This is a genomic window from Gluconobacter cerinus (genome assembly GCF_002723935.1).
GTDB lineage: Bacteria > Pseudomonadota > Alphaproteobacteria > Acetobacterales > Acetobacteraceae > Gluconobacter > Gluconobacter cerinus.
The window spans coordinates 286,468-340,607 of the sequence record NZ_BEWM01000005.1 but is presented as its reverse complement, the minus strand read 5'-3'; the positions used below and the strand labels follow the sequence as shown (position 1 = coordinate 340,607).

Here is a 54,140-nt window from a genome sequence, read left to right as displayed (position 1 = left end):
CACTTATCCACAAGAAAAATGACTGTAAATTGGGGGAAATGCGAGAAATCCACACTTTTCACCCTTTTAGCCCTCAGAAAAAACTTTCATTTTCTCCATTTTTCTTCTGAAATCTTTGTCCCGCGTCAGAAATCCGGCCAGTTCGGCGCCAGATGCCCTCCCATCCTTAAAGGAGCGACGCGGACCGCCAGACCTGTGGCGTCGTTTGTCTCGACCATCAGACCGCAAACTGTCGCCTCGCCTTCTGCTGGCTGAGGGCGCTCCCCTGGAATTTTACGGATCAGCCGATGAAGGGACGCCTCCTTCCCCATGCCAATGACACTGTCATAGTCACCACACATGCCGGCATCCGTCTGATAGGCCGTGCCTTTGGGAAGAATACGATGGTCCGCCGTCGGCACATGCGTATGTGTTCCAACAACCAGCGACACCCGCCCGTCGAAGAACTGACCAAAGCCCGTCTTCTCACTGGTCGCTTCCGCGTGAATGTCTACGACAATTGCATTCACGGTCACGCCAAGCCGATGACGGGACAGCAATTCACCAACGACCCGAAAGGGATCATCCAGCGGGTCCATGAAAATTCGACCCATGACATTAACCACCAGAGCGCGGCGACCACGCTCCAGATCTATAATGTAGCTCCCCTGCCCCGGCGTCCCTGCGGGATAGTTAATGGGTCGCACGATATTAGGCATCTGACTGATGTGGCTCACCATATCGCGCCTGTCCCAGGCGTGGTTGCCCAATGTGATGACATCTACACCGGCAGAGAACAGGCTTCTCGCGATATCAGGGGAAAGGCCATAACCATGTGAAGCGTTCTCCGCATTCACGACAACCAGATCCAAAGAGAGCTTTTTACGCCACTCCGGCAAGTTGTCGGTTATTGCTTCACGTCCACTCCGACCTACAACGTCGCCCAGAAACAGCAGTCTCAACAGTCAGCCTTCCAAATTATAAGGCCCCGTCTGAATCGTCTCTTTTTCAGTGACGACAACAGAGAGGGGAATATCGTACGGCCCAATGGGAATGCTTTTCATTTCCTGAAAGGCAAAACCGAAGCCAATTGCGGGCACATTCAGCTGCGCCAGAGTGCGGTCATAATAACCGCCCCCGTAGCCCAAGCGAAAACCTTTCCGGTCAAACGCCAGGAAAGGAACAAGAACAAGATCAGGAACAAGGATGGGGCCATCAGGATGAGATGTCCCAAAGCGACCTGCCAACATGGAGCTATCTTTGCTCCACTCCCGAAAAACGAGAGGCGTTCCCTTGGATGTCGTCTCGGGCAGCGCAACGCGTCGCCCATCACGAGCCAGCCGGGAACACAAAGGTCGAAGATCGATTTCTCCCGGCAGGGGCCAAACCGCCGCTACGCTCGGAGCATCATAAGTCTGAACGGTTTTAAAAAGCCGTTCCAGAAGGTCCGCTTCTGCATGCGCTGGCGCATTTCTGCGCTTCTCAGCCATGAGGTCGCGGAGTTCTTTTTTTTGCTGATCGATGGAAGAAATCTGTGGAGCCGCCAAAGCCGTTGGTCTTTTCAGCCCTCCTAGACCTGCAAGTGCAGGTGGGCACCGGTTAACGTGACCAGGGCCACGACAGAGCCAGTTCCCGTAGGAATGCTTATCGGCCCGGGGGTTGATTTGCCTGACGCACCAGGCAGCTCCGAACTACATATTAGACACTGCGGAGAGATATTCAACGGGAACCCGTCGATTACCCTTCCTTTTCGAGCGTCTCAGCCAAACCCTCAACCTGCTGCGTCAAATGTGCGAGCCTTGCCTGGCGGGATTCCGCGATACGCAAGGCCGCTTTGGCCTCTTCAACAGTCGCCAGCATATCATCCGGAATCGGCCGACGCTTCAGCTCGAAAATTTCGTCCGCCATCAAGAGCGCAGCCATCATAAGTGTCTTGGACTCGCTAGCGGCACCACCAAGTGTCCTCGCCCGCTGAAGCCAGCTCTCAACCTGCCGCGCCATGGAATAAAGATGGTGTTCTTCTCCATCCTGGCAGCCAACACTGTAAACATACCCGTTCAGACGAATGGAAACCTGCCCCATGGCTCATTCTCCCTTTCGTTCAAGAATTCCGCGGATACGCACACATAAAGCGTCGATGTTTGCGGCAATCTCTGGCAGGTCGGGAGCTGAACGCGCCTCGCGCTCACGCTCTTCCCGCATTCGGGCCTGCTGCTCCATCGCAGTGGCAATTCGCCCCACCGCTTCCTCAAGACGATCAATAGTCCTATCGTCCTGCAGAGATCCTGTCTGCTCGCTCAAAACGCGCTCTTTCCGTTCATGCCATCACTATGCCGAATACTATGACCGACACATCTCATCCTAGACTACCTGCTCAGGAAAGACCCGAACCCTTCATCAGGTCAAGCGCTGCACCTTCTCTGGTGCTGCCAGTTTTCAGTATTTCTTCTTACCCTGAAATGACCAGACTTAGAGCACAGCACCCTCAGCCCTTTCTGGCACTCTCCCCTGACGGCGCAGGAAACAGCTTCGGAATTCCCTGGTGGCTGGATGTGGTGCAGGAACAAAAAGCTTTTTCCATTCTGGATTGTGGCGCCTCCGCAGCTTTGGCGCGCATGGCACTCCTGGCCGGGATTGGATGGGTTGTTTGCCAAGCGTCTCCGCAGCAAATGAGAGCCTTGAAGTCAGACAAACTCCATGAAACGAGGGTCCTTGCGGCCCGCCCTTCCCCTACCTCATGGCGACGCTAGCCCGCCGCGCGTGAATCTGCGAAACTCTGCTCATGATACCTTGCGATCTTTATCCCGTTCTGCCCTCCACATTCGAAACAGCCGCAATGCTTGATGCATTGCCGGGGCTACTCGCACGCCCCGAGGTTACTGCGCTGCGTTTTCCAGCAGCCCACAACCTCGACAAAAAGCAGCTTTCCAAATTCGTGAGTCTGCTTCACGAGAATGACGTCGCTCTGATGCTGGATGTGGCGGATGTAACGGTTTCTATCTCGCCAGATCTTTTAAAGGTGGCTGATGGTATCCACGCGCCGTCACCAGACAGCCTGCCTGTCCTGCGCAAAATAGCAGGAGAAAATATTCAGATTGGATGCTTCTGCCAAAGCCGGGACGAAGCGATGCAGGCCGGAGAAAGCGGCGCGGACTACATCGCCTTCCCTTCAGAACATACAGACATGATTAAGTGGTGGACGTCCGTAATGGAACTTCCTGCCGTGGCCGAAAACATTGTATCGGCCGAAGCTGCACGGACCGCCAAAGACTCTGCTGCTGACTTCCTTGCCATCCCTCTGAAGCTGGATGACAGTGATCAGGACATTGTCATCCAGCTGATAAGCGCACTCAGCACCTAAACTAAAGTGGCGCGCTTTTCTTTGATTCAGTGAGAAACAGGAAGCAGCGCGTCCCGCATGAAATACAGAACACCATTGGACTGCGGCAGCGAATGGCTCCACAGATGAGCCACCTGCCCGGCGGGATTACTCAGGAAAATTTCGCCAGTCCGCGCATCGATATGGACGCTGATGATATCTCCATACAGCGTCTTAAGACCGATCCCCCGACCATGGTTTCTTGCGATGGCCTTGCGAATGGCTTTTTCGTCCCATTTTCCTGATGCGATCGTATAGCCCAGAATATGGGTCAACTGACCCTTCATCGCAGGGGCCATCAGCCCGCCAAGCCAGCGGGCCGAAAGCTTTTCCATCGCCTCATTTGGAATGGCGAAAACAGTATAAGGGCCCGGTCCCGTGATCCAGGGCACCAGACCAACATGCCGGATCGCAGCCGTATAGTCGGCCAGTTCCACGGACGCAGCGATATTTTCGTCCAGTGGACGATCATCATACGACGGGGATGCAGGCCGGTGATAAGCGACCGGCGTGCTCGGCTCATTATTCTTGGGCTTTTCGAACGCATCGGCGACCGTGTCAGGCATGTAAGACATGGACGTCTTTGCCTTTGTCTCGAAACTGTCCTGATAATTATGCGACCAGTCCGTCCCATGACATCCTGCCAGAGCTAACCCCAGCAGGGCCACTGCGCCCGAACGAAGACCCGAGAACCGGGTCAAAGCGCCGGGGGCAGAGGAAAAACCGAATCGCACATGCATGTCTGGTCACACCGTCTTAATAAAGAGGACGCAGAACCATAGACGAGGAAACCGGGTTCAGCACCCGTCCCCGCGCATGGTCCATCCCACGACGTGACCGCTTACCAGTTCAAACGTCGTCTGACAGCTTGTGTTGTAATAGGTCGCGGGGAAACCGCCACCCCAGCCGCCGCCGTAGCCACCATAGCCGGGTCCACCCCAGCCACCGCCCCAACCGCCGCCCCAGCCACCATAGCCGCCGCCCCAGCCGCCCCAACCCCAGCCGCCGCCACCGGAATACTGGGTCTGGTTATCGATATAGGCGAGGAACGAGTGACCTTCTGCCTGGTAATCCTTGGTCGGCACGCCAAACTGGCGAATGACGTCCACTTCAGACTTCCCGACCATCGAATCGAGGACCTTACGCTGCTGCAGGGTAGGAACCTCACAGGCGGAAAGAGCCAGAAGAGCGACGACGGAAAGCAGCTTTGCCTTTTTCATTTTCTTTGTCCCCGGCTGTGTGACCAGCACAGATATGTTTCTTCGTGAGACGTTCTAGCCCGTTTGGAGATAGAAACGGATTAAAAGTCCTGCAAGTTTCAAAACGGCTATGCCAACCACAAAATGTCACGGATTGCAGGCGCCCCCGTCGCAAGCATGACGAGGCGGTCAAACCCCAGCGCAATACCAGAACATGATGGCATATCTGGCAATGCCGTCAAAAAAGCTTCATCAAGCGGCCAGTCCTGATCGGGCGAAATGTCGAGTCTTCGTTGCCGATCTGTAGCGAAACGTTCGCGCTGCTCCACAGGATCCGTCAATTCTTCGAACGCGTTCGCCAGCTCGATCCCACCAATATACAGTTCAAACCGCAAGGCTGCCCTCGCGTCCGACGGATCCTTGCGGGCAAGAGCCGCCTGCTCTGCAGGCCAGTGAGTCAGGAAAGTAGGCCTTTCACGACCGATGACAGGCTCGACACGCTCCAGAAGCAGGCGAAAAAAGAGATCTTCCCAGGTCTCACCGTTTCTGAGCACCGCGCCCGCCTGTGTCGCCAGAGCTTCTGCATTTCCGGCTGTCGCCAGAAGATCTGCACCTACATATCGTGCAAAAGCATCCTGCATTGTCAGACGTTCAAACGGCGCAGACAAGGGAATTAGTCTTCCATCCCTATACACCTGCTCCGGCAGAAGAGCCCTCACATAAGACTCCGTCTCATCCATCAGGCCGGCAAGATCAGCTTCAGGCGCATACCATTCCAGCATCGTGAATTCCGGAACATGCGTGGAACTGCTTTCTCCATTGCGCCAGACCCGGGCAAGCTGGAAGATCGGTAGCCCCGTGGCCGCTACAATTCGTTTCATCGCAAATTCGGGACTGGTATGCAGGAACCGTGCTTCACGGCCTCCATCAGGCTGCTCCAGTTCTGTTCGGAAGCAGCGAAGATGCACTTCTTCCCCCGGAACCGGAACCGCGTAAGGCGTTTCCACATCCAGATAACCACGATCATCGAAAAATTTTCGCGTAGCCTGCACCATGGTAGCCCGGCGCCTGAGCAACGGCAGGCGTTCAGCAATCCGGTCATGATCGGATGAGGAATGGGTCATAAGGGAAGAGTTCCTGTTGCAACACACAGCCAGCCAGCGTTAGAGCCACCACATGCACGATATGGTCAAGACCACGAACAAGCGGCATGTGCTGCGCACACCATCTGATCTCATTCAGGCAGGTCTAGCTCCGGAAGCCGACAGAGCGACCCTTGATGCTGTCAGCAGCCACTTTGCGACAGCCATCCCATCTGCATTCCAAGCGCTGATTGAAACCTCAGACGACCCTATCGGAAAGCAGGTCATCCCTGACATCCGGGAACTGACCACGCAGCCCTATGAAACCGTTGATCCGATTGGGGATGATGCGCTGTCCCCCGTCAAAGGGATCGTACATCGTTACGAAGACCGCGCGCTTCTGAAGCCCCTGTTGATCTGCCCACTTTACTGCCGTTTCTGTTTCCGACGTGAACATGTTGGCCCCGATGGTGGCCTTCTGACAGATAAAGAGCTTGAAACTGCGCTTGACTGGGTTCGGATGCATCCCGCCATCCGCGAAATCATCCTGACGGGTGGTGATCCTCTGATGCTCGCGCCACGCCGACTGAAACATATCGTTCAGTCCCTCTCGGCGATTCCACATATTGAGACCATCCGTATTCATTCCCGTGTTCCCGTAGCAGACCCAGCCCGCATTACACCGGACCTGCTGGACGCCATGGAAACAGATCGCGCCATGTGGGTCGTTGCGCACATCAATCACGCACGGGAAATGACAGACGGGGCCCGCAAGGCAGTTCGCGCCATTCTTTCGCGCGCCATTCCGGTTCTGTCCCAATCTGTTCTTTTAAGGGGGGTGAACGATACGGAAGCCTCTCTGGAGGCGCTTTTGCGCGCGCTCGTAACGGCACGTATCAAGCCGTATTACCTGCATCACCTCGACGCCGCACCGGGAACCAGTCACTTTCAGGTTCCCGTTGAAGAAGGGCGTGCTTTGCTGGGCCGCCTTCGTGGACGCGTCACGGGCTTGGCATGGCCGACATATGTTCTCGATATTCCCTATGGCAAAGGGAAAGTCCCACTGGGGCCGGATTACCTGTTGCCTGGAGAGAAGGGCAAAGTCCGTACACCTCAAGGAGAAATTGCGGATTTTGAAGGTTAGGGCCTATCGCTCAGGTCATCGAAATCCTGGCCTGCTTCAGCCTCGGACGTTAACTGTCTAAATCACAGACAGGCTCGCTCAATACGATAGAGCATTGCCCAACGGCGAATTTTGGAGCTGCTTACCCAACGAACTGGGACGCAGCCCCGAGCACCAGCTTTACCCTTCCGTCTTCGGAAACAGATGCGTCGCATGCGTGACGGCGCCACCCGCACGGATAGCCGCTGCCACCAGAGCAATCTCTGAAAGCTGAGCGTCTGTTGCCCCTGCCTCACGCGCAGCCTTGGCATGAAGTTCGATGCAATACGGGCACTGCGTGGTCAGCGCGACAGCAACCGCAGCGAGCTGCTTGGTCAGGGCGCTGACAGTTCCGTCTTCAAATGCAGCGCGATCAAACTGCCAGAAAGCGTCCATCCCCTTGCTGGCGTTCGCTTCGAGATGGGAAATACGGGAAAGATTTTTCATGTCGTACATGAGAGCAAGCCCCTGAGTTATCCGTCCCCGCCTGCACGACAGGGCCATTGCGAGCATGAACCCCTCTCACTTTTCCTCCAAGAGCGACATCCTTCACACTTTCCTGAGTTATTCGGCCCACTCAGGCCGCCTTGCGCCTTGCCGAAATCCCCTTCACGGCGCTAGAAGCCCACAAGACGTGATAAGAAACCCACTATTGCAGGGTCAGGACAACACATGAAGCAACAAGCCAACCTTATCCGCGCCGGTCAGGTCATCGAGCACGATGGCCGTCGCTGGACGGTTCTCAAGCAGCAGATCATCACCCCGGGTAAGGGTGGCGCGTTTATTCAGGTTGAAATGCGTGACCTGAAGACGGGCAACAAGACGAATGAGCGCTGGCGCACCGCAGACACCGTTGAGCGCCTGATCACGGAAGACAAGGACTTCACCTATTCCTACATGGACGGTGAAAACATCGTTCTGATGGACCCGGAAACGTTCGAGCAGGTCATCCTGCCAACCGATATCCTGGGTGACCAGCTTCCGTTCCTGCAGGACAACATGGAACTGAGCGTTAAGCTTGTGGAAGGCGACGCCGTTGGCGTGACCCTGCCGCCGCATGTCACGCTCGAAATCACCGAAGCGGACCCGGTCGTGAAAGGCCAGACAGCCTCATCGTCCTACAAGCCAGCCATGCTCGCCAATGGCGTGAAGACCATGGTTCCTCCTTTCATTGAAGCTGGCGAGCGCATCGTTGTCCGTACGGATGATGCGTCCTACGTCGAGCGCGCCAAGGACTGATCATGCGTCTTTCCCCGCACATGGCCGTCATGCAGAACGCAGCGCAGAAGGCCGCACGCCGCCTGCTCCGCGATTTTGCAGAGGTCGAGCAGCTTCAGGTCAGCATCAAGGGTCCGGGAGACTTCGTGTCCCAGGCCGACCTGCGTGCAGAAACCATCATCCGCGAAGAACTCGCCCGCGCACGTCCAGGCTATGCCTTCCTCATGGAAGAATCAGGCCCCTCGGGCGGGGATAACTGGACGTGGCGCTGGATTGTCGATCCGCTGGACGGCACGACGAACTTCCTGCACGGCATTCCGCACTGGGCCATTTCCATTGGCCTTCAGCGTCGCCTGCCAGATGGTACGGTCGAACTGGTCTCCGGGCTGGTTTACAATCCTGCTGCCAACGAAATGTTCTGGGCTGAAAAAGGCATCGGCGCATTCCTGAACGAGCGCCGCCTGCGCGTTTCCGCACGACGGAACATGCAGGAAGCCGTGTTCGCCACAGGTATTCCGTTCGCAAAGGTCCCCAGCAGCAAGCGTCTGCCCTTCGCGCGCGTTCTGGGTGCTCTCATGCCGCAGGTTGCAGGCATCCGCCGCTTCGGCGCCGCTGCCCTTGATCTCGCATGGGTCGCAGCTGGCCGTTACGAAGGTTACTGGGAATTCGGCATCAAGCCATGGGACTGCGCAGCAGGCCTGCTGATCGTTCGGGAAGCTGGTGGCCACGCCACTGATCCGGACGGACAGGAGCTTCATGACCTCGACGACGACGTCAATGTTGTTGCCGGAAATGCCCAGCTTCATGGCACTCTGCGCGGTATCGTGCATGAGGCTTTGAACCGGGAGTAAGCAGAAGTCTCTCCTGCCCCATTGCGGGAGGATAGAACGCTCGGTTAGGATCGGTCCCCTATGTACAGGCCGATCCTAACCTCCCTATCAGTGGCGGCCGTTCTGGCCTGCCTTCAGCCTTCTGGGGCGCATGCCCAGGTCACCAGCAATCTGGATGATCTTCCCAGTGGCAAACCGACTGCCGTTGCAAAACCTGCAGTCCCTTCCCAGACTACGCATCGTGCCGCGGCGACGCCTTCTCCGTCGCGGAGCACGGCTACGCACAGCGCCTCTGCACCTATAGGTACAGGCAAAACGACGGTTCCTGCCGTTCCCACCGCACCGCCGCCACCTGTTGTGCTGCCGCCGCCTTTCGTCCCCATTCAGACGCATGCGCCCGCTCCACCGGTTGATATCAAGGCCGTTGCTGATGCGAAGAGCAGCACGACAGCTCTGCCAGAAGGCGGACTGCGCGTGATTTTTGCACCATCGAGTTCAGATCTCACCGATGAGAGCCTCAAGGCCCTTACGGCCTATGGCGCCTCACTCAAGGATCAGCCTGAAAAACGTATCATCCTGACAGCCTATGCCACGGTGCCAGGTGATGACATTTCAATGCCAAGGCGCATTTCCCTTGCACGAGCACTGGCTGTACGCTCCATTTTCATCAATGCTGGCGTTGCAACCACGCGCCTGTATCCCCGCGCCATGGGACGTCCGGACAAGAGCGATGCCAATCCGGCTGACCGTCTCGATATCGTCACTGAGCAAAATCCGCCGCCCTCCGATTCCGCAACCCCGGCAAACGGCACGCCATAAGCCAGGAAAGACCCGCCGTGACCCGTCCCACCACCTTCCTTCTGCGTATGGGCGTCTTTCTCGCCGCCGTTGCGCTTCTCGCAGCGTCTATGGCCAAGACGCTCCTGAACGCCTTCAATGCCAACCCGAAGCTGGATGCCGTCATTCTGGGCGTTCTGATTTTGGGAATTATCTGGAACCTGCGCGTCGTCCAGCGGCTCATGCCGGAAGTTCGCTGGGTGGAAATGCTCCGTCAGCCCCGCGCTGGGCTTGCAGCTCCAAATCCGCCCAAACTGCTCGCCCCAATGGCGAGCATGCTGGCCGCACGCAGTCGCACGGACCGTCTGACCCTCTCGACCCAGACAACCCAGGCCATGCTGGACAGTCTCTCGTCCCGATTGGATGAGAGCCGCGAAATTTCGCGTTATATGACGCAGTTGCTGATTTTCCTGGGGCTTCTCGGCACCTTCTACGGTCTGCTTCTGACGGTGAGCTCCATCGCCTCCGTGATCGGTGGAATGTCAGCGGGTAACGGCGATCTGGACGCCATGTTCAACCAGCTCAAGACAGGCCTTGCCGGTCCGTTGGCTGGCATGTCGACCGCATTCTCGGGTTCCATGTTCGGCCTGGCAGGAGCGCTGGTTCTTGGCTTCCTGGATCTGACAGCCGGTCAGGCACAAAGCCGCTTCTTCAATGAGCTGGAAGAATGGCTTGCGGGCGTTACACGCGTCAGCGGCGGCACAAGCATTGAGAGCGACGGGGCTCCGATCCCAGCCTATGTGCAGGCCCTTCTCGAGCAGACAGCGGAAAATCTTGAAACGCTTCAGAATGCCGTTTCCCGCAGTGAAGAAGCCCGCGTGCGGGAGGTTCAGTTGCTGGATAGCCTGCAGGAGCGTCTGCGCGGCATGACTGAACTCCTGAAAGCCAATCAGCAGATCATGACCCGCACGGCCGAGACGAATGCAGCCCTCGTTCCACTCCTTCGCCAGATGGGTGAAGAGGGTCAACCGGGCTCGCAAGGCACGCCGCTTCTTCGGATTGAGAGCCATCTTTCCCGTCTCGTTGAAGAACTGCATCAGGGTCGCGCCCAAACCGTGGGTGAAATTCGCAATGACCTGCGGGTTCTCGCGCGGACCATCGCTGCGGCCTCCGGCACCACAAACGGCACTTCCAGCAGGCAGGACTGACCATGGCCCGGCGCAGACGCGGACCCAACAACGCCCTGGATGCCTGGCCCGGCTATGTGGACGCTCTGTCCACACTGCTGATGGTCGTCACGTTCGTTCTTCTGGTCTTTGTGGTGGGACAACAGTTTTTGTCTGTCGCCCTGATGCGACGCGAGCACACACTCGACGCTTTGCAGAAGCAGTTGGCTGAGCTGTCACACATGCTCTCCATGACGGAAGACAAGAACCAATCCCTGAATGCGACGGTCGCCAGCCTGGCCAATGACAAGCAGAAGAACGAAGACCAGCTCAAGGCTTTGGCCGGACAGATGGCTCTTCTGAATGGCCAGCTTCAGTCCAAAGATCAGGCCCTTGCCTCTGCTGACAGCACAAGCCAGCAGCAGAACAGCAAAATCTCGGACCTACAGGCTCAGATCGAAGAACTGACACGCCAGCTTCAGGCCATCAGTAATGCTCTCGATATCGAGAAAAAGAACGAGCAGGCCAAGGACACGCAGATTCAGGATCTTGGAAACAAGCTGAACGTCGCCTTGGCCGACAAAGTGAACCAGCTCAAACGGTATCGTTCGGAATTTTTTGGCCGCCTGCGTGATATCCTGAAGAACCAGAAGGGCGTGAACGTCGTAGGAGATCGGTTTGTCTTTCAGTCAGAAATTCTTTTCCCTCAAGGCAGCGCTGATCTGACCACTGAAGGCAAAAAAGAAATCACCACTCTGGCAAAGACGTTCAAACAGGTGTCTTCAACCATTCCCGCAGATATCCCATGGATTCTGCGCATTGACGGTCATGCAGACAAACAGCCCATTCACAGCGCTTTTCCGAGCAACTGGGAGCTGTCCTCTGAACGAGCCATCACTGTTGTGAAACTTCTGATTGCCGAGGGTGTGGACCCGCATCATCTGGCAGCAACAGGGTTTGCAGACTTCCAGCCGCTTGACGCGGCCAGTACCCCAGCGGCATACGCCCGCAACCGCAGGATCGAGTTCCGTCTGACGGATCGCTGATTCCCCTTGCCTGCCTTTTCACGAAGGCAGGCTTTTCCGCAGGTCTGCTGACATTCCTGCGATAATCCCGTATGTAACCTGCCATGACCGAAACCCCGCTCTCCCTCATTCGCAATTTCTCGATCATTGCGCATATCGACCACGGTAAATCGACGCTTGCAGACCGCCTGATTCAGGCCTGTGGCGCTCTCACGGCCCGTGAGATGAAAGCTCAGGTCCTCGATTCGATGGAGCTGGAGCAGGAGCGCGGCATTACCATCAAGGCACAGACGGTTCGCCTGACGTACCCGGCCAAAGATGGAAACATCTACACGCTGAACCTTATGGACACGCCGGGCCACGTCGACTTTGCATATGAAGTCAGTCGCTCGCTTGCCGCCTGTGAGGGGTCATTGCTGGTTGTGGATGCGTCCCAGGGGGTGGAAGCCCAGACACTGGCAAACGTCTATCAGGCGATCGACGCGAACCACGAAATCGTGCCGGTTCTGAACAAGATCGACCTTCCGGCAGCAGAGCCGGAGCGTGTTCGCACGCAGATCGAAGAAGTCATTGGCATCCCGGCAGACGATGCTGTGGAAATCAGCGCCAAAACCGGCATCAACATCGAAGGCGTCCTTGAAGCACTTGTAACGCGTCTGCCAGCGCCGAAGGGTGACCGTTCAGCACCGCTTCAGGCTCTTCTGGTGGATAGCTGGTACGATGCCTACCTGGGCGTGATCATTCTGATTCGCGTCATGAATGGCACCGTCAAGCGCGGTGACCGCATTCGTATGATGCAGGCCGGCTCGACATATCACGTTGATCAGGTCGGCGTGTTCCTTCCCAAGATGACCAACGTTGATGAGCTTGGCCCAGGTGAGATGGGCTTCATTAACGCAGCCATCAAAACCGTTGCGGACGTCGCGGTCGGTGACACAATTACCTTAGATCGCAAGCCGGCCGAAAAGGCGCTTGCAGGCTTCAAGCCTTCCATCCCTGTTGTGTGGTGCGGCCTCTTCCCAATCGATGCTGACGATTTCGAGAAGCTGCGTGACAGCCTTGGCAAGCTGCGCCTAAACGACGCATCTTTCCACTTCGAAGCGGAAAGCTCTGCCGCTCTCGGCTTCGGCTTCCGCTGCGGATTCCTCGGACTGCTTCATCTGGAGATCATCCAGGAACGCCTCTCCCGCGAGTTCAATCTGGATCTGATCGCCACCGCGCCGTCTGTCGTCTATCGCATGACACTGACGAACGGCACGAAGGAAGAACTGCATAACCCTGCAGACATGCCGGATCCTGCCCAAATCGAAACCATTGAAGAGCCCTGGATCAAGGCTACGATCATGGTTCAGGATGAATATCTGGGTTCCGTGCTGACACTCTGCTCAGAACGTCGCGGTATTCAGGTCGATCTCACGTATGTCGGCAACCGTGCGATGGCCGTCTATCGTCTGCCGCTCAATGAAGTTGTGTTTGACTTCTATGATCGTCTGAAATCCCTGACCCGCGGATATGCGTCCTTCGACTATCAGGTTGATGGATACGAAGAGAGCGACCTGGTCCGTATTTCCATTCTGGTCAATCATGAGCCAGTGGATGCGCTGTCCTTTGTTGCCCACCGCACCGTAGCTGAGACACGCGGTCGTGCGATTTGCGGCAAGCTCAAGGATCTGATCCCCAAGCAGCTCTTCAAGATCGCCATTCAGGCCGCTATCGGCTCCAAGGTCATCGCCCGTGAAACCATTGGCGCGCTCTCCAAGGACGTGACGGCGAAATGCTATGGTGGTGACATCTCCCGTAAGCGCAAACTTCTGGACAAGCAGAAAGAAGGCAAGAAACGGATGAGACAGTTTGGTAAGGTCGAAATTCCGCAGAGTGCCTTCCTTGCAGCCCTCAAAATGGATTAACCCAGCCTTATGCCCAAAACAGCCGCTGTCCTGTTCGTCCATAACGAGACCGACAACATCGGCTGGTGGCTCAGTCACCACGCCACGATTGGGTTCTCAACACTGATCGTCTGCGACGATCATTCAACTGACGGCACCTGGACTCTTCTTTCCAATGCCGCTTCATTTTACGACATTCGTCTTCAACGATCGGACAAGACCATCCCCGATCGTCTGGAGCGCCAGACAGCCTTTCAAAAGGCTGTTTTTGAACAAGGGCGCACCGAATTCGATTGGATGATGATTCTAGCCGCAGACGAATATCTGCATCTTGAACTGGCCTCGTCTCTTGAAGAGTTTCTGGGTTCAGCAAATGGGCAGCCCATTCCAGTAAACTGGTGTCTGTTTGGTTCCAATGGCCATGAAACACCGTCGCCTTTTGCACCAAGCCAAGCCTTCACGCATCACGCACTTCTTGAGACTGCTGACCATAGGGTCACGCGAACCCTTTTACCGGCTGAACGGTTCGAAAGCGCTTTGCCTGATCCTTTCGGGCGTATCAGTTCTCATCCTGACTGGTCTCAGGCACGCGTTCTTCATTACGCAGCAGGCGATCGCCAGAGCTTTTTCCAACGCGGTTCAAGTGAAACGCCAGAAGAGGCCTGGAAACATTTTGATCGCAATGATGCATTAGAAACAGGACCGCAGCGTTGGTTACCGGAAACGCGCCGAATTGCAGCCGCGCTTGTTCAGTCAGGTTTGACCGATCTTTACTGGCGCCTTCGCCAGACCGTAGTCCACCATGACGAAAATACATTGGAAAAGCTTGGTCTCAGTGCCTCCGCGCTTTCTGCGGAAGATGACAGCACGTTTCCTGATTTTCAATTTTACGCGTTCAGTGAGACACAGCCGTTCGTGCTGGACCTTCACACAGAGCAACTCATTGCCCTTCCAGCGAGTGATCTAGACCCTACCCGGCATGTCCGGATGATCCTTGCTGTCGAGGCCAGTTCAGTCTCGCCATATCCTGCATTTCTTTTTCCTGAACGCCCCTGCCAGGCGCCGTGCCTGACCATCACAGGCTCTCCATCACTTCTCGCAGCCGTTCCCTTACGTTTCCGCCCAGAAGACCAGAGTATGGCTTCTGCAATCACGGGGCAGAGTGTCGATTTTGAAATCCCTGATCCCACGCTGTTCCCTCAGGAAGCCACGTCCGAGCTCTACGCACGCCTCACGGCGTTGATGGTGCTGAGTCAGGGCGGACACACACTAGAAGCGCTGCTTCGGGGCATTGAAAGACTTCCTGCCCCTGATGCAACTGCACTGGGGTGTGCAATTGCCATGCTCTCTCCCACAGAGGCAGAACAGTTGGCCGTCACATTCCCAGGGCTCGTTCCGTTGAGCGTCCGGCACGTCAGTCCGTAACAGCTGCCTTCCGAAACAAATCAAACGTTGCCGTCACACCATCCATGACCGCAGCCCGATAAGTCGCATCCCCGGTGGAAAGTCGCTCTCGCAGCATCTGAAGGAACGCGGGCCAGCCACCCTTTTCATGCGCTGCCGACAAATATTCCCGGGGTAGCCCTTCCCCCACCTGCGCTGACAGCATCTTGCCACCAAGGCGAGATCCTTCCAGCACATAGAGAGCACCCAGAGCACCTCCCGCTCCCGTTGGGGGATGCCAATCCAGCGCTGGGGGCAGCGAGTGGCCAAGAGTCTGTAGGTCACGTTGCAAAAGATCAGTGCGACCGCTCCATGCTGGTAAATCATGCTGCGTGGCGAGCCACTGCTCCACAATAGGTAACACCTTCGCATGGGCCTGCAGAAAGGCACCATAAGACGTTGGATCTGACAGATTGAAACGTGAATACGCCTGATCGACCCGTTCATGCACAGTGCGACTGACCTGACGCAAGGCTGTCAGGGGATCATGCTCGGCTCTGATATCGTTCACGGTCTCACTCATTTTCCACGCTCTTAATGTCTTCAGGCGCAACTGGGTCGGCTGCAAATCGTATTCATACCAATGCAGTCATATTTCTTCTTCGGCCAGATTTTTCGTGATGTGGAGTTTCAATGATGAGTGATGCCTCGTCCCAAAAGGTTCGTCGCAAGCATCCTGTTCTAAAAGTAGCAGGTAGCTTTTTGGTCGCTCTCGCCATTGCCATCATCGTCTTGGTGTTTGTCTGGCAGTGGGACTGGTTCGTTCCCCTCATCAATCGCAAAGCCTCTGCGGCACTGCATCGCCCGGTCAGCATTGCTCATCTTCACGTTTCACCGGGCCTGCGCACCAGCGTCACGGTCGATGATCTGAAAATTTCCCAACCCGAAGGCTTTGAAAAAGAAAAGGCCGACTTTGCGTCTGCCAAATCCCTGACAGTGAAAGTAGATGTCTGGCGCTACCTGACCGGACGTGGCCTTTTTATCCCGGTAATCCGCATGGATACCCCGAGAGGGGAAATTATTTCCCTGATGAACGGCCGTAATAATTATACGTTCGGCGACACATCCAAAGATAACCAATCGGCCTCATCCTCAAGCACAACAACCCTACCGGATCTCGGTGAAATCGACATCCAGAATGCGGACATTCATCTGGTACTAGCTCAGTTGAAAACAGATATGCACGTGCTTGTTCACACGACGCCGGCTCAGGCCAACCAAAAAGGAAACGTCGTCGTGGATCTCAAGGGACGCTACGCTCAGGCACCAATCAACGGCCACATTGTTGGTGGGGCTCTTCTCTCGCTCACCAAGCCTGCTGAACCGTATCCCATTGATGGGCGCATTGCTAACGGCCCAACCTATGTAACCCTCAAGGGAACGGTCGACGACCCGCTTCACTTCAAGGGAACAAAGCTCGCCCTTCACTTCGCGGGCCCAGACATGTCTTTGCTTTATGGACTGACGGGTGTTCCTGTGCCGCACACTCCGGCCTACAGCATCACGGGTAACCTCGGATATTCCGAAAATGCCATTCGTTTCCAGAAATTCGAAGGGAGGATGGGATCGTCTGACATTGGTGGAGACATCAACGTCAACCCCCACCTGAAACCACCATTCGTAGAGGCTGCCTTACACTCGCGCTCAGTCGACCTGGCGGATCTCGGAGGATTCATCGGAGCAAAAACAGGCGAGGCAAAGAAAACCGCTCCTCCAAGCAAAAGCGTGCTGCCCGATCAGAAAATCAATGTTCCCAAGCTGAATGCCGTGAATGCACACGTGACCTATCACGGTGATCATATCCGCAACAAAGACCTGCCGCTTGACAACATTGATACGGAGTTCGACGTCAAAGACGGCGCTATTGATCTGAAACATCTGACTTTTGCGACGGGCTCTGGGAAAATCAGCGCCGCTGCAACCTTGGAACCAACGAAGAATGAGCAGTTCCGGACCAAGTTTCGTCTTGATATTTCTCGCCTCCCCCTCTCTCAGATCATGAAAGCAACAGACACCTTCAAAGGTGAAGGAACGATCGGTGGCCATGTCACGCTGACATCAACAGGAAATTCTGTCGCATCGCTGGTCGCGAACGGAGATGGCGGAACCACACTTGTGCTGGATCGGGGCGGAGATGTTACGGCTCTTCTCCCAGATCTGCTGGGGCTAAAGCTGGGATCAGCAGTTTTGTCCGCTCTTGGAATTCCAAACCGATCGAGACTTGAATGTCTTGTCGCTGATATGCCCCTGGATAGCGGCATTCTGAAAACCAAGTCTCTACTGCTCCAGACAGAAACCACCCGCACGACCGGAACGGGAACAGTCAATTTCCACAACGATACTCTCGACTATGCTGTCACTACCCGCTCAATTCACCCTCAGATCCTCTCTCTTCCAGGCGCAGTGCATATTTTTGGCCCCCTCAGCGGCCCCAATATTCTGCCCGGAGCAGAACTGGTAGGGCGTGTTGCAGCGTCCGTAGGCCTTGGTTTTCTCTTCCCGCCTGCTGCGCTCATCCCAACTATTCAGTTGGGTGTTGGGGAAGGCTCAGCCTGTGAACGTGCGGTACGAGAAGCCAACACAAACCCGGCTGCAGGAATTGCGCCAGGCGGTACGACAGGAGGTGGAGCGAGCAGTGTGCCACATCCGTCAAAGGCGGCATCTTCTGGCAAGCCTGCGAAGCGCCTGACACCTGCTCAGGTTAAAAAAGCGTGGGCTCAAAAAACGAACCCGAAATGAAAAATCACCAAGGCCCCATGGCGGAATGAACTTTTTTCACTATAGCTGAGCAAAATTTTCATTCCCGCCGGAGTGCCTGATCGTTGCTGTCCACACTCGACCGCTGGTTTCATATTTCCGCCCGCGGCTCCACCGTTCCGCGTGAGATCATCGCTGGCCTGACGGTTTTCGGGGCCATGGCCTATATCGTCGCTGTCAATCCAGCCATTCTGTCGGCGGCGGGACTGGATCGCCATGACATGGTCATGACCACGATTGCAGGAGCAGTCGCTGGTACACTGCTCATGGCTTTGTGGGCGAGACTGCCAATCGCTCTAGCTCCGGCCATGAGTAGCAACGTTCTGTTCGCGCAGGTTGTCGTTCAGCAAGCCCATGTGAGCCCACGAACCGCCTTTACAGTCGTCCTTTTCAGCGGCCTGTGCTTCACAGCACTTTCTCTCAGTCAGATACGCCAGCGCATTATCCGCGGGTTTCCGCCCTCAATTGTCTTGGGCATTCAAGTCGCGCTGGGTGCTTTCATCGCACGCATCGGCCTCACCACCAGTGGCATTGCTGTCCCGACGACTCAGGGACTGACGTTCGGTTCTCTGAGTGATCCGTCCGTTATTCTCAGCCTAGCTGGCGTGCTTCTCTGTGCCGTTCTCGTGGTTCTGAGAGTACCCGCCGGGCTTCTTCTGGCGATTCTGACACTGACCGTGGCAGGCCTGTTCATTCATACCGATAAGGGCGCAATCACGAGCCTGCCCACGCATATGGTGGACTGGCCACATTATCCCACCAATCTGTTTCTTCCTTTTGATTTTGCAGGTTTTTTCTCCCACCTCGGCCTTCTGGTTCCCATCACGCTCTACTTCCTCATCAGTGACTTTTTTGATGCGACTGCAACGATGATGAGTGTTGCCCATCGTGCAGGTCTGGACGGAACGCCCGAGAAACCGGCGCTGGATCATCGTGCTTTTGCATCTGACGGCGCAGCCAGCATCATTGGGGCCAGCCTCGGGACGTGTACGGTTTCAGCCTATGTCGAAAGCCTCGCAGGTGTCGAAGCTGGAGGCCGAACTGGCCTGAGCGCCCTGATCGTCGCCCTGCTATTTGCAGCTTCCTCCATTTTCTGGCCCCTGATTACAGCTATCCCGGCCATCGCGACGGCGCCCGTTCTGGTTCTGGTCGGCCTCAATATGCTTGGCAGCCTCCACCGCGTGGCCTCCAACCCGTCCGATGCTATTCCGCCCCTCACGATGCTGCTCATCGCCGGGATCACCGGAAACTTCATGCTTAGCCTGTCCTGCGGCTTGCTGCTTTATACGGGATTGGCCCTCGCATTGCGGGACTTCAAACGCCTTACGCCAATTGTGCTCGGCCTCGATGCTGCGTTTCTTTTCTATATGGTTCTGCAAAGTCACATGGGCGGCTAACAAACTTTGACCGCTCAGTTTTAAGCCTTTCTTAAGGGGAGATAGAACACTATCTCCCCATGAAAGCAGCCCCACACGTCTTCATTGCGACACCCTGCTTTGGGGGAACAGTTACCCAAGCATACATGCAGTCCATTATCAGCTGCATGAGTGAAGCGCCTTCTCACAATATTCGCCTGACGCTCTCGACACTAGGAAGCGACGCCTTGATTACACGGGCACGCAATACGCTTCTCCACCAGTTCATAACCCAAACAGACGCCACACACCTGCTATTTGCAGACAGTGATATTGGTTTTTCGTTTGCAGATATTCAAGCACTTCTAAACGCCGACAAGCCGGTTATTGGCGGAGCCTACCCGCTCAAATCTCACTACTGGGACCATAATACCCAGCGGTTCATGGGCAAAGGCGAACCCCCAGAGAGCGCCAGCCTACGCTATGTTGGCGACTGCTCTGCGCTGTATGACACTTCTCCGCCAGCCGAAATTGCTTCCGTTTCTTACGTCGGAACTGGCTTCATGCTGCTGACGCGCTCCACAATCAGCCAGATGATGAGCGCCTGTCCCGAGACCGAATATGCCCGCATCGATGCTCAACAGAGTGGCCGTCGCACCGATCGTCCGATCACACAGAATCCTTTTGCCTTGTTCGACTGCATGATTGATCCGGAGACGAGAACATATCTCTCCGAAGACTTCGCGTTTTGTCGTCGATGGCTCAAAATCGGCGGAAGCGTCTGGCTTCATCGGGGACTGCGCCTGTCCCACACTGGTCCTGCGACGTTCCAGGGCAATCCCCAAAACAGGCTTTTCGCGCTTCGTTAAATACCCATAAAAATCAGATTAAATAATTGGCATATTCAGCTACGCCACTATTCGGTCATAATATACCGATTTAAGGTAAACCTGCGATGTCGGGAGCGTGATGCATACAGGTCCCCGGCATCGCTCTCGCTTTAAGCCTGAACAGCTCTCCTGAAATAATCAACATTGGCCATAGGGTCTGCCGCGCCGAGCGGGGTGTTGTAATGCACCTTGTGATACCGGCTTAAGGCAAACGGATCCTGTGCAGAAGGCAGTGCTTCCCGAACACGGTAAAACCGGATTCGCGCCATCGCACAGGCATATCGTAAATTACTGACCATCTGCGCACTGCGTGGCAGATCATGAGCCAGCATGTTTTCCAGAATGCCAGCATATGGCTGCCCAACCGGGAAACGCAGAAAGTTAGCCCAGCAATCGTCGTGGGTTGCAGGTTCCATTTGCCATAGCCCCAGCGCTGGCCCTCCCCCAATCTGCTTTACGTAGGCTCCTCTACTCTCAGCCAGCGCCGTACCCGTTAGAAGATTAACGGCTGCTGTCCCGCCTAGTCCGAGCGCCGCAAGGGCTGGCTGCACCACCAGATGCTTGAGTTGTCCGACATCAAGACCTTCCATGACTCGTCCCCTCAATGCGTGCTGAGAGACAGAGCGAAATGCACCATCCCAGTTCCGAGGATGGATGTTGCCAGCGTCACTATCGCCGTCAGAACAGCCCGGCCACCGATCAGACGGTCCAGCTTTCCATTCACAATCCTGTTACCATTATCGACTTTGGTCTCCAGGGATTTCATCTGATCCCGCAGAGAACTGATTTCCTGTCTCATCTCCGTACGCAGTTGTTCGTACCGATCTGACAACCCCCCAGCGACTGTTTCCAGTCGAAGAACACGGTCTTCCAAAATACGGATCGTGTAAGCCCGATGCTCATTTCCCTCGGAAGACGGCGCCCTTTCGGAGATCTGTTTGTCCATGTGTTCCTCAAAAACAAAAAAAGCGCCCCGAAGGACGCTTTGTGGCATTGAGCCATAGTTATAGAAAAACCGTGCTATTCCGGCAATGGGAAATCCGTTACTTGGCCCACGGCACGGCGCAGGGCATAACAGGCGTCATGACGATACCTCCGACGGAGACCCTGCTGGACCTGCGCGGTCTTGCCTGCCCCATGCCCGTTCTCAAGGCGAACCGCGCCCTGCGTGACATGGCGCCCGGAACACGCCTCCGTATTCTGGCAACGGATCGCGCTTCAGTGGCGGATTTCCAGTCTTATTGCCGCGAAACAGGCCATGCGATGGTGGCCTTCACAGAGAGCGCTGGCGTTCTTTCATTTGTCATCCGCAGACGTGCAGAAACGCAACCCTCCTGAAGAAACTCCCCCGTTCCCAAGCACAGGGCTGGCAAAACCTGTCATCTGGCTGTAATCCCTCGCTACCTTGTTTCCCAAAGCGTGTCTTGAGGCTTTCCATGCCCGAACCCATTGATGCCATGTCTTTCGAAGATGCCCTCTCCGAGCTGGAGCGGATCGTCCGTGGCCTTGAAGGCGGACAGATGAAGCTTGAAGACGCCATTTCTGCCTATGAACGCGGTGCAGCCCTACGTAAGCACTGCGATGCAAAGCTGGGAGAGGCCGAGATGCGTGTGCGCGCCATTGTCCAGAACGATGACGGCAGCACAGGCACGGAGCCTCTTGCCGATACCGGAGAGACCGGCCGATGAGTGCCACCACGTCCACCTCCCTCAAGGAGGCTCTCGCCCACGCCTGCACGGACATCGAAGCAACAATCGACGCCCTGCTCCCGATGGTGCCGGGTGACGAATCCATTCTTCTTGAAGCCATGCGCTACGCTGCCCTTGGTGGCGGAAAGCGTCTTCGTGGCTTTCTGGCCGTAGAAGTTGCGTCTCTATTTGGTGCAGACCGCAAGGCTGCGCTGCGCGTTGCGGCGTCAGTCGAACTGCTGCACGCATATTCTCTTGTGCATGATGATCTCCCGTCCATGGATGACGATGATCTCCGTCGTGGGCGTCCCTCCACGCACCGTCAGTTTGACGAAGCCATTGCCATTCTTGCCGGCGACGCTCTTCAGACGCGGGCTTTCGAGATCCTTCTTGAGGATGAAACGTCTTCCGACGCCACCATCCGCTCCAACCTCGCACTGGCCCTGGCTCGTGCCTCAGGCGCAGCGGGAATGGTTGGTGGCCAGGTCATCGATATCCGGGGTGAAGGCCGTGCCCTCCCTCTGGATGAAGTCCGTCGCCTGCATGCCCTGAAAACGGGTGCCCTGATCCGCTATGCCGCCGAATCAGGAGCGATTCTGGCTGGTGTGACGGATGATCGCCGGGACGCCATCGTCGCCTACGGCCAGAATCTTGGAACAGCCTTTCAGGTTGCAGACGATGTTCTGGACACGACCGCAAGCGCCGAGGAACTCGGCAAAACCGCTGGCAAGGACGAAGCCAGCGGCAAATCCACTTATGTCTCCCTGCTTGGCATTGACGGAGCCCGCGCCGAGGCCCGCCGCCTGAGCGATCAGGCCCGGGAGGCCCTTTCATCTTTCGGCGCACAGGCCGCGGCCCTCAGGGCTCTTGCAGACTACGTCGTCGAGCGCAGGAACTGATTTCATGAGCAACCCGTCTTCCACGATTCCTACATACGGCCGCTATCCAGTTCTGGACCGCGTGACCCTGCCGTCAGATATGCGGAATCTTTCCGTCGATCAGCTCAAGCAGCTTGCCGACGAACTGCGCTCCGAAACGGTTGACGCCGTTTCCACAACCGGCGGTCACCTTGGCGCCTCTCTTGGCGTCGTCGAACTGACCGTTGCGCTACACGCCGTATTCAACACGCCGGATGACCGTATCATCTGGGATGTTGGCCATCAGGCTTACCCGCACAAGATCCTGACAGGCCGTCGTGATCGGATCCGCACCCTGCGTCAGCCGGAAGGTCTGTCCGGCTTTACCCGCCGCGCAGAAAGCGAATACGACCCGTTCGGTGCCGCTCATTCGTCCACGTCCATTTCTGCCGGTCTTGGCATGGCTGTGGCCCATCATCTACGCGCGGAAGAAGATCCGAGCTACCATGAGCGCAACGTGATTGCGGTCATTGGTGACGGCTCCATCTCCGCTGGCATGGCCTACGAAGCCATGAACAACGCCGCTGTTGCAGGTCCGGGCGCGAACCGCCTGATCGTGGTGCTGAACGACAATGAAATGTCGATCGCACCGCCTGTCGGTTCAATGTCGAACTACCTGTCCCGCCTGATGTCCTCTCGCCAGTTCTTCGGTCTGCGTGACTTGGCTGGCAAGGTTGCCAAGCGCCTGCCCGGCAAGATCGAGCGGACGGCCAAGCGCGCTGAAGAATATGCCCGTGGCATGATCACAGGCGGCACGCTGTTTGAAGAGCTCGGTTTCTACTATGTCGGCCCGGTTGACGGCCATGACATGAACCAGCTCGTCCCCATCCTGCGCAACCTGCGCGATGCGGACGATCAAGGCCCGATCCTGCTCCACATCATCACGGAAAAAGGCCGCGGCTATAAGCCTGCCGAGGCTGCTGGCGACAAATATCACGCTGTCAGCAAATTCAATGTCGTGACAGGCGAGCAGAAGAAGGCTCCGGCTGGACCGCCGAGCTACACGTCGATTTTCAGCCGCGAACTCCTGCGTCGCGCGGAAGCAGACGACAAGCTCGTTACCATCACGGCAGCGATGCCTTCCGGCACAGGTCTTACAGCTTTCGCCAAAGCCTATCCGGACCGCTTCTTTGACGTCGGCATTGCCGAACAGCACGCCGTCACTTTTGCTGCAGGTATTGCGTCCGAAGGTCTGCGTCCATTCTGCGCCATTTACTCCACGTTCCTTCAGCGCGCCTATGATCAGGTCGTGCACGACGTGGCGCTTCAGAACCTTCCTGTCCGCTTCGCTATCGACCGCGCTGGTCTGGTCGGTGCTGATGGCGCGACGCATGCCGGGTCTTTCGACCTGAACTACCTGTGCTGTCTGCCAAACATGGTCGTGATGGCTCCGTCGGACGAAATCGAGCTGCTGCATGCTACGGCAACGGCTTGCGAATACGACGCTGGCCCGATTGCTTTCCGTTACCCCCGTGGCAGCGGTATCGGCCTCGACCTTCCGGAAAAGGGCGAAGTGCAGGAAATCGGCAAGGGCCGCATCGTTCGCGAAGCACGTCAGGCACCTGGCGCCCGCGCAGGTGTCGCCATCCTGTCGCTAGGTACACGTCTGCACGAATCTTTGCGCGCAGCGGACCAGCTGGCCGCTCAGGGCGTACCGGTCACGGTAGCAGACGCCCGCTTCGCCAAGCCGATCGACACGAAGCTCGTTGATGATCTGGTCAGCCAGCATGAAGTGCTCATCACCCTTGAAGAAGGTGCGATTGGCGGCTTCAGCAGCTTGGTTGTGCAGCACCTCGCAGAAACCGGCCTGCTGGATACGGTGAAATTCCGTCCACTAGCTCTCCCGGACAGGTACATCGATCATAATGCCCCTGACGTTCAGTATGACGAAGCTGGCCTGACAGCTCCGCATATCGTTCGCACGGCAGCATCTGCACTGGGCGTCGAAGTCGTCCAGCAGTCTGCCTGAGTCATGGCCAAACGCCGCGCAGACCAGCTCCTCGTTGATCGGGGACTGGTTGACAGCCGAACCCGTGCCCAGTCCCTCATTATGGCAGGTCTTGCCTATACGGGGGATCGGCGCATCGCCAAGGCTGGAGACCAGCTTCCAGAGGATGCCCCCCTGTCCCTCAAAGGGCAGGATCATCCCTGGGTGTCTCGCGGCGGCCTAAAACTCATTCACGGCATCGAGCATTTCGGGCTGGACCCCAAAGGCCGTATTGCCATTGATGTCGGTGCCTCAACGGGCGGATTTACGGATGTCCTTCTCACGCACGGCGCGACGAAAGTTTATGCCGTTGATGTCGGGCATGGTCAGCTTGCTTGGAAAATCCGCTCTGATGAACGCGTCGTCGTCATGGAAAAGACGAACGCGCGCGCGCTCACAGCGGAACAGATTCCTGAACGCGCAGGCATCGTCGTTTGCGACGCCAGCTTTATCAGCCTTAAGACCGTACTGGCCGCCGCGCTTAAGCTAACAACCCCGGATGCCTGGGCTATCGCTCTGATCAAACCGCAATTTGAAGCCGGGCGAAACGAAGTCGGCGCAAAGGGCGTAATACGCGATCCGGCCGTTCATGAGCGCGTCTGTGCCGAAATCCACGAGTGGCTTTCGGCCATTCCAGGATGGGAAGTGATGGGCGTTGAAGCCAGCCCCATTACTGGCCCCGAAGGCAATCGGGAGTTTCTCATTGCCGCTCGTCGTAATGGTCCGCTGGAAGATCCAGACGCAGCTTGAACGCCTCAAGACGACGTTTGAAAACATCCGCCTCGCCTCGAGCATGGGCCAAAACCAATGCCCCCTGAATGCCACTAACAATTTCCTCAGACAGATCAACAGCGTCGCTTTTCGAGCGCCCCTGCCTCTGGAGCGCCTGAGACAGACTTTCCTGCCATCGCAGAAAATAGTTTCTAATCTGCATAGCAAACGATGTGTCTACGCTCAGGGCCAGCAACCCCATCAGACAAATTCTTTGGCCTGACCTAAAGTACTCCTTGGTACCTTCGAACATTGCTGTCAGGCCGACTTTGGGGTCTTCTTCCGTTTCCAGAGGGCTAAAAATTTCAGCATCGAACCACCGCTGGATATGCTCCAGGACTTCATCAGCCATCTGCTTCTTCCCTTCCGGAAAGAAATTATAGAGGCTGCCTTTTCCCAGCCCCGTCGCAGCTGTGAAGCGACTGAGAGACGCCCCTTCGTACCCATACTGACGAAATACCTCAGCGATATTTTGTAAGATGGCAGTACGGCTACGGCCGCCTGATCCCGTCATAGCCCTAAATCACTCAATCCAGGATGCTCCTCAGGTCGAACCTTACCTTCCCAGTGGAACAGGCGTTGAGCGTCTTTGATTGGCATATCATTGATGCTGGCATGCCGCTCTGCCATGAGGCCTGCCTCGTCAAAACCCCAGTTTTCATTCCCGTGCGATCGCCACCACTGGCCCTGCCCATCTCGCCACTCATAAACAAAGCGGACGGCGATCCGGTTCTCGTGAAATGCCCAAAGCTCCTTAATCAGCCGATACTCACGCTCCTTCTCCCATTTTCTCGCAAGGAATTCCTTAATTTCAGACCGCCCGTGAACAAACTGATCCCGGTTTCGCCAACGACTGTCGGCCGTATAGGCCAGCGCAACTGTCTCCGGATCTTGACGGTTCCAGGCATCTTCAGCCGCTCGAACTTTCTGAATAGCGGTGTCCCGCGTGAATGGGGGCGCAGGTGGACGCGTCTGCATGTCGTACCTTTCAGAACCAAAGAAGAAACCATATTTTGTACCGATCGGTACAAAGAGTCTAATCTTTCTTGCACCACCTCACTTTCCCTTGGAAATCTGCGCCCTCCCCGTGCTATGGCTCCGCCGCCATGACCGCTTTGAAACATCCCGACACCCTCCCCCGTATCAATTCCATCGCTTCAGATGATCTGAATGAGGCGGAGCGCGAACGCATTCGCGCAAAGTCCGCCCTGTTCGCCCCACCTGAGGCACGATTGGAAGACGGACGGCGTGATCTGGTTGGAATGTCGCGCGAAGAGCTGGCAACCCTGATGACGGAAATTGGCGAAAAGCCTTTCCGCGCAAAACAGATCTGGCACTGGATCTACCATCAGGGTGCCACCGACTTCTCGAAGATGAGCACAATCGCCAAACCCCTTCAGGCGAAACTTGCAGACCACTTCATCGTCGGCCGCCCGACGACAACGACGGAACAGACGTCGGTGGATGCAACGCGGAAATTTCTTTTCCGCTTTCGCGACGGTCAGGAAGCTGAAACAGTTTATATTCCTGATCGTAAGGAAGACCGTGGCGCTGTCTGCATTTCGTCGCAGGTCGGATGTACGCTCTCCTGCACGTTCTGCCACACAGGGACGCAGAAGCTCGTTCGCAACCTCGGCCCAGCAGAAATTGTCGGCCAGTTCATGGCTGCACGAGACAGCTACAAGGAGTGGCCAAGCCCAAGCGCGGACATGCCACGCTTTCTCTCCACCATCGTTCTGATGGGAATGGGCGAACCACTCTACAACTACGATAACGTCGCCAAAGCCATGCGCATCGTCATGGATGGAGAAGGCATTGCTCTCTCCCGGCGCCGCATCACGCTGTCTACGTCAGGCGTTGTGCCGATGATGGATCGCTGTGGTGAAGAACTGGGCGTAGGCCTCGCCATTTCCCTGCATGCGGTAACGAACGAACTGCGCGATCAGATTGTCCCTCTGAACCGCAAGTACCCGATCGAGGAACTGATGGCAGCCTGCAAGCGTTATCCTGCAGCATCCAACTCCCGTCGGATCACCTTCGAATACATCATGCTGCGCGGCGTGAATGATAGCGAAGCCGATGCAAGGGAGTTGGTCCGCCTGATCAAGGACCTGCCGGCGAAAGTGAACCTTATTCCTTTCAATCCGTGGCCGGGATCAGAGTTCCGTCCCTCCACAAAAGAGCAGCTCGCAAAGTTTGCAAAGATCGTGATGGATGCAGGATTTGCAGCCCCGATCCGTACACCGCGTGGCCAGGACATTCTTGCAGCTTGCGGACAGCTCAAAACCGAAAGCGAGCGTCAGCGCAAAAGCGTCTGACGCCCGGTTTCCCTCACGGACGCGGGATGCTAGAAACGCCTTCCGAACGAACACCATTAAGGACCACGCAGTTATGAGCGCCCATCAGGACGTCAAGAAAGTCGTTCTCGCCTATTCCGGCGGGCTGGACACTTCGGTCATCCTTCGATGGCTCCAGAAGACCTATAACTGCGAGGTCGTGACCTTTACGGCTGACCTTGGTCAGGGCGAAGAGCTGGAGCCGGCCCGCAAGAAGGCCGAGATGTTCGGCGTGAAGGAAATCTTCGTCGAGGATCTGCGCGAGACCTTCGTGAAGGATTACGTCTTCCCGATGTTCCGTGCGAACACGGTTTATGAAGGCCAGTACCTGCTCGGTACGTCCATCGCTCGCCCGCTGATCGCCAAGCGTCAGATCGAGATCGCCGAAGCTGTTGGCGCTGATGCCGTGGCTCATGGCGCAACCGGCAAGGGCAACGATCAGGTCCGTTTCGAACTTGGCTACTATGCCCTGAAGCCGGACGTGAAAGTCATTTCCCCATGGCGCGAATGGGAACTGACATCCCGGACGAAGCTGCTTGAGTTTGCAGAAGAAAACCAGATCCCTGTCACGAAGGACAAGCGCGGCGAAGCCCCGTTCTCCGTTGACGCCAACCTTCTGCACTCCTCGTCCGAAGGCAAGCTGCTCGAAGATCCGGCTGTGGCACCTGACGAAATCGTTTTCCAGCGCACCATCTCCCCGGAAGCCGCGCCAGACAAGGCTACGGAAATCAGCATCGACTTCGTGAATGGTGACCCGGTTGCCATCAACGGCGTTGCGATGACCCCGGCAACACTGCTGACACGCCTGAACGAGCTGGGCCGCGACAACGGCATCGGCCGTCTGGACATCGTGGAAAACCGCTTTGTGGGCATGAAGTCCCGCGGCATCTACGAAACGCCAGGTGGCACGATCCTGCTGGCCGCTCATCGTTCCATCGAGAGCATCACGCTGGACCGCGAAGCTGCCCATCTCAAGGACAGCATCATGCCGCGCTATGCGGAGCTGATCTATAACGGTTTCTGGTTTTCCCCAGAGCGCCGGATGCTTCAGGCTCTGATTGATGCCAGCCAGCATTCCGTCAACGGCCGTGTCCGCATGAAACTCTATAAGGGCAATGTCGTTTGCGTCGGACGCGAAAGCCCGAACAGCCTGTATGATACCCGCGTCGTGACATTTGAAGATGACGAGGGCGCGTATAACCAGCAGGACGCACAGGGCTTTATCAAGCTCAATGCCCTGCGCCTGCGTCTGGGTGGTCAGATTGGCCGCCGCGGCGGCGCACTCTAAGTACAAACCAGTAGCGGGGGACCATGACCAGCCTGTTTCGCCTTACATCAGCCTTGACCCTTTGCGGCGCACTCCTTGCAGGATGCGCCGGACACAAGGAAGACGCGCCAGAACTGACGCCCGAACAGTTCATGGCGAAGGTCCAGGCGGAACCGGGTGTCAAAACCCTCCCAGATGGCCTGAGCTATAAAGTTCTGAAGTCCGGCCCCAAAGATGGTGAAAGTCCGCATCGTGGCTCCACCATCATGGTGATCTATGAAGGACGCCTGCCAGACGGCGGAATTTTTGACAGCTCTGACCAGCATGGCAGCGGTGCCTACATGGAAATGCCGCTGGATGGCTTGGTTGATGGCTGGCTCGAAGCTCTGCCGATGATGCACGTTGGCGATGAATGGATGCTCTATCTTCCAGCCAAGCTAGGCTACGGGAAGCGCTCCATGGGCATCATTCCGCCCAACAGCCCACTCATCTTCAAGCTCCAGCTTCTGGGCGTCAATAACGGACAGCAGTAAGTCCTGCTGCTTCACTTCAGCTCTGCCAGAGAGGCCTCAAGGCACCTCTGGCAGGCACCAGTGCTCATCGCACCGCGCCTCATAAAGCTCCTGATCTCCCGTTTCGAGAAGATGCCCAGTCTCATGTGTCTTGGCAGTCCACTGAGCTGGCTGATTGCAGACATGGCACCGAGCTTCCAGATGAATAATTTCATCGGCGAACTGCATGAGCCTCGATACAATTTCAAACGGCTCCTGACGATAATCACTATCCAGACCGCCGACAGTGACAGTTGCTCCGCGCAATCGGGCCGACTGTAACTCTGCAACGATATCTCCCTCGTAATGAGGTGAGACCATGAACTGCACTTCATCCAGAACAATGTGTGAATAGTCCTCGGAATGAGACGGCCAGCGCCGCACGGAACGCGCTGCGAAATGTGAGCCATCCCGACTGACCAGTTCTGCACCGTCACGCGTATCGAATCCCGGCTTCAGTGCCAGAACGCGTTCATGCGCAGACGCAGCCTTGATCAGATGCGAAGATTTTCCTGCAAACATTGGCCCCACATACAGTACCAGACGTCCCTTGCCGCTCATGCTTTCTCCTTCTGATGCGCCCATGAGCCCTATCGGAACGGTTTTGCCAAGAGCCACCCTTGCTGAACGCACCATGAAAATGCGACAAACCTTCTGTGATCAGATTAGACCCAGCAATCCGGCTTCCCCTGTTTATTGCCATTTTCATGGCAATTGTCTTTGTGGTGGGCCATGCGTGGGAAAATCGTGAACAGGCCCCCCGAGAATATTCCAACGAGTGCAGTATCTGCCATCATGGCGGCCATGGGCAGGTGCGAGCCGTTGCTCCAATCTTTGGGCGGGTTGGGCATATTGCCCTGACTCCCGAAGGCCATCGCTACATTATCCACGTACTGCTGAATGGCCTTGACGGACCGATCACAGCGGGTGGCGCTCCTTACAACAGTTCCATGCCATCATTTCATCGCCTTTCAGATGATGAAATTGCACGGATCCTGACATTTGTTGGAGGAAAAGAAATGGCCGCAGGGGGGCCAACATTCACGGCTGCCGAGATCGCTGAAGAGCGCAAACATCCGCTGTCACCTCAGGAAGTTCTGCTTGAACGCCAGAAACTGGAACAGCAGTCCCCTCTCCCATGAAACGGATCGCTTTTCTTGGTTGTCTCGCACTTGCCTGCTGCGGGAAGAAACCGGCTGGTCAAGCCGTTTATGGGCCCAACTGCGGTATCTGCCACCATGGCGGAAGTGGAATGCCCGGGGAAACACCGCCCCTCGTGGGCCGAGTAGATTTCATCGCCCAAACACCTGAGGGTCGCCACTATCTCGCGAATGTTCTTCTGAATGGCCTCCGTGGCCGTTTCACCACGCAGGGCTATCGCTATAACTATTCCATGCCCGCATATCGTAATCGCCTCACTGACCAGCAAATTGCTGATACCCTGAACTGGCTGATTGCACGCGGCAATATCAAGCCTTCCCCCACCATCACGCCAGCCGAGGTCGCCAGTGCACGTGCACAGCAGGGTGACCCGGCAGCGAGTTACCAAGAACGACAGCTCCTGGAGCAGAAGCAGCCGCTTCCCTGAGAGCATGACCTTTCCCCAAAGCTGAAGACAGATCCATCATGCAGCGCGTATTTTCCGGCATTCAGCCAACTGGCATTCCTCATCTGGGTAACTACCTGGGCGCACTCCGCAACTGGGCGGCCATGCAGGCAGACCATGATTGTGTTTTCTGCCTCGTGGACATGCACTCCATCACGATGCCCTGGAATCCGGAAGACCTGCGTCGTCAGACGCTGGGTTCAGCAGCCTGCCTTCTGGCAACCGGTATTGAACCGACACGCCTCTACAACCAGTCTGCCGTCAGCGCCCACGCGCGACTGGGATGGATTTTCAATTGTGTTTCCCGCCTCGGCTGGTTGAACCGGATGACACAGTTCAAAGACAAGGCTGGCAAGAACCGCGAGAACCACTCAGCGGGCCTCTATGTCTATCCAAACCTTATGGCTGCAGACATTCTGGCGTTCCACGCGACCCGCGTCCCCGTCGGTGACGATCAGAAGCAGCATATTGAGCTGGCCAATGACATCGCCCAGAAGTTCAACCATGATATGGGTACGGAGTTCTTTCCGCAGATCGAGGCCTTTATTCCTCCAGCGGCAGCCCGCGTGATGAGCCTGCGCGACGGCACGAAGAAAATGTCCAAGTCGGACCCCTCCGAACAAAGCCGCATTGTCCTGACAGATACCCCAGACGAAATCGCTCTGAAGATTCGCCGCGCCAAGACAGATTCCGACGCGCTGCCAAGCGACGTTGAGGGACTGGAAGACCGTGCAGAAGCCCGCAATCTGGTAGCTATTTACGCGGCCATGTCAGACGAGACGATGTCTGACGTTCTGGCACGTTTCGGTGGACAGGGCTTTGGCCCGTTCAAAAACGCTCTGGCTGATCTGCTCGTAGAAAAACTTGGGCCAGTTGCGACCGAAACAGCCCGCCTGATGCAGAACGAAGATCACATCATCTCCGTCCTGCGCGCAGGCGCCGACCGGGCCCGTGAAATTTCCGAGCCGATCGTGCAGGAAGCAGAGCGACTGGTCGGTTTTATTCGCTGATTTTTTTCTTCTTGGACGAGCGGGACACCGGCTCGTCCAGAAGATCCATGATTTCCGCAGCAGCTGCATCCGCAGGCGTACCCACAGCGGGAGAGAGCTTTTCCAGCACCTCTTCAAATGCCATCTGCTGCTTCTTTGCTGCTGCGGGATCATCAAGCAGCTTTGAAACCATATCTGCCAGCTTTTCAGGCGTGCAGTTCTCCTGCAACATTTCAGGCACGACTTCACGTCCTGCCAGCAGATTGACCATGGCGACGTATGGCACCTTGATCATCCGACGCGCCATCATCGCCGTTAGCGGATTTACCCGATACGTCACCACCATCGGCACATTGCCCATGGCAAGCTCAAGCGTGGACGTCCCCGACTTTGTCAGAGCGCACTGAGCCGCTGCAAACGCATCGTGTTTATCATGAATATCAGTCACGATATGCGGCTGTACGGGCCATTTGCGAATAAGGTTGCGCACGGTCGGCGCAATGACTGGAGCAACCGGTATCACCGGGCAGATGTCCGGATGCTTCTTGCGCAGAATGTCCAGCATCTTGCGAAAAACTGGCAACAGCTTCGGAACTTCAGAGCGCCGGCTTCCTGGCATCAAAATCAAGACGGGTGCCGTTTCAGGAATATTATGACGCGTCCGAAAGCGTGCAGCGTTTCCCTGTCTCACACCCGACTGCAACACCGGATGCCCGACAAACCGCGCTTCCAACCCTCTCTGCGCAAACCATTCCGGCTCAAATGGTAAAAGGCAGAGCAACCGATCCCACAGCCCAGGGAATTCCTTGACGCGATTTTCGCGCCAGGCCCAGACCTGCGGTGCAACGTAATGGACGCGCTTGAAGCCGGAATTTTCAATTTTCTGAAGCAGTCGAAGTGCGAAACCCGGGCTGTCTATTGTGACAACCAGATCAGGCTTACGAAGCTCGATATCCTGAACAGCTTCCAGAAGCCGCTGCCGCAAATGCCTGACCCGTGGCAAGACTTCCACAAGCCCCATGACAGCCAGATCACTCATCGGGAACAGGCTATGAAGCCCGAGGGCTTCCATGCGGCCACCCCCGACTCCGGCAAACACCAGCGTCGGGTCCTGCGCATGAAGCGCCAGCATGAGACGTGCACCAATCACGTCTCCACTGGCTTCCCCCGCCAGAATCCAAATCACGCGCCCATGCTGAGGCGTGGGAGCCCCCGGCTGGAAGGCTCTGTTACCCGGCTGATGCGCCAGTTCGGATTCTGGAAGAGAGTTCATCGGCGCAACGTAGCTCCTGTTGCCTTGAGAACCGCAGCTTCCACCGATTTGGAAAGCGCTTCAAGGCCGACATCCGTCAGACTTTCGGTCTGCGGCTGCAGGACAACCTCAACACCGAGAGAACGATGTCCTTCCGGCAGGCTACCACCTTCAAAGACGTCAAAGAGGCGAACATCCTGAATCAGGTTCCGGTCGGCCATACGAACGGCCTTGAGAACAGTCTGCGCTTCGACATCCGGCCCAGCAAGGAACGCGAAGTCACGACGCACTGGCTGCAGCGCTGAGAGCGCAGGAGGCATCTTCTTTTTAGCCTTAGGCTGCGGAATGCGATCCAGATACAGCTCGAACGCTACAACAGTCCCTGTCAGACCAAGCGCGCGCGCCGTGCGAGGATGCAGTTCACCAAAGCTGCCCAGAACCAGCTTAGGCCCCTGCCGTACCTGACCTGACCGACCCGGATGATAAAAGCCCGGAGCATCTGCCGTGACAGACAAAGAAGCTTCCGGAACACCGAGCGCCGTCAGCGCGGCCGTCAGATCCGCCTTGGCGTCCCAGAGCGTTGCTTCCTGCGCAGCCTGACCGGGTTCACGAGCCGTCAATCCGCCTCGCAAGCCAGAAACACGCAGGTGCTGACCTTCGAAATCAAAACATGGACCGATTTCAAACAATGCGCCTTCACCAGAAAGCCCCAGACCACGCGCCAGATTACGGCCGAGTGCACGCGCCAGATTGACGAGCGGCGTCGGGCGCAACTGATCAAGATCCATAGCGATAGGGTTCAGCAGACGTTGCGTTTCGGGCACGTCACCGAACAGAACCGCGTCTTCATGAGCGACGAAAGAGAAACCAACCGTTTCCATCATTCCACGGGCTGCACAGATACGACGCATTAGCGCTGCACGCGCCTGAAGAGGCGTGACTGCCGGAGCCGCGACCATGGCCAACTGAGGAAGTGGCACAGCCGGCACTGCATCCAGCCCATAAAGGCGCAATACTTCCTCTATGAGGTCACATTCCGCTTCCATGCGCGGAACATTCGCTGCTGCCTTTGCCGCAACGTCCTCATCAAGTGTCACGGCCTGAGCCAGAACCTGACCGGACGCAACGTCATTTCTCCAGGACGGCACTGCGAAGGTCGCCTGATCGTCTTTCCGCTCAACAACCTCGAAGCCCAGATGCTCTAGAGAACGCACAGCATCATCCGCAGGGATATTAATACCACCCAGCGTTTCCAGGCGCTCAAAACGCAGCGTAGCCGTGCGTTTCCAGTTAGGCAGGTCGCCAGCTTCCGTAATTTCGCTTGGCTCGCCACCGCAAAGGTCACGGATCATGATGGTGGCTGCTTCGAGCCCAGTTCGCACCAGTGCCGGATCAACACCGCGCTCAAAACGCTGACGCGCATCTGTGTGGATCGCCAGACGACGGCCCGTCAACGCAATACGAACAGCATCGAACAAAGCGGATTCAACAAACACGTCCGTCGTGTTCTCATCCACACCGCTCTGCTGCCCCCCCATGATGCCTGCAAGCGACTGCACACCAGCATCGTCAACAATCACCATATCGTCCGTGCCAAGGACGTATTCGTTGCCATCCAGAGCCGTGAAGGTCTCCCGTGCGGCATGCGTGACGGTCAGCGTATTTCCAGAAAGTTTCGCAACATCAAAGACATGAAGCGGACGACCCAGATCAAACGTAAAGTAATTCGTGACGTCAACCAGTTTGGAGATCGGCTTAAGCCCAACGGCCTTCAGGCGGCGCTGGAGCCAGTCTGGGCTATGGCCATTCTTCACACCACGAATGACGCGACCCACGGCATAAGAGCAATCCGGATGCGCAATTTTCCAGTTGATGGCGGGCTCGAAATTACCCTCAACTGCTTCCGTCAGCCATGGCTTGAGATGACCGATGCCAGCTGCAGCCAGATCACGCGCAATACCGCGAATGCTCAGCGCATCGCCACGGTTTGGTGTAATAGCGATTTCCATGACCGGATCATCAAGCTCGGCGTAAGTCGCATAAGCCTCGCCGATCGGAGCCGTTTCCGGCAGTTCGGCAATACCATTGCTCTCCTCCCCAAGACCCAGCTCACGCAGGGAACACAGCATACCGCCGCTTTCCTCGCCGCGAATTTTGCCCTTCTTGATGGTGATATCCAGCCCCGGAACATACGTCCCCGGGGGCGCAAAAATCACATGGAGGCCAGTACGCGCATTCGGTGCACCGCATACGACCTGCAGATCTTCATAACCCGCACCAGCAGCGACGCGGCAAAGCTGAAGACGGTCTGCATCCGGATGGCGATGTGCTTCCAGAATTTTGGCCGTTCTAAAACCTGCCAGCTTCTCGGCTGGGTTTTCAACGCTCTCAACTTCAAGACCGATGCCGTTCAGACGGGCACAGATCTCTTCGCAAGATGCTGTAAAATCAAGATGTTCACGCAGCCAGGAGAGAGAGAACTTCATGTCACACGCCCTCCGTCAGCGTTGCGGGAGAAAAAGCGGAAAAGCCATAGTGGCGGAGCCAGCGCAGGTCGCTCTCATAGAAGGACCGAAGATCCGGAATACCGTTCTTGAGCATGGCCAGACGCTCGACGCCCATACCGAACGCAAAGCCCTGCCACTCGGCCGGATCGAGGCCGCAATTTGCCAAAACGCGCGGATGCACCATGCCGGACCCGAGCACTTCCAGCCAGTCGGACCCACCGCCAATCTCGCCCGTGGCTTTTGACCAGCCGATATCCACTTCCATGGAGGGCTCGGTAAACGGGAAATACGATGCACGGAAACGCACAGGCAAATTAGGCTTGTCGAAATAGACGCGCAGGAACTCGATCAGGCAGCCTTTGAGGTGCCCAAGAGTAATATTGCGGTCAATGACCAGACCTTCGCACTGATGGAACATCGGGGAATGGGTCGCGTCATGATCGGCACGATAGGTGCGACCAGGAGCAATGATGCGGATGGGCGGTTTCTGCCCCAGCATCGTCCGGATCTGCACGCCAGACGTCTGGGTCCGCAGAACGCGTGGCTCGTTAGTGCCTGACTTGGGCGGCAGATAGAAAGTATCGTGTTCAGTCCGGGCCGGATGATGGTCGGGCGTATTGAGAGCCGAAAAATTATGCCACTGGCTTTCAACATCAGGCCCTTCCGCGACGGAAAAACCCATGGCGCCAAAGATGGCTGTCATTTCTTCAATGGTACGGCTGATCGGATGAATGGCGCCTGTCACCACGGAAGGGGCAGGCATCGTGATATCTACCCGTTCGGCTTTCAGGCGTTCCTGCAGCGCTTCCTCTTCGATTTCCCGACCGCGATCTTCAATCACCTTGGTCAATTCATCCCGCAGGCGGTTCAAGGCCTGCCCGCGCAGTTTGCGCTCTTCGGGATCAAGTTTGCCAAGCTGCTTCAGGAGCCCGGTCAAGGCACCGGACTTCCCCAGTGTTCCAACGCGAACGGCATCCCATTGCGCGCGGTCCTGAGCAGCGCCCAGCGCAGCAAGAGTTTCATTCTTCAGCGTGTCGAGATCGTCAGCCATACCGCCCATCGCTTACAGTACAAATACAAAACGGGCCGCCCTGATAACAGGACGGCCCGCCAGTCACCAGCCCCCACGCGTGGGGATCAGGTCTGAATAGCTCAGGCTGCGAGAGCGGCCTGTGCCTTCTTGACGATTTCTGCGAAAGCAGCTGCGTCGTCGAAAGCAATAGCAGCAAGGACCTTACGGTCAATCTCGATGCCAGCCTTGTCCAGGCCATTGATGAACTTGCTGTACGTCAGACCGTGCTCACGGACAGCAGCGTTGATACGCTGGATCCACAGAGCGCGGAAATCACGCTTCTTGTTGCGACGGTCGCGATACGCATAGCGCAGCGCCTTCTCAACGCGCTCGAGAGCAATACGGTAGTTCGTAGACGAACGGCCGCGGTAACCCTTGGCGAGATCGAGAACTTTCTTGTGACGGGCGTGCGTCGTTACGCCCCGCTTAACACGTGCCATGTACCTTAATCTCCCTTAGAGCCCGTAGGGCGCCCACTGCTTGATGGTCTTTGCGTCCATATCCGTCATGGTCTGAGGACCACGGTTGGTGCGCTTCATCTTCTGCGGGCGGTTGATAAGGCCGTGGCGCTTGTTGCCTGGGCCGCACATTACCTTGCCGGTCGCGGTGATCTTGAACCGCTTCTTGACCGACGACTTCGTCTTCATCTTGGGCATTTCGGTCTCCCTCGCCGTAAACGATTGGTCCCACCGGAGTGGGACTCTGCACGGCCGGGCATGCCACTTATGGCCCGGACGCGTACACGGAGCGGCTGCCTTATCCCATCGGACTGATTCCGCCAAGAACTTTATTTTCTTTAACGCGCAAGCAAAAGACGCCCCTTTGTTCAAGTCACGTCACTGTGATCTCGCTCACAGTGACGTGAGCAACATGAACCATCTGACATCTTGATTCTTAACGCGCTTCTATGTGTTTGTCCGAAGGTCAAGTGCTGCACCAAATAACAGCTCTAGGAACATCATGAGCACATCATCCCGGCCAGGGCTCTGGGCCCTGATCACGGCCGCGGTCTTCGCGCTTTGCGGCGCGATCCTTACCGTGGGCGGCGCATGGGCCGTTTCCCTCGGCGGCCCCCTGTATTATCTCCTCCTCGGCATCGCACTTCTTGCGACTGCCTTCCTCGCATGGCGCCGTAACCCGGCCGCACTGTGGCTCTTTGCTGCTGTAGTGTTCGCGACGGTCGTATGGGAACTCTCCGTGGTCGGTCTCGACCTCTGGGCACTGGTTCCCCGCTCCGACATCGTGATCATTCTTGGCATCTGGCTGCTGATCCCGTTCGTGTCCCGCCAGATCGGCGGCACACGCGCATCTGTCCTTCCCCTGGCAGGCTCCGTCGGTCTCGCCGTTCTGGTGCTTGCTGCCGGTCTTTTCACAGACCCGCACGACATTAGCGGCAATCTGCCAACAGAGCTGACCAACGCAGCACCGGTTGACGCAGATAACGTTCCAGACAGCGAATGGCATGCCTATGGCCGCACGCAGGCTGGCGATCGCTGGTCTCCGCTGAAGCAGATCAACTCGTCCAACGTTCAGAACCTCAAGGTGGCATGGCACATCCACACCAAGGATCTGATGGGACCGAATGATCCAGGCGAAGCAACCAACGAAGTCACACCGATTGAATTCGACAACACGCTTTACCTGTGCTCGCTGCACCAGAAGCTCTGGGCCGTTGATGCTGCAACGGGTCACGTCAAATGGACGTTCGATCCGCATCTGCAGATTAACCCAGGCTTCCAGCATCTGACGTGCCGTGGCGTGAGCTTCCACCAGACACCGGCGGATGCCACGGACAGCGATGGCAATCCGGCTCCAACCGATTGCGCCAAGCGTATCGTGCTGCCCGTCAATGACGGTCGCCTTGTCGAAGTCGATGCTGAAACCGGGCAGAAGTGCTCTGGCTTCGGAAACGACGGTGAACTGGATCTGCGTCTGCCGAACCAGCCTTACACCACGCCGGGCATGTATGAACCGACGTCTCCGCCGGTCATTACCGACAAGCTGATCATTGCCAACAGCGCCATCACCGATAACGGCTCCATCAAGCAGGCATCGGGCGCAACGCAGGCATTTGACGTTTATACCGGCAAGCGCGTCTGGGTGTTTGACGCATCCAACCCTGACCCGAACCAGATGCCAGACCCGGATCATCCGGTCTTCCATCCGAACTCTCCAAACTCCTGGATCGTGTCGTCCTACGACAAGAACCTGAACCTCGTTTACATTCCAATGGGCGTAGGCACGCCGGATCAGTGGGGCGGTTACCGCACCAAGGAATCCGAGCGCTTTGCTCCGGGTATCGTCGCGCTGAACGCAGAGACGGGTAAGCTGGCCTGGTATTACCAGACCGTTCACCATGACCTGTGGGACATGGACGCCCCGTCCCAGCCGAGCCTCGTAGACATCACGTCGAAAGACGGCACGATTGTTCCGTCCATCTACGTTCCGACGAAGACTGGCGACATTTTCGTTCTTGACCGTCGTACGGGCAAGGAAGTCGTCCCGGCTCCGGAAACACCGGTTCCTGGTGGCGCCGCACCGGGCGATCACACCAGCCCAACGCAGCCGATGTCTCAGCTGAGCCTGCGTCCGAAGGCAGCCCTCTCCGATTCCGATATCTGGGGTGGCACAATCTTCGATCAGATGTTCTGCAGCATCTACTTCCACTCGCTTCGCTATGAAGGTCCGTTCACGCCGCCGTCACTCCAGGGATCTCTGATCTTCCCGGGCGACCTTGGCATGTTCGAATGGGGTGGTCTGGCTGTCGATCCGCAGCGTCAGGTGGCCTTTGCCAACCCGATCTCTCTGCCGTTCGTTTCCCGTCTGGTACCCCGTGGTCCGGGTAACCCGCTATGGCCGGAACCGAACGCAAAGGGTTCTGGTGGCGAAACCGGTCTGCAGCCGAACTACGGCATCCCCTATGCTGTTGATCTGCATCCGTTCATGGACCCGGTCCTGCTGCCGCTTGGCATCAAGATGCCTTGCCGTACGCCGCCCTGGGGTTATGTGGCCGGTATCGATCTGCGCACCAACAAGGTGGTCTGGCAGCATCGTAACGGTACGCTCCGTGACTCCATGCACGGCAGTTCCCTGCCCATCCCGCTGCCTCCGATCAAGATCGGCGTCCCGAGCCTCGGCGGCCCGCTCTCCACGGCTGGCAACGTTGGCTTCCTGACGGGCACGATGGACTACTACATCCGCGCCTACGACCTGACGACAGGTAAGACCCTGTGGCAGGATCGCCTCCCAGCTGGCGCGCAAGCCACGCCAATGACCTATGCGGTCAATGGAAAGCAGTTCGTTGTCACCTATGCTGGTGGCCACAACTCCTTCCCGACCGTCATGGGCGACGACCTGATTGCTTACAGCCTCGCTGATCAGAAGTGATCATTGAGTAAGCCATTGGTTATCGAGAAAAAGGGGTACCTTCGGGTGCCCCTTTTTTTGTCTTCAAGTCCCGGCAAAAGCTTTCTAAGCTCTCGTTACGTTATGAAATATATTCCATAAAGTAAGGGCATCATGCATTTTTCTCGATCTGGAATGGCTCTGGCCATCTTTGGCCTCATCGTCGTCGCTCCGTCTCCAGCCCACAGTGATGATACTGCTTCCGTAACGGCGGTTCTGGATCCGAGCCATCACGGGCGTCTCGTCTATCCGCCGGCTGAACTTGAACTGCGGCATTCGGGATCGGCGCATATTGTTTGCGTCATCACAAAGGACGGTCAGCCCCAAAGCTGCGAAACTTCAGCGAGCGCACCGGATTTCGCACTCGCAGCAGAAGCCTATGCCTATTCGTCCAAGTTTCTTCCAGCATATCAGGACAGCAAACCCATCGAAGGCCGCTGGGAAAAGACCATTCCCTTCGAGGCTCGTGGAACAGCAACTCTGCCCGTCGTGGATCATGAGCATAGTCCACGCCCCTACTATCCAGACTTTGCGAACGACAGGAATATTACAGGAAGAGTAGCCGTCACCTGTCAGGTTGATACCGCAGGCATCGCGCATGACTGTATCGCCAGCCCCGGGCCCGAAATTTTACGACGGGCATCGCTCGCCTATTTCACGCTGGCCAGATACCTTCCGGCTATGAAAGACGGGCAGCCCATCTCCGCTCCCTATCATGGCAACATAAACTGGGAATCAGACGCGAAAGACCGGAATGACGGGTTCCGCTGAAACCTTGTGTCTGCAGGCCAGTCCATTCCATAATCAGCGTCGAAAGCCCTGTCGGTTCAGGGCAAAAACTGCACAGAGGCTACGCATGACCCTTCGCAAATTTGCTCTTCTTGCCTTCGCTACCGTCGCTTTCGGCGGCCAGTTCGCACATGCCAAGTCTCAGCCCTGCCGGGACGCCAAAGGCAAATTCACCAAGTGTGAAGCTCCCAAGAAGCCGAAGGCCTGCCGGGATGCCAAAGGCAAGTTCACCAAATGTGACGTAACAGCTCCGCAAGTTGCTCAGCCTGCTCACTAAGCTCAAACAAAAAAGCCCCTGTCAGCAGACGCTGGCAGGGGCTTTTTTGAAAGACTGAGATCGTCAGGCAGCAGCACGCTTGAGGATGGCTTGAGCCATTGCCTCAACCCCATTCCCCCGGTTCGTGGACAGTGCTTTGACCAGCCCCATATCATGCAAAAAGACCGGGCTCGTCTGAAGGATCTCTTCACGGCTTCGCCCTGAGTACACTCTCAGCAAAAGGGCTACCAATCCCTGAACAATGGCCGCATCTGAAGCGCCAGCAAAGAAGAGCTTACCATCACGGTCTTCCGCTTCGAGCCAGACCTGGCTTTGACACCCCGGAACACGGTGGACATCGTCCTGCCAGTCCGAAGGGAAAGCCGGAAGTTTGCGGCCCATTTCAATAATATACTGATACCGCTCCATCCAGTCGTCGAACATCGCCAGTTCGGCTTCAATTTCCTCGATGGCAGCGGTCGCCGTCTCTTCCTGAGGGGCAAGAAAGGCATCACTCACAAAAAACGTCTCCGTCACAGGATAAAGCGGCTTAAATCACCCTTGCGGGCAAGCGGCGCCACCCTGTCACGAACATCCTCTGCCGTCACCCTCACGGTTTCGCCTTTCCGGTCAGATGCAGAAAATGAGACGTCCTCCAGCAGCTTTTCCAGAACAGTTGCCAAGCGGCGGGCCCCAATGTTTTCAACGCGCTCGTTGATATCAGCCGCGAGTTCCGCCAAAGCATCCACGGCATCATCACCGAATTCCAGCGTCACACCTTCCGTACCCAGCAGACTCACATACTGCTTCAGAAGCGAATGCTCAGGCTCCAGCAGAATACGCTTCAGATCGTCCCTGCTTAGGCCAGCCAACTCCACACGAATAGGCAGACGCCCCTGCAATTCGGGCAGAAGATCTGAAGGCTTGGCAATGTGAAAGGCTCCGGACGCGATAAACAGGATATGGTCCGTCTTCACCGAGCCATACTTCGTGCTGACGGTCGTCCCCTCAATCAGCGGAAGAAGATCACGCTGCACGCCTTCACGGGAGACATCTCCGCTGCGCGTCCCATGCTCAGATGTCGCGCAGACCTTGTCGATTTCATCCAGGAACACGATGCCATGATTCTGGGTGTGCTCAATCGCTTCGCGCGTCAGGGCTTCGTCATCCAGAAGTTTGTCAGCTTCCTCACGGATTAACTGCTCGCGGGCGACCGCAACCTTCAGTTTTTTGCGGGAAGGCATCCGGTTCATGAATCCCTTCATCATATCGTTAAAACTGATGACCTGCCCTGGCTGGAGCCCTGGAATATCGCCGCTCTCCTTACCGCGCTGTGGATCAGGAGCAATCTGGATTTCAATTTCCTTGTCCTCCAAAGCACCATCTCGCAGCATCTGGCGAAACTTTACCTTGGTGTCGGCTGTCGCGCCTTCGCCAACCAGCGCATCAACAAGCCGGGTTTCAGCCGCGGCTTCAGCTTTCTCCTGCACGTCTTTGCGGCGTCCATCCCGCAGCATGGTCAAAGACACCTCAACGAGATCCCGGACAATACTGTCCACGTCCCGCCCGACGTAACCAACCTCCGTAAACTTGGTCGCTTCCACTTTCAGAAACGGAGACTGCGCCAGCTTGGCCAGTCGACGAGCGATTTCTGTCTTGCCGCAGCCCGTGGGGCCGATCATGAGAATGTTCTTGGGAACAACCTCATCCTTCAAGCCGTCAGGAAGCTGGGACCGGCGCCAGCGATTACGCATCGCGATGGCAACCGCACGTTTTGCGTCGGACTGACCAACAATAAAGCGATCAAGCTCGGATACGATTTCGTGGGGGGCAAAATTTGGAACAGACATCTCAGGAGGCCTCCCCGCCTAATGTTTCCAGCGTCACGGAATAGTTCGTGTAAACGCAGATATCACCGGCAATTTTCATGGACCGACGCGCGATTTCCTCGGCACTCAGACCGTCCACCGTCATCAATGCCCGCGCTGCAGACAGTGCGTAATTTCCGCCGGAGCCGATGGCCACAATGCCGTCTTCCGGCTCCAGCACATCGCCATTTCCAGTCAGGGTGAAAGAGCGGTCTGCGTCAGCCACCAGCATCATGGCTTCCAGACGCCGCAGATAGCGGTCCGTACGCCAGTCTTTCGCCAGTTCGACGCAGGCCCGCTCAAGCTGCTCTGGATACCGCTCCAGTTTCGCTTCAAGCCGCTCCAGCAGGGTAAAGGCGTCAGCCGTGGCACCAGCAAAACCCGCCAGGATATTGCTGTGAGGTCCAATTCGCCGAACCTTGCGAGCATTACCCTTGATAACGGTCTGCCCGAGGGAGACCTGGCCGTCCCCCGCCATGGCCACCCGGCCATCGCGACGGACACAAAGAATGGTCGTGCCATGCCAGCCGACCGGATCGTGGGGAGTGATTTGGTAAGACATCACTCAAAAAGATGGTGCGGATATAGCGCCTGACAAGAGGACTACTCCCGTCAGGTTATATTGCCCCCTACATCAACCGCTTGATCGCATCCTGAAGACCTTTTTGTGTAAAGGGCTTGGGCAACGGCGCATTTTCAGACTGCGCATCTGTGTGCCCACTGATAAACAGCACTTTCAGCTCAGGCATTTTGTCCATCAGAATGGCTGCGCATGTTGGGCCATCATGATCAGGCATCCGCATATCAATCACAGCCAGATCGAATGGACCATGTTCGTCTGTCAGGGTCAGAGCTTCCGCCAGAGACGACGCAGCGGCTACATTATGCCCGTCATGGCGAAGAAAACCCTCCGTCACCATACGAACCGGCGCCTCATCATCGACGACCAGTACCTTCAGGGAATGAGGTTTCTCATCGTCCGCCACCCGATCTGCCACGACATCGCTTCGGACGACAGGAAGCAGCAATGTCATACACGTCCCCTTGCCAGGCGTGCTGTCCACAACGATCTCACCATAACTGCGACTCAGGAACCCATACACGCTGGAAAGGCCCAGCCCCGTTCCACGCCCGACGTCCTTGGTGGTGAAGAATGGATCAAAAATCCGCTTCATCACCTCGGGTGACATCCCCTCACCCTCATCAACCACATCAATGGCCACCGCACGATCCAGACAGCATTCCGGAGGCAGCGTTTTAAATTTCTGCCCCACTACACGGGCCGACACCGACACTGTCCCACCCTGCGTCATGGCATCCCGAGCATTCACACAGAGATTCAGAAGCGCCATTTCGAGCTGATCCTGGTCTGACCAGACAGCGGGGAAGTCAGCAGGCATATCCTCAAGCGACAGCTTGCAGGCCACACTTCTTTCGCCACTTCGGCGCTTGAGACTTTGAACCAGAAGCGCTTCAAGCCCCGGCAGAAGATCCTGCAACGCCACCGGCGCAAGACGTGCCTCACGTGGACGCCCAAACTGAAGCAACCGCCGTGTCAGCACAGCACCACGCTGCGCAGATTCCATAGCGTTCTTCACCAGAGCACTGGATGTCTCATCCAGGTCCACCATGTCTTCTAGCAATTCCAGGGACCCGGAGATGGCAGCAAGAAGATTGTTGAAGTCGTGCGCAATTCCCCCGGCTAATGTGCCCAGAGACTGAAGCTTGTCCGCCTGCCGCAGACGGCTTTCCATCAGCACTCGCTGCGTAACGTCCCGGTCCATACTGACCTGCCAGCGGTCTTCCGTCGGCACGCCCTGCGGCCAGGCCAGAGAAAGGCGGCTCAATTCGTGCCAGCGCTGAACGGTTCCTCCGTCATGATCTGGCAGAACTTCAGCAACCAGCCGCTCTTCCTGCCCCGTGCTACGAACATTGTCGCGCATTTGCTGGACATCAGCACGCAGCACTTCCGGGAAATGCATCAACTCGTCGTTCAGATCCTGTGCGGCCTCATCGCGCACGTTACTGCGAATACACCGCCCCTCAGCATCCGAAAAAACAAGCCCCATCGGAAGGGCATCCATCAGGCCGCGCAACAGAGCCTGTTCCGTCTGCAACGCCCGTTGGGCAATACAATGCTGCGTCACTTCCCCGACCAAAGACCGAAGCGCGTCTGAATCCCAGGGTTTGTGCACGTAAGCCTGCACCTGCCCAAGGTTCAGAGCAGACACCACGGCATCCAGATCCGCATAACCCGTCAGCAGAATACTGCGCGCATCCGAAAACTCTCGCGCCCGCATCAAAAGCTGATCCCCCGTCAGTCCAGGCATCCGCTGATCGGAGATAATGGTGGCGACATCCGGATGCGCCCGCAAAAGCTCCAGAGCTCGCAGCGGATCCGTCGTTGCAAGAATTTCGTACTGGTCTTCCAGCAGATCTTCCAGGGCAACGAGAATTTCTTCCTCGTCATCCACCAGCAAAATACGGGGACGTACTGGCCCCTTCACGCTCCACACACTCATACGGAACGCCCTGTTGCCACCGGCCCATCTTCCGTCATTGTGACGGGAAGGCTAAGCCGGAAACACGCCCCTATTCCGCGTCCATCCGGCAAATGGGCATCCGTAATTTCGATAATGCCATCATGGGCTTCCATCACACTATAAGCGATCGCAAGCCCCAACCCCGTGCCTGTTCCAACCGGCTTGGTTGTGAAGAACGGATCAAACACCCTGTTTCTCAGTTCCATCAGCAAACCCGGACCGTCATCGCTTATCGTCATGTCATACCGGCCATTTTCAAGACGGGACTTGATCACAATACGCCCCTGCACCGGGCCGCCCTCAGGCGAGATATCCGCCAATGCATCGGCCGCATTGGAAATAATGTTCATAACCACCTGATTCAGAAACGCAGGCTGACAGACCAAATGCGCCGGAGCCTGCAAATCCTTTTCAATTTTAATGTCTGGGCCAAGCTTATGTCCCAGCAACGCCAATGCTGTCTCAAGCGCACCAGGAACATCGACTGTCTGGAATGAGCTTTCATCCAGCCGGGAAAATCGCCGGAGACTCAAAACGAGATTCTGAATCCGCTGCAACCCGAGCTTCATGGATTCCAGACGTGAAATCCCCTTCTGCATGAGCGGCGCCCCATCCTCTGGGCTCCCCAGCGTCTGAAGGCGTTTCAACGTCCGCTCCACTGTATCGGCATGAGCAATTGTGAAGGCTAGCGGATTGTTAATCTCATGAGCGATACCCGCCACCAGCTCACCCAACGAAGCCATCTTGGCAGTCTGCACGAGTTTCGACTGCGCCTGAATCAACTGTTCGTTTGTTCGCGCCAATTCCATATTGGCCTGCGCCAGAGCTTCAGCCATTTCGGCCTTCGCCCTTGCCGCTTCCAAAGTAAGCGCATTCTGCTGCCGCTCAATTTCCTGCTGCCGGAACTCATCCTGCGCCATACGTCTTTGCGCAAGCGTCCTGATCCGCATGGCGAGGGCTTCTATGGCAATGTCGCTGGGAACCAGATCGTCAATGCCGGCCTCGAAGAATTCACCAGAAGACTGCCTCCGGAAGCGTGAGGCCTCCACAATGCCAAGCGTTCGAAACGGAATTCCACCAGCTTCCAGAACAGCCTGACGCCGCGCATCCAGAAGGCGGCAAAACTTGAGGTCTTCGTCTCCGCTCCCCAGTTCCAGCACCAGGCAGTCCGGGCCATCTGCCCCGCGCAACCATCCACCATCAATCAGATCGTCTGAACGTTCGATAGACGTGACCGTATGCCCATCACGCCAGAGCAGCTCACCCAACGTTGTCTCGGGTGCGTCTTCGGTAATCTCTTCGTCTTCCTCCTCTTCCCTGGGAGAATTGACGATGACAATTCTTGCCCGGCGAAAGCGAGAGGCTTCATCCACCTGAAGAAGCTCCGGTCCTTCCCGAAGCAAAGCCCGCATCCGCAACACCAGCAAGTCAGGATGAGCGGATTTGGAAATATAGGCGTCTGCCCCACTTTCCAGCCCCTCTCGCTCACCGCCGGGAAAAGCATCTTCCGTCAGCATCAGGATCGGAATGGTGCGTGTCAGGGCATCCAGCCGCAAACGCCGCGCCAACTGCCCACCCGTCATACCGGGCAGCTCAGAGCACACGACCACAAGGTCAGGCATCAGATCCTCGACCGTTCCCAAAGCAGCTTCACCGCTGCCGAGACAGGTCACGGTGAAGCCTTCCTTTAGAAGAACACGCCAGATCCGCTGGGCATGAGCATCATCCGGCTCCACGAGCAGAACACGTGCGGTCTCTGTGGCTCCGAGCGGAGCTTTAAGATCAGAAGACAGCATGAGAATGACGGAATGTTTGCATTAACGGCCTCTTGCAGCTAGTCCGAAGCTGATGTTCGTCCGATTTCCAAGGGGCGAAGATAACTCCCGTTACCGGATCAGTGGAAGCCGTATCTCATGGACATTCAGCCCTCGCGCAACCTGACCGATCGCCTGCTCAACTCCCGCAGCGGGGAAAGCGGCCCTCTTTCAACCGGCGCGCTGATCCGCACGGGCATCTGGTCCATCTGCTATTTCGCCTTCTACTTCGCCCAGCAGGTCGCAGAGCTTCTCGCTCCCCTTCTCCTGATTCTTGGTCTGGGCTGGTACATCCTGCCGCACATCGTGAACGCCATTACGACGAGTGCTGCAAGCGCTGACCCGCAGGCGAAAGACATCATGAACCATGTGGCGGGCACCCTGCCGACCCATCTTCAAATCGGCAGTCACCTGCTAACCCCAGGCTCCCTCATGTTCGACGGCTTTCTCCTGATGGGACTTGCCGCAATTGGAGCGACCCTGTCCGCACTGGCCGCTCGCAACATGTAAGACCCAGGCTCAGGGAGTAAGGAGATGGCCGATACCCGGCCATAAAGTCACCAGCTCCCCAGCCTTCCAGTGCCACAATGCGGCCACGCCTCCGCCGACCACTACGAGGCTAAGCCCCCACGCGGCACTCCACGTCCCAAGACTTCCGATCATTTTCGTCCCGACAGTCTCGGGTTTACCCAACCCATGGGTTACTGTCCGGGAATGTAGAACAAACGCATGTTTCGCAGCGTCCCGTGCGTCCGACGCGCTCAATCCAATAGGATACGACTGTGATGTTTCAGGGCCTGGAGGCTCTTCAGTCTCAGCCTTGAGCAAGGACAAGTCATCAGGCGGAATTTGTGCAAGCTCCGGCTCGTGCGTCTCTTGTAAAGACCAGCTATCCCCACAGTTCGCGCAACGCAGCCGCCGCGCCTGCTCCAAAAGTGCATCAGGCACTTCAAAAACAGCATGACAGTGGGGACATTCAACACGCATCACGGTATCCTTCAAAAATCAGACCGTACCGGCCTCGGTCTGACCTCAACTGGGTTGCCCATATGACGAGGTTGTCGTTAATAAATGGTTAATACGCCTGCAACACCTTTGATCGTTTTCATATGATCCGCCTGCGCGATGTCTCCCTGAAACCTGCTGGCGTTGGGCAGCCTGTTCTGCACGGCATGACCCTGACAATCCCTCAGGGAGAATTCCGCTGGCTTCTCGGGCCATCAGGCGCAGGCAAATCCAGCCTTCTCAAGCTTCTGACACTCGGGGCAAAACCCGCCTCAGGCCAAATGGATATTCTCAACACCCCAGTCACGGGCGCCAGCCGAAGCACTCTACGAAACCTGAGAAGACGCATCGGGTTCGTCCCGCAGGATTACCGCCTGATCGGGGAGTGGAATGTTTTTGACAACGTCGCCCTCCCGCTGCGTCTGCGCGGGCGCTCCGAACGCGATATTCGACAGGAGGTTTTTGCCGTCCTGGACTGGCTGGATGTCGCCCCGCACGCCCATTCCCGACCGACCACTCTTTCCGGGGGCGAACAGCAGCGTGTTGCTATTGCACGCGCCCTGATCGGACGACCCGACATCCTTCTCGCCGATGAACCAACAAACGCTCTTGAGGATTCTCAGGCCAGACGCCTTCTTGCAACATTCCAGGAACTGATTGATCTGGGAACAACCGTGATTGTCGCGACGCATAACGAAGGTCTTGTGCGCGATGCTCCCGCCCCATCAATCATGCTCCGTGATGGCACGCTCGACCCGCACGCAAATGAGGCGATAGCGTGAGCCGCCGCGTCTCTCCCGGTCTGCGCTCAGGCAGCCTCCCTCTGCTTGTTGCTCTCATGACCCTGCTGGCAGGCTTGGCCCTTGCTGGTTTGACCGGTGTTCAAGCGCTTGCAGATGGCTGGGCGCAGGCGGCCCGAAGTGCTGCAACGATCGAAATCCCGACAGACATTCCAAACGCCTCAGATCGCACGGACGCACTCATTCACGCTCTCAAGGCCTTGCCGGGCGTTACCAACCTGCAAAAGCTTTCCACAGACAAGGTGCAGGATCTATTGGCGCCCTGGCTTGGCCAGCCTACGGATGCGCGGAAAGGTCTGCCGGGCCTCTCTCTGCCCACCGTCCTCATCGTCGCCCACACGCCTGACGCTAACCTAGGCTCCACTGTTCACGACACGCTGCCCGAAGCCATTGTTCAGGAAGACATGCAATGGGGCCAAAGACTTGAACATTTGGGCACAAGCCTCGTCGGATGCGCCTGGCTTGCCGTTGTCCTGATCGCAGCGATTGCCGTTTTATCCATTGGCATCACTGTCCGCCGCTCTGTCGCTGCCCAGAAACGGGCTGTGGAAATCGTGCATTCCCTTGGCGCAGGGGACTTTACAATTTCCAGCCATATTGCCGGTCGGGCTGCACTCCTCAGCTTTATGGGTGGCGTGGCTGGCCTCGTCCTCCTCACGCCACTGACAACCTCCCTTGCCACAACCCTCGCGCCCTTCACGCATCAGGCCACCGTCCCAAGCACCTTTCCGACAACACTGGATGGGTGGTGGACAACACTCCGCATTTTACCTCTCAGCCTCCTGAAAGAGCTCGGTGCCCTGCCCGTCATTGCAGCTCTTCTGGGATGGATCACAGCTCAGGGCGTTGTGCTCGTGTGGCTTCGTCGATTGCCGTGAAGGCCTTTCTTTCCTCGCTGTTTCTTATTGCCGTGCTCTGGTCGGCTGGCTTCGTCTGGTTCATCCACGATTCCCGACAGCCACCGCATGTTGCCACTGTCTGCGATGGCATCGTCACCCTCACAGGCGGCCAATCCCGTATCGAAACATCCCTCACCCTTCTCAAGGGCGGATATGGCCAGCTTCTACTGATTTCTGGCGTCGGGCCCCATGTTACACTCGATCAACTTGTGCGCCTTCAGAACCAGACGCTTTCCAGCGATCTGGCCAGCCGCGTCACTTTGGGCCGCCGTGCAGTCAGTACGATTGGTAATGCTTATGAGACCACGACGTGGGCCAGAGATCACAAGATGCACAGCCTACTGGTCGTTACCGCTGGCTACCACATTCGCCGCGCCATTATAGAGCTCAGCCGGACTGCCCCAGATCTGGAACTCGTGCCTTATCCGGTTCTCCCGCCAGCTCTGGAAGCGCCACTGTCCCGCCAGACCCTGCACTTACTCATCCGGGAATATTTCAAACTTCTAGGCGCAGAACTTAGTAACTTGACGGGCCTGCCAGACGGCAAGATTGGCCTTACGCCTCACTGAGGCCTCTTGTGCAACCGCAGCTTTTCTGGTGAGCAGACAAAATTATGAGCATTCTTCGCGGCCTGCTGTTCAATCTTTATTTCCTGATTCTCACAGTCATCATGGGTCTCGGTGCAATCCCGATCCGCCTCATGAAGCGACAGGACCTGGCACTCTCCTACGCCAAACTCTGGTCCAGAGCGGTGCTGTTTGGATTTGCGCAGCTTTGCTCCGTGAAAATCGAAGTTCATGGTCGGGATAATATTCCTGCAGGCCCAAGCCTCATTGCATCCCAGCATCAGTCCTTCTTCGATGGCTTCGTCTGGATGAATCTGGTCCCCCTACCGACCTACATCATCAAAGCGGAACTGACTAAAATTCCCCTTGTCGGCCCCATGCTTGTTCTGAGCGGCATGATCCCTGTGGAACGAAGCGCTGGATCTAAAGCCCTGCGGACCATGATGAAAGACAGCGCACGCGCTCACGCATCTGACAGACAGATTATTATCTTTCCTGAAGGCACACGCACCCTCCCCGGAGAACGCCACCCCATCCAACCGGGCATTATTGCATTAGCCCGACAGGCTAATGTTCCTGTCGTGCCGGTCGCCACCAATTCCGGCCTCTTCTGGGACCGATCTCCCTGGCGGAAAAAACCTGGTGTTTTGAAGGTCGTCATCGGTGCGCCACTCCCCTCCACAGAGGGACGCAACGGCTTCACGACCGCGCTGAACGAAGCATGGGATGAACTGTGCGCAACCCATGAATTACCACGCAATACTGTGGATAACTCTGTGGAGCTTCAGAGGGTTTAACAACCGCCGGAACAGAAGGAGTTTTGAGGCCAGAGGCTTCGGGCGAATTTCAAGAAACCCGACGGTTTCCACACGTAGCTAAAAAACCCTATTTTTCTGCGGTTTTCAGCTATTCCCTGACTTCAATGTGCCCAGATCGCCTTCCATAGACTCGGCTGTCAAACAATGACTGCACGCGGAATGCTGTTTTGGGGATAAATACCGCCCATCGAACCAGCCTCTATATCCCGTTACACAAAGACAGGCCCAGTGAACCCAGTTTCCAATACTGCCCGTTACCTGAAAATCACGCTTGTCATCTTCTGTTTCATTACAGTTGTGGCAGCTGCAGATACCGCCCTGTGGCATCACGTCACCACCAGAATGCAAGGGCGAATTGAAGCTGAAGTCGCGAACCTGAAAGCTACGGGATGGTCTGTAGAAACTGGAGAAGTTCGTCGTGGAGGCTGGCCTTTCGGAGCATGGATCGACATCCAGAAACCCCAGCTCCGCCATAAAAATTTTCCTGCCCAACCATTCGAGGCTGGTTGGGCAGGTGAGACTTTCAGGCTTGGCGGACCATGGACGGAAATCGTCAGAAAAGGCCTCACCGTCTCCCTTCCTGGTCGTCAGGCTGCGCGCATTATCACTTCTTCGGCCAGAGCAACCATTCTCACAGAAGCTTTGAGACTGCACATCTCAGAGGACGGAACCGTAATGTTCCATGCTCCTTCTGCCCAAGTCGCCGTCGCAATGAATCTTGTGGATCAGACAGTCGCGCTGTCCCGCCCTTCTGGACGCATCCTCATCCAACCCCAAGCCCCACCGAGAGCCACACGCCTCGGAATGGATGTGTTGTCTTCCACTCTCAGCACATTATTTTTGAATGCTGCCAAGTATCCACTGCACAATGCTCATCTCGTGATAGCTCTCACGACGTCCAGCACACATCCTGAAAGCCCACTTTTTAGTCCTGAAGGCTATGAGCGCCTACTTGTGCAGACAGCATCATTTTCGATGGGGTCGGAAGCGACTTCTGCACATCTTTCCTTTTCCGGTGAACTGACATACCCAGCGCTCAACGGCCACCTCACCCTGACGCTTCTGAACTGGCATGATGCCGCCGAAAAAATCCTGAATATTCCGCGCCTTCAGGCCTCGCTTGCTCCAGACACGCGCGTTTTCCTCGAGCACATTTTGCACGCAACACCCTCATCCGGACTGGCAGAAAGTCATCCTGTTGTCGCAGAAGTTTCCGTCGTGAATGGTCATGCTGCACCTGCTCTCGAACAACTTTTGCAAACAATCTCCACACAAAAAATTGACGCGTCACATTTGCGCGAGTAGACGCAGGGAATGTTTTGATTTTTGTCAAAACCATGGCGCGGAAAGAAAACTATTCCCGTGCTGCGGCTTTCAAGATTCAGATCCGGGTCATGTGTGCAGTGCGGTGCGCATGATCTCAGCTCATTCCTGACTTCTAGGGTGCGAGCGTAGCTGACGGGTCCATGCGGACCGGTTCTGCGGTCCGCCTCCCAAGCAGAAGGCACCATCGCAATGTTTGGCCTGTCGGCTTTATTTCTCGCGCGATTTCAGTTCGCGTTTACAGTCGGGTTTCACATCGTATTCCCGGCATTCTCGATCGGGCTTGCTGCCTATCTCGCCGTTCTTGAAGGCCTCTGGCTCAAGACGGGACGCAGCGCCTATCTGGATCTCTTCAAATACTGGCTGAAAATCTTCTCCGTCGTATTCGCGATGGGCGTGGTTTCCGGTCTGGTCATGTCCTACGAGTTCGGTACCAACTGGTCCCAGTTCTCGCAGAAGGCTGGCCCCATCCTCGGCCCAATGCTGGCCTACGAAGTGATGACGGCCTTTTTCCTTGAAGCCGGCTTCCTCGGCGTCATGATGTTTGGCCTAAACCGCGTGGGCAAAGGCCTGCACTTTGGCGCCACCTGCATGGTCTCGATCGGCACGCTGATCTCCATGACGTGGATTCTCGCCTCCAATTCCTGGATGCAGACGCCGCAGGGTTACATCATTGATGAAGCGACAGGTCGCTTCCTGCCAGGCAACTGGTGGCAGATCATCTTCAACCCGTCCTTCCCGTTCCGCCTCGTGCACATGGGGCTGGCAGCGTTCCTGTCCGTCGCGTTCATCGTGGCTGGCGTCGCTGGCTGGCATCTGCTGAAGGCCCGTCGTGAAGGCCGTCAGGCGTCCGAACAGGTCCGCCTGATGTTCTCCATGGCCATGTGGATGGCCGCGATTGTTGCTCCGGTCCAGTTCCTGGCGGGTGACACGCAGGGTCTGAACACGCTGGAATACCAGCCA

General features: G+C 56.7%; 59 protein-coding genes and 1 other RNA gene (1 of these 60 running past the window's edge). 34 read left to right on the top strand and 26 right to left on the bottom strand.

Annotated features, from left to right (window positions below):
- Positions 1-125: 125 nt before the first annotated feature.
- From GCE01_RS13505 to GCE01_RS13485, 5 genes are all read right to left on the bottom strand, one after another.
- Complete coding sequence (locus GCE01_RS13505; RefSeq protein WP_099213263.1) at positions 126-941, bottom strand: TIGR00282 family metallophosphoesterase; 816 nt, start codon at positions 939-941, stop codon at positions 126-128.
- Between the two features lie 3 nt (positions 942-944).
- A complete protein-coding gene (locus tag GCE01_RS13500; RefSeq protein WP_373321762.1) occupies positions 945-1,469 on the bottom strand; it encodes a 5-formyltetrahydrofolate cyclo-ligase in 525 nt (174 codons plus the stop codon).
- A gap of 43 nt (positions 1,470-1,512) precedes the next feature.
- Positions 1,513-1,669, bottom strand: a non-coding RNA gene (ssrS, locus tag GCE01_RS13495) — 6S RNA.
- Between the two features lie 47 nt (positions 1,670-1,716).
- The gene (locus tag GCE01_RS13490) at positions 1,717-2,061 is read right to left on the bottom strand and encodes a cell division protein ZapA (RefSeq protein WP_046901310.1); all 345 of its coding nucleotides are present in this window, start codon (positions 2,059-2,061) and stop codon (positions 1,717-1,719) included.
- Positions 2,062-2,064: 3 nt separating this feature from the next.
- A complete protein-coding gene (locus GCE01_RS13485) occupies positions 2,065-2,280 on the bottom strand; it encodes a hypothetical protein (protein ID WP_086634867.1) in 216 nt (71 codons plus the stop codon).
- Between the two features lie 158 nt (positions 2,281-2,438).
- On the opposite strand from GCE01_RS13485, the gene GCE01_RS13480 reads away from it, so the two are divergent.
- A complete protein-coding gene (locus tag GCE01_RS13480) occupies positions 2,439-2,729 on the top strand; it encodes a hypothetical protein (protein WP_244591223.1) in 291 nt (96 codons plus the stop codon).
- 32 nt (positions 2,730-2,761) lie between these two features.
- The gene (locus tag GCE01_RS13475; protein ID WP_099213261.1) at positions 2,762-3,340 is read left to right on the top strand and encodes a thiamine phosphate synthase; all 579 of its coding nucleotides are present in this window, start codon (positions 2,762-2,764) and stop codon (positions 3,338-3,340) included.
- Positions 3,341-3,366: 26 nt separating this feature from the next.
- On the opposite strand, the gene GCE01_RS13470 is transcribed toward GCE01_RS13475, so the two are convergent.
- From GCE01_RS13470 to epmA, 3 genes are all read right to left on the bottom strand, one after another.
- Complete coding sequence (locus tag GCE01_RS13470) at positions 3,367-4,098, bottom strand: fasciclin domain-containing protein (protein ID WP_099213260.1); 732 nt, start codon at positions 4,096-4,098, stop codon at positions 3,367-3,369.
- 57 nt (positions 4,099-4,155) lie between these two features.
- Positions 4,156-4,578: a hypothetical protein gene (locus tag GCE01_RS13465; protein WP_046902037.1), complete on the bottom strand. Its 423-nt coding sequence runs from the start codon at positions 4,576-4,578 to the stop codon at positions 4,156-4,158.
- Between the two features lie 107 nt (positions 4,579-4,685).
- Complete coding sequence (gene epmA / locus GCE01_RS13460; RefSeq protein ID WP_099213259.1) at positions 4,686-5,681, bottom strand: EF-P lysine aminoacylase EpmA; 996 nt, start codon at positions 5,679-5,681, stop codon at positions 4,686-4,688.
- A 52-nt stretch (positions 5,682-5,733) separates the two neighbouring features.
- Between epmA and GCE01_RS13455 the strand changes: the two genes are divergently transcribed.
- Positions 5,734-6,783: a lysine-2,3-aminomutase-like protein gene (locus tag GCE01_RS13455; RefSeq protein ID WP_099213258.1), complete on the top strand. Its 1,050-nt coding sequence runs from the start codon at positions 5,734-5,736 to the stop codon at positions 6,781-6,783.
- A gap of 159 nt (positions 6,784-6,942) precedes the next feature.
- Here the strand turns inward: GCE01_RS13455 and GCE01_RS13450 are convergent, their stop codons facing one another.
- Entirely contained in the window at positions 6,943-7,257 is a 315-nt protein-coding gene (locus GCE01_RS13450; protein ID WP_046901305.1) for a carboxymuconolactone decarboxylase family protein, read from the bottom strand.
- A 216-nt stretch (positions 7,258-7,473) separates the two neighbouring features.
- Between GCE01_RS13450 and efp the strand changes: the two genes are divergently transcribed.
- The 7 genes from efp to GCE01_RS13415 all read left to right on the top strand — a co-directional run bounded on the left by efp (position 7,474) and on the right by GCE01_RS13415 (position 15,128).
- Positions 7,474-8,040, top strand: a complete 567-nt coding sequence (gene efp / locus GCE01_RS13445) for an elongation factor P (RefSeq protein WP_046901304.1) — start codon at positions 7,474-7,476, stop codon at positions 8,038-8,040.
- Between the two features lie 2 nt (positions 8,041-8,042).
- Complete coding sequence (locus GCE01_RS13440; RefSeq protein WP_064274968.1) at positions 8,043-8,870, top strand: inositol monophosphatase family protein; 828 nt, start codon at positions 8,043-8,045, stop codon at positions 8,868-8,870.
- 60 nt (positions 8,871-8,930) lie between these two features.
- Entirely contained in the window at positions 8,931-9,668 is a 738-nt protein-coding gene (locus GCE01_RS13435; RefSeq protein ID WP_174694849.1) for an OmpA family protein, read from the top strand.
- A gap of 17 nt (positions 9,669-9,685) precedes the next feature.
- A complete protein-coding gene (locus GCE01_RS13430) occupies positions 9,686-10,834 on the top strand; it encodes a hypothetical protein (RefSeq protein ID WP_046901302.1) in 1,149 nt (382 codons plus the stop codon).
- 2 nt (positions 10,835-10,836) lie between these two features.
- Positions 10,837-11,838, top strand: coding sequence for a peptidoglycan -binding protein (locus GCE01_RS13425; RefSeq protein WP_099213256.1), 1,002 nt, complete (start codon positions 10,837-10,839; stop codon positions 11,836-11,838).
- An 83-nt stretch (positions 11,839-11,921) separates the two neighbouring features.
- Complete coding sequence (gene lepA, locus GCE01_RS13420) at positions 11,922-13,724, top strand: translation elongation factor 4 (protein ID WP_086633035.1); 1,803 nt, start codon at positions 11,922-11,924, stop codon at positions 13,722-13,724.
- A gap of 9 nt (positions 13,725-13,733) precedes the next feature.
- Positions 13,734-15,128 carry a glycosyltransferase family 2 protein gene (locus GCE01_RS13415; RefSeq protein WP_099213255.1) on the top strand — a complete coding sequence of 465 codons (1,395 nt, stop codon included), beginning with the start codon at positions 13,734-13,736 and terminating at the stop codon, positions 15,126-15,128.
- Here GCE01_RS13415 and GCE01_RS13410 read toward each other — a convergent pair.
- Positions 15,118-15,669, bottom strand: a complete 552-nt coding sequence (locus GCE01_RS13410; protein ID WP_099213254.1) for a biliverdin-producing heme oxygenase — start codon at positions 15,667-15,669, stop codon at positions 15,118-15,120. The two genes, GCE01_RS13415 and GCE01_RS13410, sit on opposite strands and share 11 nt — an antisense overlap.
- 113 nt (positions 15,670-15,782) lie before the next feature.
- On the opposite strand from GCE01_RS13410, the gene GCE01_RS13405 reads away from it, so the two are divergent.
- From GCE01_RS13405 to GCE01_RS13395, 3 genes are all read left to right on the top strand, one after another.
- A complete protein-coding gene (locus GCE01_RS13405; protein ID WP_373321831.1) occupies positions 15,783-17,885 on the top strand; it encodes an AsmA family protein in 2,103 nt (700 codons plus the stop codon).
- Positions 17,886-17,968: 83 nt separating this feature from the next.
- Positions 17,969-19,300 carry an NCS2 family permease gene (locus tag GCE01_RS13400; RefSeq protein ID WP_099213252.1) on the top strand — a complete coding sequence of 444 codons (1,332 nt, stop codon included), beginning with the start codon at positions 17,969-17,971 and terminating at the stop codon, positions 19,298-19,300.
- Between the two features lie 59 nt (positions 19,301-19,359).
- Positions 19,360-20,127: a hypothetical protein gene (locus tag GCE01_RS13395; RefSeq protein WP_099213251.1), complete on the top strand. Its 768-nt coding sequence runs from the start codon at positions 19,360-19,362 to the stop codon at positions 20,125-20,127.
- Between the two features lie 131 nt (positions 20,128-20,258).
- On the opposite strand, the gene GCE01_RS13390 is transcribed toward GCE01_RS13395, so the two are convergent.
- Both GCE01_RS13390 and GCE01_RS13385 read right to left on the bottom strand, forming a co-directional pair.
- Positions 20,259-20,738, bottom strand: a complete 480-nt coding sequence (locus GCE01_RS13390) for a hypothetical protein (protein WP_099213250.1) — start codon at positions 20,736-20,738, stop codon at positions 20,259-20,261.
- 11 nt (positions 20,739-20,749) lie between these two features.
- Positions 20,750-21,094 (bottom strand): hypothetical protein, encoded by a 345-nt coding sequence (locus GCE01_RS13385; protein WP_099213280.1) that lies wholly within the window; start codon positions 21,092-21,094, stop codon positions 20,750-20,752.
- Between the two features lie 137 nt (positions 21,095-21,231).
- Between GCE01_RS13385 and GCE01_RS13380 the strand changes: the two genes are divergently transcribed.
- From GCE01_RS13380 to GCE01_RS13360, 5 genes are all read left to right on the top strand, one after another.
- Positions 21,232-21,486 carry a sulfurtransferase TusA family protein gene (locus tag GCE01_RS13380; protein ID WP_046902033.1) on the top strand — a complete coding sequence of 85 codons (255 nt, stop codon included), beginning with the start codon at positions 21,232-21,234 and terminating at the stop codon, positions 21,484-21,486.
- A 98-nt stretch (positions 21,487-21,584) separates the two neighbouring features.
- Positions 21,585-21,836, top strand: a complete 252-nt coding sequence (locus GCE01_RS13375) for an exodeoxyribonuclease VII small subunit (RefSeq protein WP_046901294.1) — start codon at positions 21,585-21,587, stop codon at positions 21,834-21,836.
- Positions 21,833-22,735 carry a polyprenyl synthetase family protein gene (locus GCE01_RS13370; RefSeq protein WP_086633029.1) on the top strand — a complete coding sequence of 301 codons (903 nt, stop codon included), beginning with the start codon at positions 21,833-21,835 and terminating at the stop codon, positions 22,733-22,735. The genes GCE01_RS13375 and GCE01_RS13370 overlap by 4 nt, the downstream gene beginning before the upstream one ends.
- A gap of 4 nt (positions 22,736-22,739) precedes the next feature.
- Positions 22,740-24,722, top strand: coding sequence for a 1-deoxy-D-xylulose-5-phosphate synthase (gene dxs / locus GCE01_RS13365; protein ID WP_099213249.1), 1,983 nt, complete (start codon positions 22,740-22,742; stop codon positions 24,720-24,722).
- Between the two features lie 3 nt (positions 24,723-24,725).
- On the top strand, positions 24,726-25,490 hold the full coding sequence (locus GCE01_RS13360; RefSeq protein ID WP_099213248.1) for a TlyA family RNA methyltransferase: 765 nt from the start codon (positions 24,726-24,728) through the stop codon (positions 25,488-25,490).
- Here the strand turns inward: GCE01_RS13360 and GCE01_RS13355 are convergent.
- Positions 25,441-26,025, bottom strand: a complete 585-nt coding sequence (locus GCE01_RS13355; RefSeq protein WP_099213247.1) for a TetR/AcrR family transcriptional regulator — start codon at positions 26,023-26,025, stop codon at positions 25,441-25,443. The two genes, GCE01_RS13360 and GCE01_RS13355, sit on opposite strands and share 50 nt — an antisense overlap.
- The gene (locus tag GCE01_RS13350) at positions 26,022-26,489 is read right to left on the bottom strand and encodes a nuclear transport factor 2 family protein (RefSeq protein ID WP_099213246.1); all 468 of its coding nucleotides are present in this window, start codon (positions 26,487-26,489) and stop codon (positions 26,022-26,024) included. Before GCE01_RS13350 ends, GCE01_RS13355 begins: the two co-directional genes overlap by 4 nt.
- 128 nt (positions 26,490-26,617) lie before the next feature.
- On the opposite strand from GCE01_RS13350, the gene rlmN reads away from it, so the two are divergent.
- The 3 genes from rlmN to GCE01_RS13335 all read left to right on the top strand — a co-directional run bounded on the left by rlmN (position 26,618) and on the right by GCE01_RS13335 (position 29,647).
- The gene (gene rlmN, locus GCE01_RS13345; protein ID WP_099213245.1) at positions 26,618-27,829 is read left to right on the top strand and encodes a 23S rRNA (adenine(2503)-C(2))-methyltransferase RlmN; all 1,212 of its coding nucleotides are present in this window, start codon (positions 26,618-26,620) and stop codon (positions 27,827-27,829) included.
- A 73-nt stretch (positions 27,830-27,902) separates the two neighbouring features.
- Positions 27,903-29,135, top strand: a complete 1,233-nt coding sequence (locus GCE01_RS13340) for an argininosuccinate synthase (protein WP_046901287.1) — start codon at positions 27,903-27,905, stop codon at positions 29,133-29,135.
- A 23-nt stretch (positions 29,136-29,158) separates the two neighbouring features.
- Complete coding sequence (locus GCE01_RS13335; protein WP_086633024.1) at positions 29,159-29,647, top strand: FKBP-type peptidyl-prolyl cis-trans isomerase; 489 nt, start codon at positions 29,159-29,161, stop codon at positions 29,645-29,647.
- Positions 29,648-29,683: 36 nt separating this feature from the next.
- Here GCE01_RS13335 and GCE01_RS13330 read toward each other — a convergent pair whose 3' ends face one another.
- A complete protein-coding gene (locus tag GCE01_RS13330) occupies positions 29,684-30,226 on the bottom strand; it encodes a thymidine kinase (RefSeq protein ID WP_046901285.1) in 543 nt (180 codons plus the stop codon).
- A 146-nt stretch (positions 30,227-30,372) separates the two neighbouring features.
- Here GCE01_RS13330 and GCE01_RS13325 point away from each other — a divergent pair, with 146 nt between their 5' ends.
- From GCE01_RS13325 to trpS, 3 genes are read left to right on the top strand one after another with little or no spacing between them, the layout of a single operon-like run.
- Positions 30,373-30,807 (top strand): c-type cytochrome, encoded by a 435-nt coding sequence (locus GCE01_RS13325; RefSeq protein ID WP_174694848.1) that lies wholly within the window; start codon positions 30,373-30,375, stop codon positions 30,805-30,807.
- Positions 30,804-31,253: a c-type cytochrome gene (locus GCE01_RS13320; RefSeq protein ID WP_099213244.1), complete on the top strand. Its 450-nt coding sequence runs from the start codon at positions 30,804-30,806 to the stop codon at positions 31,251-31,253. Before GCE01_RS13325 ends, GCE01_RS13320 begins: the two co-directional genes overlap by 4 nt.
- 38 nt (positions 31,254-31,291) lie before the next feature.
- On the top strand, positions 31,292-32,281 hold the full coding sequence (trpS, locus tag GCE01_RS13315; protein WP_099213243.1) for a tryptophan--tRNA ligase: 990 nt from the start codon (positions 31,292-31,294) through the stop codon (positions 32,279-32,281).
- Here the strand turns inward: trpS and lpxB are convergent.
- The 5 genes from lpxB to rpmI all read right to left on the bottom strand — a co-directional run bounded on the left by lpxB (position 32,271) and on the right by rpmI (position 37,747).
- Positions 32,271-33,533: a lipid-A-disaccharide synthase gene (gene lpxB / locus GCE01_RS13310; RefSeq protein ID WP_086633019.1), complete on the bottom strand. Its 1,263-nt coding sequence runs from the start codon at positions 33,531-33,533 to the stop codon at positions 32,271-32,273. The genes trpS and lpxB overlap by 11 nt on opposite strands.
- Positions 33,530-35,998 (bottom strand): phenylalanine--tRNA ligase subunit beta, encoded by a 2,469-nt coding sequence (gene pheT / locus GCE01_RS13305; RefSeq protein WP_099213242.1) that lies wholly within the window; start codon positions 35,996-35,998, stop codon positions 33,530-33,532. Before pheT ends, lpxB begins: the two co-directional genes overlap by 4 nt.
- Before the next feature lies 1 nt (position 35,999).
- Positions 36,000-37,070, bottom strand: a complete 1,071-nt coding sequence (gene pheS / locus GCE01_RS13300) for a phenylalanine--tRNA ligase subunit alpha (RefSeq protein WP_099213279.1) — start codon at positions 37,068-37,070, stop codon at positions 36,000-36,002.
- Positions 37,071-37,171: 101 nt separating this feature from the next.
- Complete coding sequence (rplT, locus tag GCE01_RS13295; RefSeq protein ID WP_007282845.1) at positions 37,172-37,531, bottom strand: 50S ribosomal protein L20; 360 nt, start codon at positions 37,529-37,531, stop codon at positions 37,172-37,174.
- A 15-nt stretch (positions 37,532-37,546) separates the two neighbouring features.
- A complete protein-coding gene (gene rpmI / locus GCE01_RS13290) occupies positions 37,547-37,747 on the bottom strand; it encodes a 50S ribosomal protein L35 (RefSeq protein ID WP_046901279.1) in 201 nt (66 codons plus the stop codon).
- 304 nt (positions 37,748-38,051) lie between these two features.
- Here rpmI and GCE01_RS13285 point away from each other — a divergent pair, with 304 nt between their 5' ends.
- From GCE01_RS13285 to GCE01_RS13275, 3 genes are all read left to right on the top strand, one after another.
- Positions 38,052-40,478 (top strand): glucose/quinate/shikimate family membrane-bound PQQ-dependent dehydrogenase, encoded by a 2,427-nt coding sequence (locus GCE01_RS13285; RefSeq protein WP_046901278.1) that lies wholly within the window; start codon positions 38,052-38,054, stop codon positions 40,476-40,478.
- Between the two features lie 132 nt (positions 40,479-40,610).
- Complete coding sequence (locus GCE01_RS13280; protein WP_099213241.1) at positions 40,611-41,267, top strand: energy transducer TonB; 657 nt, start codon at positions 40,611-40,613, stop codon at positions 41,265-41,267.
- Between the two features lie 85 nt (positions 41,268-41,352).
- On the top strand, positions 41,353-41,562 hold the full coding sequence (locus GCE01_RS13275; RefSeq protein WP_086633016.1) for a hypothetical protein: 210 nt from the start codon (positions 41,353-41,355) through the stop codon (positions 41,560-41,562).
- A 63-nt stretch (positions 41,563-41,625) separates the two neighbouring features.
- Here the strand turns inward: GCE01_RS13275 and GCE01_RS13270 are convergent, their stop codons facing one another.
- The 5 genes from GCE01_RS13270 to GCE01_RS13250 all read right to left on the bottom strand — a co-directional run bounded on the left by GCE01_RS13270 (position 41,626) and on the right by GCE01_RS13250 (position 47,748).
- Positions 41,626-42,060 (bottom strand): SufE family protein, encoded by a 435-nt coding sequence (locus GCE01_RS13270; protein WP_099213278.1) that lies wholly within the window; start codon positions 42,058-42,060, stop codon positions 41,626-41,628.
- Between the two features lie 14 nt (positions 42,061-42,074).
- Positions 42,075-43,391, bottom strand: coding sequence for an ATP-dependent protease ATPase subunit HslU (gene hslU / locus GCE01_RS13265; RefSeq protein ID WP_099213240.1), 1,317 nt, complete (start codon positions 43,389-43,391; stop codon positions 42,075-42,077).
- A gap of 1 nt (position 43,392) precedes the next feature.
- The gene (gene hslV, locus GCE01_RS13260; RefSeq protein ID WP_167386169.1) at positions 43,393-43,971 is read right to left on the bottom strand and encodes an ATP-dependent protease subunit HslV; all 579 of its coding nucleotides are present in this window, start codon (positions 43,969-43,971) and stop codon (positions 43,393-43,395) included.
- A 67-nt stretch (positions 43,972-44,038) separates the two neighbouring features.
- The gene (locus GCE01_RS13255; RefSeq protein ID WP_099213238.1) at positions 44,039-45,931 is read right to left on the bottom strand and encodes a response regulator; all 1,893 of its coding nucleotides are present in this window, start codon (positions 45,929-45,931) and stop codon (positions 44,039-44,041) included.
- Positions 45,928-47,748: an ATP-binding protein gene (locus GCE01_RS13250; protein WP_099213237.1), complete on the bottom strand. Its 1,821-nt coding sequence runs from the start codon at positions 47,746-47,748 to the stop codon at positions 45,928-45,930. Before GCE01_RS13250 ends, GCE01_RS13255 begins: the two co-directional genes overlap by 4 nt.
- 117 nt (positions 47,749-47,865) lie before the next feature.
- On the opposite strand from GCE01_RS13250, the gene GCE01_RS13245 reads away from it, so the two are divergent.
- On the top strand, positions 47,866-48,276 hold the full coding sequence (locus tag GCE01_RS13245) for a hypothetical protein (protein WP_086633011.1): 411 nt from the start codon (positions 47,866-47,868) through the stop codon (positions 48,274-48,276).
- A gap of 9 nt (positions 48,277-48,285) precedes the next feature.
- On the opposite strand, the gene GCE01_RS13240 is transcribed toward GCE01_RS13245, so the two are convergent.
- Positions 48,286-48,753, bottom strand: coding sequence for a zinc-ribbon domain-containing protein (locus tag GCE01_RS13240; RefSeq protein ID WP_099213236.1), 468 nt, complete (start codon positions 48,751-48,753; stop codon positions 48,286-48,288).
- A 122-nt stretch (positions 48,754-48,875) separates the two neighbouring features.
- Between GCE01_RS13240 and GCE01_RS13235 the strand changes: the two genes are divergently transcribed.
- The 6 genes from GCE01_RS13235 to GCE01_RS13210 all read left to right on the top strand — a co-directional run.
- A complete protein-coding gene (locus GCE01_RS13235) occupies positions 48,876-49,553 on the top strand; it encodes a cell division ATP-binding protein FtsE (protein WP_099213235.1) in 678 nt (225 codons plus the stop codon).
- The gene (locus GCE01_RS13230) at positions 49,550-50,449 is read left to right on the top strand and encodes a cell division protein FtsX (protein ID WP_099213234.1); all 900 of its coding nucleotides are present in this window, start codon (positions 49,550-49,552) and stop codon (positions 50,447-50,449) included. The genes GCE01_RS13235 and GCE01_RS13230 overlap by 4 nt, the downstream gene beginning before the upstream one ends.
- A complete protein-coding gene (locus GCE01_RS13225) occupies positions 50,398-51,039 on the top strand; it encodes a YdcF family protein (protein ID WP_373321833.1) in 642 nt (213 codons plus the stop codon). The genes GCE01_RS13230 and GCE01_RS13225 overlap by 52 nt, the downstream gene beginning before the upstream one ends.
- Before the next feature lie 44 nt (positions 51,040-51,083).
- Entirely contained in the window at positions 51,084-51,833 is a 750-nt protein-coding gene (locus tag GCE01_RS13220) for a lysophospholipid acyltransferase family protein (protein WP_099213233.1), read from the top strand.
- Between the two features lie 249 nt (positions 51,834-52,082).
- On the top strand, positions 52,083-53,159 hold the full coding sequence (locus tag GCE01_RS13215; protein WP_099213232.1) for a DUF2125 domain-containing protein: 1,077 nt from the start codon (positions 52,083-52,085) through the stop codon (positions 53,157-53,159).
- Between the two features lie 210 nt (positions 53,160-53,369).
- Positions 53,370-54,140: the 5' portion of a cytochrome ubiquinol oxidase subunit I gene (locus GCE01_RS13210; protein WP_046901266.1), read on the top strand. 654 nt of this gene lie beyond the right edge of the window; only the first 771 of its 1,425 coding nucleotides appear in the window; it begins with the start codon at positions 53,370-53,372; its stop codon lies beyond the right edge, outside the window.

Bases quoted from the DNA above. Each gene is read 5' to 3' on its own strand.
- GCE01_RS13425 (WP_099213256.1), top strand. From the start codon at position 10,837: ATGGCCCGGCGCAGACGCGGACCCAACAACGCCCTGGATGCCTGGCCC.
- lpxB (WP_086633019.1), bottom strand. From the start codon at position 33,533: ATGAACTCTCTTCCAGAATCCGAACTGGCGCATCAGCCGGGTAACAGA.
- GCE01_RS13340 (WP_046901287.1), top strand. From the start codon at position 27,903: ATGAGCGCCCATCAGGACGTCAAGAAAGTCGTTCTCGCCTATTCCGGC.
- rlmN (WP_099213245.1), top strand. From the start codon at position 26,618: ATGACCGCTTTGAAACATCCCGACACCCTCCCCCGTATCAATTCCATC.
- GCE01_RS13440 (WP_064274968.1), top strand. From the start codon at position 8,043: ATGCGTCTTTCCCCGCACATGGCCGTCATGCAGAACGCAGCGCAGAAG.
- GCE01_RS13465 (WP_046902037.1), bottom strand. From the start codon at position 4,578: ATGAAAAAGGCAAAGCTGCTTTCCGTCGTCGCTCTTCTGGCTCTTTCC.
- GCE01_RS13245 (WP_086633011.1), top strand. From the start codon at position 47,866: ATGGACATTCAGCCCTCGCGCAACCTGACCGATCGCCTGCTCAACTCC.
- dxs (WP_099213249.1), top strand. From the start codon at position 22,740: ATGAGCAACCCGTCTTCCACGATTCCTACATACGGCCGCTATCCAGTT.
- hslU (WP_099213240.1), bottom strand. From the start codon at position 43,391: ATGTCTGTTCCAAATTTTGCCCCCCACGAAATCGTATCCGAGCTTGAT.
- GCE01_RS13380 (WP_046902033.1), top strand. From the start codon at position 21,232: ATGACGATACCTCCGACGGAGACCCTGCTGGACCTGCGCGGTCTTGCC.
- GCE01_RS13325 (WP_174694848.1), top strand. From the start codon at position 30,373: ATGGCAATTGTCTTTGTGGTGGGCCATGCGTGGGAAAATCGTGAACAG.
- GCE01_RS13220 (WP_099213233.1), top strand. From the start codon at position 51,084: ATGAGCATTCTTCGCGGCCTGCTGTTCAATCTTTATTTCCTGATTCTC.
- efp (WP_046901304.1), top strand. From the start codon at position 7,474: ATGAAGCAACAAGCCAACCTTATCCGCGCCGGTCAGGTCATCGAGCAC.
- rpmI (WP_046901279.1), bottom strand. From the start codon at position 37,747: ATGCCCAAGATGAAGACGAAGTCGTCGGTCAAGAAGCGGTTCAAGATC.
- GCE01_RS13435 (WP_174694849.1), top strand. From the start codon at position 8,931: ATGTACAGGCCGATCCTAACCTCCCTATCAGTGGCGGCCGTTCTGGCC.
- GCE01_RS13330 (WP_046901285.1), bottom strand. From the start codon at position 30,226: ATGAGCGGCAAGGGACGTCTGGTACTGTATGTGGGGCCAATGTTTGCA.
- rplT (WP_007282845.1), bottom strand. From the start codon at position 37,531: ATGGCACGTGTTAAGCGGGGCGTAACGACGCACGCCCGTCACAAGAAA.
- GCE01_RS13405 (WP_373321831.1), top strand. From the start codon at position 15,783: ATGAGTGATGCCTCGTCCCAAAAGGTTCGTCGCAAGCATCCTGTTCTA.
- GCE01_RS13395 (WP_099213251.1), top strand. From the start codon at position 19,360: ATGAAAGCAGCCCCACACGTCTTCATTGCGACACCCTGCTTTGGGGGA.
- GCE01_RS13470 (WP_099213260.1), bottom strand. From the start codon at position 4,098: ATGCATGTGCGATTCGGTTTTTCCTCTGCCCCCGGCGCTTTGACCCGG.
- GCE01_RS13450 (WP_046901305.1), bottom strand. From the start codon at position 7,257: ATGTACGACATGAAAAATCTTTCCCGTATTTCCCATCTCGAAGCGAAC.
- GCE01_RS13500 (WP_373321762.1), bottom strand. From the start codon at position 1,469: ATGGCTGAGAAGCGCAGAAATGCGCCAGCGCATGCAGAAGCGGACCTT.
- pheT (WP_099213242.1), bottom strand. From the start codon at position 35,998: ATGAAGTTCTCTCTCTCCTGGCTGCGTGAACATCTTGATTTTACAGCA.
- GCE01_RS13375 (WP_046901294.1), top strand. From the start codon at position 21,585: ATGCCCGAACCCATTGATGCCATGTCTTTCGAAGATGCCCTCTCCGAG.
- GCE01_RS13415 (WP_099213255.1), top strand. From the start codon at position 13,734: ATGCCCAAAACAGCCGCTGTCCTGTTCGTCCATAACGAGACCGACAAC.
- GCE01_RS13360 (WP_099213248.1), top strand. From the start codon at position 24,726: ATGGCCAAACGCCGCGCAGACCAGCTCCTCGTTGATCGGGGACTGGTT.
- GCE01_RS13350 (WP_099213246.1), bottom strand. From the start codon at position 26,489: ATGCAGACGCGTCCACCTGCGCCCCCATTCACGCGGGACACCGCTATT.
- GCE01_RS13235 (WP_099213235.1), top strand. From the start codon at position 48,876: ATGATCCGCCTGCGCGATGTCTCCCTGAAACCTGCTGGCGTTGGGCAG.
- GCE01_RS13250 (WP_099213237.1), bottom strand. From the start codon at position 47,748: ATGCTGTCTTCTGATCTTAAAGCTCCGCTCGGAGCCACAGAGACCGCA.
- GCE01_RS13280 (WP_099213241.1), top strand. From the start codon at position 40,611: ATGCATTTTTCTCGATCTGGAATGGCTCTGGCCATCTTTGGCCTCATC.
- GCE01_RS13490 (WP_046901310.1), bottom strand. From the start codon at position 2,061: ATGGGGCAGGTTTCCATTCGTCTGAACGGGTATGTTTACAGTGTTGGC.
- GCE01_RS13390 (WP_099213250.1), bottom strand. From the start codon at position 20,738: ATGGAAGGTCTTGATGTCGGACAACTCAAGCATCTGGTGGTGCAGCCA.
- GCE01_RS13285 (WP_046901278.1), top strand. From the start codon at position 38,052: ATGAGCACATCATCCCGGCCAGGGCTCTGGGCCCTGATCACGGCCGCG.
- GCE01_RS13320 (WP_099213244.1), top strand. From the start codon at position 30,804: ATGAAACGGATCGCTTTTCTTGGTTGTCTCGCACTTGCCTGCTGCGGG.
- GCE01_RS13475 (WP_099213261.1), top strand. From the start codon at position 2,762: ATGATACCTTGCGATCTTTATCCCGTTCTGCCCTCCACATTCGAAACA.
- lepA (WP_086633035.1), top strand. From the start codon at position 11,922: ATGACCGAAACCCCGCTCTCCCTCATTCGCAATTTCTCGATCATTGCG.
- trpS (WP_099213243.1), top strand. From the start codon at position 31,292: ATGCAGCGCGTATTTTCCGGCATTCAGCCAACTGGCATTCCTCATCTG.
- GCE01_RS13410 (WP_099213254.1), bottom strand. From the start codon at position 15,669: ATGAGTGAGACCGTGAACGATATCAGAGCCGAGCATGATCCCCTGACA.
- GCE01_RS13385 (WP_099213280.1), bottom strand. From the start codon at position 21,094: ATGGACAAACAGATCTCCGAAAGGGCGCCGTCTTCCGAGGGAAATGAG.
- GCE01_RS13225 (WP_373321833.1), top strand. From the start codon at position 50,398: ATGGATCACAGCTCAGGGCGTTGTGCTCGTGTGGCTTCGTCGATTGCC.
- pheS (WP_099213279.1), bottom strand. From the start codon at position 37,070: ATGGCTGACGATCTCGACACGCTGAAGAATGAAACTCTTGCTGCGCTG.
- GCE01_RS13335 (WP_086633024.1), top strand. From the start codon at position 29,159: ATGACCAGCCTGTTTCGCCTTACATCAGCCTTGACCCTTTGCGGCGCA.
- GCE01_RS13275 (WP_086633016.1), top strand. From the start codon at position 41,353: ATGACCCTTCGCAAATTTGCTCTTCTTGCCTTCGCTACCGTCGCTTTC.
- epmA (WP_099213259.1), bottom strand. From the start codon at position 5,681: ATGACCCATTCCTCATCCGATCATGACCGGATTGCTGAACGCCTGCCG.
- GCE01_RS13455 (WP_099213258.1), top strand. From the start codon at position 5,734: ATGCACGATATGGTCAAGACCACGAACAAGCGGCATGTGCTGCGCACA.
- GCE01_RS13240 (WP_099213236.1), bottom strand. From the start codon at position 48,753: ATGCGTGTTGAATGTCCCCACTGTCATGCTGTTTTTGAAGTGCCTGAT.
- hslV (WP_167386169.1), bottom strand. From the start codon at position 43,971: ATGTCTTACCAAATCACTCCCCACGATCCGGTCGGCTGGCATGGCACG.
- GCE01_RS13255 (WP_099213238.1), bottom strand. From the start codon at position 45,931: ATGAGTGTGTGGAGCGTGAAGGGGCCAGTACGTCCCCGTATTTTGCTG.
- GCE01_RS13480 (WP_244591223.1), top strand. From the start codon at position 2,439: ATGACCAGACTTAGAGCACAGCACCCTCAGCCCTTTCTGGCACTCTCC.
- GCE01_RS13370 (WP_086633029.1), top strand. From the start codon at position 21,833: ATGAGTGCCACCACGTCCACCTCCCTCAAGGAGGCTCTCGCCCACGCC.
- GCE01_RS13355 (WP_099213247.1), bottom strand. From the start codon at position 26,025: ATGACGGGATCAGGCGGCCGTAGCCGTACTGCCATCTTACAAAATATC.